This window comes from Lysinibacillus sp. FSL W7-1291, from assembly GCF_038593415.1.
Taxonomy (GTDB): Bacteria; Bacillota; Bacilli; order Bacillales_A; family Planococcaceae; genus Lysinibacillus; species Lysinibacillus fusiformis_D.
The window spans coordinates 288,357-346,027 of sequence record NZ_CP151994.1; the positions used below are offsets into that span (position 1 = coordinate 288,357).

The 57,671-nt window shown below is 36.8% G+C and carries 55 protein-coding genes and 1 other annotated feature (1 of these 56 only partly in view); of the genes, 32 read left to right on the forward strand and 23 right to left on the reverse strand.

The window, feature by feature from the left end; all coding sequences use genetic code 11:
* On the forward strand, window positions 1–271 hold the 3' portion of the coding sequence (locus NST76_RS01375; protein WP_004227692.1) for a DUF2179 domain-containing protein. The gene continues 251 nt to the left of window position 1, outside the view; the window shows 271 of its 522 coding nt (coding positions 252–522); the start codon falls outside the window, past its left edge; the stop codon is at window positions 269–271.
* A 50-nt stretch (window positions 272–321) separates the two neighbouring features.
* Here the strand turns inward: NST76_RS01375 and NST76_RS01380 are convergent, their stop codons facing one another.
* A complete protein-coding gene (locus tag NST76_RS01380; protein ID WP_342544529.1) occupies window positions 322–1,611 on the reverse strand; it encodes a DUF2252 family protein in 1,290 nt (429 codons plus the stop codon).
* Window positions 1,612–1,792: 181 nt separating this feature from the next.
* On the opposite strand from NST76_RS01380, the gene NST76_RS01385 reads away from it, so the two are divergent.
* On the forward strand, window positions 1,793–2,377 hold the full coding sequence (locus NST76_RS01385) for a YitT family protein (RefSeq protein ID WP_058845215.1): 585 nt from the start codon (window positions 1,793–1,795) through the stop codon (window positions 2,375–2,377).
* A gap of 25 nt (window positions 2,378–2,402) precedes the next feature.
* Here NST76_RS01385 and NST76_RS01390 read toward each other — a convergent pair whose 3' ends face one another.
* The 4 genes from NST76_RS01390 to NST76_RS01405 all read right to left on the reverse strand — a co-directional run bounded on the left by NST76_RS01390 (window position 2,403) and on the right by NST76_RS01405 (window position 6,317).
* Window positions 2,403–3,299 (reverse strand): DMT family transporter, encoded by an 897-nt coding sequence (locus NST76_RS01390; protein ID WP_058845216.1) that lies wholly within the window; start codon window positions 3,297–3,299, stop codon window positions 2,403–2,405.
* Between the two features lie 103 nt (window positions 3,300–3,402).
* A complete protein-coding gene (locus NST76_RS01395) occupies window positions 3,403–4,563 on the reverse strand; it encodes a PucR family transcriptional regulator ligand-binding domain-containing protein (protein WP_036121985.1) in 1,161 nt (386 codons plus the stop codon).
* 160 nt (window positions 4,564–4,723) lie between these two features.
* Window positions 4,724–6,142 carry an amidase gene (locus NST76_RS01400; protein ID WP_036121982.1) on the reverse strand — a complete coding sequence of 473 codons (1,419 nt, stop codon included), beginning with the start codon at window positions 6,140–6,142 and terminating at the stop codon, window positions 4,724–4,726.
* Window positions 6,132–6,317 carry a hypothetical protein gene (locus NST76_RS01405; RefSeq protein ID WP_009373346.1) on the reverse strand — a complete coding sequence of 62 codons (186 nt, stop codon included), beginning with the start codon at window positions 6,315–6,317 and terminating at the stop codon, window positions 6,132–6,134. The genes NST76_RS01400 and NST76_RS01405 overlap by 11 nt, the downstream gene beginning before the upstream one ends.
* A 297-nt stretch (window positions 6,318–6,614) precedes the next feature.
* Here NST76_RS01405 and NST76_RS01410 point away from each other — a divergent pair, with 297 nt between their 5' ends.
* The gene (locus NST76_RS01410) at window positions 6,615–7,496 is read left to right on the forward strand and encodes an EAL domain-containing protein (protein ID WP_058845217.1); all 882 of its coding nucleotides are present in this window, start codon (window positions 6,615–6,617) and stop codon (window positions 7,494–7,496) included.
* Window positions 7,474–8,424, forward strand: a complete 951-nt coding sequence (locus NST76_RS01415) for a GGDEF domain-containing protein (RefSeq protein ID WP_058845218.1) — start codon at window positions 7,474–7,476, stop codon at window positions 8,422–8,424. The genes NST76_RS01410 and NST76_RS01415 overlap by 23 nt, the downstream gene beginning before the upstream one ends.
* Before the next feature lie 747 nt (window positions 8,425–9,171).
* On the opposite strand, the gene NST76_RS01420 is transcribed toward NST76_RS01415, so the two are convergent.
* On the reverse strand, window positions 9,172–10,113 hold the full coding sequence (locus NST76_RS01420) for an IS3 family transposase (protein ID WP_340812710.1): 942 nt from the start codon (window positions 10,111–10,113) through the stop codon (window positions 9,172–9,174).
* Window positions 9,999–10,562, reverse strand: coding sequence for a helix-turn-helix domain-containing protein (locus NST76_RS01425; protein WP_340834099.1), 564 nt, complete (start codon window positions 10,560–10,562; stop codon window positions 9,999–10,001). Before NST76_RS01425 ends, NST76_RS01420 begins: the two co-directional genes overlap by 115 nt.
* A 238-nt stretch (window positions 10,563–10,800) precedes the next feature.
* Here NST76_RS01425 and NST76_RS01430 point away from each other — a divergent pair, with 238 nt between their 5' ends.
* Window positions 10,801–12,195: an L-cystine transporter gene (locus NST76_RS01430; protein ID WP_036118167.1), complete on the forward strand. Its 1,395-nt coding sequence runs from the start codon at window positions 10,801–10,803 to the stop codon at window positions 12,193–12,195.
* Between the two features lie 47 nt (window positions 12,196–12,242).
* Here NST76_RS01430 and NST76_RS01435 read toward each other — a convergent pair whose 3' ends face one another.
* The 3 genes from NST76_RS01435 to NST76_RS01445 all read right to left on the reverse strand — a co-directional run bounded on the left by NST76_RS01435 (window position 12,243) and on the right by NST76_RS01445 (window position 14,579).
* On the reverse strand, window positions 12,243–12,557 hold the full coding sequence (locus NST76_RS01435) for a hypothetical protein (RefSeq protein WP_342544530.1): 315 nt from the start codon (window positions 12,555–12,557) through the stop codon (window positions 12,243–12,245).
* Between the two features lie 111 nt (window positions 12,558–12,668).
* Window positions 12,669–13,223 (reverse strand): DUF1273 domain-containing protein, encoded by a 555-nt coding sequence (locus tag NST76_RS01440; RefSeq protein WP_036118162.1) that lies wholly within the window; start codon window positions 13,221–13,223, stop codon window positions 12,669–12,671.
* A gap of 216 nt (window positions 13,224–13,439) precedes the next feature.
* On the reverse strand, window positions 13,440–14,579 hold the full coding sequence (locus NST76_RS01445) for a DUF418 domain-containing protein (protein WP_036118160.1): 1,140 nt from the start codon (window positions 14,577–14,579) through the stop codon (window positions 13,440–13,442).
* A 103-nt stretch (window positions 14,580–14,682) separates the two neighbouring features.
* On the opposite strand from NST76_RS01445, the gene NST76_RS01450 reads away from it, so the two are divergent.
* Together NST76_RS01450 and NST76_RS01455 are read left to right on the forward strand one after the other, a co-directional pair.
* Window positions 14,683–15,384 carry a response regulator transcription factor gene (locus NST76_RS01450; RefSeq protein ID WP_058844865.1) on the forward strand — a complete coding sequence of 234 codons (702 nt, stop codon included), beginning with the start codon at window positions 14,683–14,685 and terminating at the stop codon, window positions 15,382–15,384.
* Window positions 15,381–17,024: a HAMP domain-containing sensor histidine kinase gene (locus tag NST76_RS01455; protein ID WP_058844866.1), complete on the forward strand. Its 1,644-nt coding sequence runs from the start codon at window positions 15,381–15,383 to the stop codon at window positions 17,022–17,024. The genes NST76_RS01450 and NST76_RS01455 overlap by 4 nt, the downstream gene beginning before the upstream one ends.
* Window positions 17,025–17,124: 100 nt before the next feature.
* On the opposite strand, the gene NST76_RS01460 is transcribed toward NST76_RS01455, so the two are convergent.
* Window positions 17,125–18,036 (reverse strand): TetR/AcrR family transcriptional regulator, encoded by a 912-nt coding sequence (locus NST76_RS01460; protein WP_036118149.1) that lies wholly within the window; start codon window positions 18,034–18,036, stop codon window positions 17,125–17,127.
* A 157-nt stretch (window positions 18,037–18,193) separates the two neighbouring features.
* On the opposite strand from NST76_RS01460, the gene NST76_RS01465 reads away from it, so the two are divergent.
* From NST76_RS01465 to NST76_RS01500, 8 genes are all read left to right on the forward strand, one after another.
* Window positions 18,194–19,708, forward strand: a complete 1,515-nt coding sequence (locus tag NST76_RS01465; RefSeq protein ID WP_036118147.1) for a DHA2 family efflux MFS transporter permease subunit — start codon at window positions 18,194–18,196, stop codon at window positions 19,706–19,708.
* Between the two features lie 164 nt (window positions 19,709–19,872).
* Window positions 19,873–20,892, forward strand: coding sequence for a serine hydrolase domain-containing protein (locus NST76_RS01470; RefSeq protein WP_058844867.1), 1,020 nt, complete (start codon window positions 19,873–19,875; stop codon window positions 20,890–20,892).
* A 17-nt stretch (window positions 20,893–20,909) separates the two neighbouring features.
* The gene (locus tag NST76_RS01475) at window positions 20,910–22,202 is read left to right on the forward strand and encodes an extracellular solute-binding protein (RefSeq protein WP_342544533.1); all 1,293 of its coding nucleotides are present in this window, start codon (window positions 20,910–20,912) and stop codon (window positions 22,200–22,202) included.
* An 86-nt stretch (window positions 22,203–22,288) separates the two neighbouring features.
* Window positions 22,289–23,233 carry a sugar ABC transporter permease gene (locus NST76_RS01480; RefSeq protein WP_342544535.1) on the forward strand — a complete coding sequence of 315 codons (945 nt, stop codon included), beginning with the start codon at window positions 22,289–22,291 and terminating at the stop codon, window positions 23,231–23,233.
* 12 nt (window positions 23,234–23,245) lie between these two features.
* Complete coding sequence (locus NST76_RS01485) at window positions 23,246–24,073, forward strand: carbohydrate ABC transporter permease (protein ID WP_051891576.1); 828 nt, start codon at window positions 23,246–23,248, stop codon at window positions 24,071–24,073.
* On the forward strand, window positions 24,060–25,073 hold the full coding sequence (locus NST76_RS01490; RefSeq protein WP_342544537.1) for a BadF/BadG/BcrA/BcrD ATPase family protein: 1,014 nt from the start codon (window positions 24,060–24,062) through the stop codon (window positions 25,071–25,073). Before NST76_RS01485 ends, NST76_RS01490 begins: the two co-directional genes overlap by 14 nt.
* A 5-nt stretch (window positions 25,074–25,078) precedes the next feature.
* A complete protein-coding gene (murQ, locus tag NST76_RS01495; RefSeq protein WP_342544538.1) occupies window positions 25,079–25,972 on the forward strand; it encodes an N-acetylmuramic acid 6-phosphate etherase in 894 nt (297 codons plus the stop codon).
* 62 nt (window positions 25,973–26,034) lie between these two features.
* The gene (locus NST76_RS01500; protein ID WP_342544539.1) at window positions 26,035–26,916 is read left to right on the forward strand and encodes a MurR/RpiR family transcriptional regulator; all 882 of its coding nucleotides are present in this window, start codon (window positions 26,035–26,037) and stop codon (window positions 26,914–26,916) included.
* 76 nt (window positions 26,917–26,992) lie between these two features.
* On the opposite strand, the gene ugpC is transcribed toward NST76_RS01500, so the two are convergent.
* The 3 genes from ugpC to NST76_RS01515 form a co-directional block, all read right to left on the reverse strand.
* A complete protein-coding gene (gene ugpC, locus NST76_RS01505; RefSeq protein ID WP_089934958.1) occupies window positions 26,993–28,075 on the reverse strand; it encodes a sn-glycerol-3-phosphate ABC transporter ATP-binding protein UgpC in 1,083 nt (360 codons plus the stop codon).
* Window positions 28,076–28,178: 103 nt separating this feature from the next.
* A complete protein-coding gene (locus NST76_RS01510) occupies window positions 28,179–29,039 on the reverse strand; it encodes a helix-turn-helix domain-containing protein (protein WP_342544540.1) in 861 nt (286 codons plus the stop codon).
* A gap of 142 nt (window positions 29,040–29,181) precedes the next feature.
* Window positions 29,182–31,368, reverse strand: coding sequence for an MMPL family transporter (locus NST76_RS01515; protein WP_342544541.1), 2,187 nt, complete (start codon window positions 31,366–31,368; stop codon window positions 29,182–29,184).
* A 125-nt stretch (window positions 31,369–31,493) separates the two neighbouring features.
* Between NST76_RS01515 and NST76_RS01520 the strand changes: the two genes are divergently transcribed.
* The 6 genes from NST76_RS01520 (at window position 31,494) to NST76_RS01545 (ending at window position 36,383) form a co-directional block, all read left to right on the forward strand.
* On the forward strand, window positions 31,494–32,114 hold the full coding sequence (locus NST76_RS01520) for a TetR/AcrR family transcriptional regulator (protein ID WP_089934964.1): 621 nt from the start codon (window positions 31,494–31,496) through the stop codon (window positions 32,112–32,114).
* Between the two features lie 680 nt (window positions 32,115–32,794).
* Complete coding sequence (locus NST76_RS01525) at window positions 32,795–33,577, forward strand: class I SAM-dependent methyltransferase (RefSeq protein ID WP_036118025.1); 783 nt, start codon at window positions 32,795–32,797, stop codon at window positions 33,575–33,577.
* A gap of 3 nt (window positions 33,578–33,580) precedes the next feature.
* Window positions 33,581–34,267 (forward strand): ATP-binding cassette domain-containing protein, encoded by a 687-nt coding sequence (locus NST76_RS01530; protein WP_036118022.1) that lies wholly within the window; start codon window positions 33,581–33,583, stop codon window positions 34,265–34,267.
* A gap of 19 nt (window positions 34,268–34,286) precedes the next feature.
* On the forward strand, window positions 34,287–35,339 hold the full coding sequence (locus NST76_RS01535; protein ID WP_271912144.1) for an ABC transporter substrate-binding protein: 1,053 nt from the start codon (window positions 34,287–34,289) through the stop codon (window positions 35,337–35,339).
* A complete protein-coding gene (locus tag NST76_RS01540) occupies window positions 35,314–36,084 on the forward strand; it encodes an ABC transporter permease subunit (protein ID WP_036118019.1) in 771 nt (256 codons plus the stop codon). The genes NST76_RS01535 and NST76_RS01540 overlap by 26 nt, the downstream gene beginning before the upstream one ends.
* Before the next feature lie 2 nt (window positions 36,085–36,086).
* The gene (locus tag NST76_RS01545; protein ID WP_036118016.1) at window positions 36,087–36,383 is read left to right on the forward strand and encodes a cupin domain-containing protein; all 297 of its coding nucleotides are present in this window, start codon (window positions 36,087–36,089) and stop codon (window positions 36,381–36,383) included.
* A 64-nt stretch (window positions 36,384–36,447) separates the two neighbouring features.
* Here the strand turns inward: NST76_RS01545 and NST76_RS01550 are convergent, their stop codons facing one another.
* A complete protein-coding gene (locus tag NST76_RS01550) occupies window positions 36,448–37,227 on the reverse strand; it encodes a class I SAM-dependent methyltransferase (RefSeq protein WP_342544544.1) in 780 nt (259 codons plus the stop codon).
* Window positions 37,228–37,328: 101 nt separating this feature from the next.
* Between NST76_RS01550 and NST76_RS01555 the strand changes: the two genes are divergently transcribed.
* The 4 genes from NST76_RS01555 (at window position 37,329) to NST76_RS01570 (ending at window position 41,064) form a co-directional block, all read left to right on the forward strand.
* Window positions 37,329–37,997 carry a Crp/Fnr family transcriptional regulator gene (locus tag NST76_RS01555; protein WP_036118011.1) on the forward strand — a complete coding sequence of 223 codons (669 nt, stop codon included), beginning with the start codon at window positions 37,329–37,331 and terminating at the stop codon, window positions 37,995–37,997.
* Window positions 37,998–38,318: 321 nt separating this feature from the next.
* Window positions 38,319–38,747, forward strand: a complete 429-nt coding sequence (locus NST76_RS01560) for a DUF1641 domain-containing protein (RefSeq protein ID WP_036118008.1) — start codon at window positions 38,319–38,321, stop codon at window positions 38,745–38,747.
* 45 nt (window positions 38,748–38,792) lie between these two features.
* The gene (locus NST76_RS01565) at window positions 38,793–39,977 is read left to right on the forward strand and encodes an NAD(P)/FAD-dependent oxidoreductase (RefSeq protein WP_101966972.1); all 1,185 of its coding nucleotides are present in this window, start codon (window positions 38,793–38,795) and stop codon (window positions 39,975–39,977) included.
* 133 nt (window positions 39,978–40,110) lie between these two features.
* A complete protein-coding gene (locus tag NST76_RS01570; RefSeq protein WP_036118002.1) occupies window positions 40,111–41,064 on the forward strand; it encodes a methyl-accepting chemotaxis protein in 954 nt (317 codons plus the stop codon).
* A gap of 55 nt (window positions 41,065–41,119) precedes the next feature.
* Here the strand turns inward: NST76_RS01570 and NST76_RS01575 are convergent, their stop codons facing one another.
* Window positions 41,120–42,781, reverse strand: coding sequence for a M20/M25/M40 family metallo-hydrolase (locus NST76_RS01575; protein WP_089933109.1), 1,662 nt, complete (start codon window positions 42,779–42,781; stop codon window positions 41,120–41,122).
* Between the two features lie 240 nt (window positions 42,782–43,021).
* Between NST76_RS01575 and NST76_RS01580 the strand changes: the two genes are divergently transcribed.
* Window positions 43,022–43,735 (forward strand): IclR family transcriptional regulator, encoded by a 714-nt coding sequence (locus NST76_RS01580; RefSeq protein ID WP_058843989.1) that lies wholly within the window; start codon window positions 43,022–43,024, stop codon window positions 43,733–43,735.
* A 39-nt stretch (window positions 43,736–43,774) separates the two neighbouring features.
* Here the strand turns inward: NST76_RS01580 and NST76_RS01585 are convergent, their stop codons facing one another.
* Window positions 43,775–45,007, reverse strand: coding sequence for an MFS transporter (locus NST76_RS01585; protein WP_342544545.1), 1,233 nt, complete (start codon window positions 45,005–45,007; stop codon window positions 43,775–43,777).
* Between the two features lie 66 nt (window positions 45,008–45,073).
* Window positions 45,074–45,338 (reverse strand) — a binding site (T-box leader).
* 316 nt (window positions 45,339–45,654) lie between these two features.
* Between NST76_RS01585 and NST76_RS01590 the strand changes: the two genes are divergently transcribed.
* Window positions 45,655–46,623 (forward strand): zinc-binding dehydrogenase, encoded by a 969-nt coding sequence (locus tag NST76_RS01590; RefSeq protein WP_271912151.1) that lies wholly within the window; start codon window positions 45,655–45,657, stop codon window positions 46,621–46,623.
* Between the two features lie 49 nt (window positions 46,624–46,672).
* On the opposite strand, the gene NST76_RS01595 is transcribed toward NST76_RS01590, so the two are convergent.
* Entirely contained in the window at window positions 46,673–47,479 is an 807-nt protein-coding gene (locus NST76_RS01595) for an EcsC family protein (RefSeq protein ID WP_036117986.1), read from the reverse strand.
* A gap of 144 nt (window positions 47,480–47,623) precedes the next feature.
* Window positions 47,624–48,988 carry a PLP-dependent aminotransferase family protein gene (locus tag NST76_RS01600; protein WP_340809708.1) on the reverse strand — a complete coding sequence of 455 codons (1,365 nt, stop codon included), beginning with the start codon at window positions 48,986–48,988 and terminating at the stop codon, window positions 47,624–47,626.
* Window positions 48,989–49,084: 96 nt separating this feature from the next.
* On the opposite strand from NST76_RS01600, the gene NST76_RS01605 reads away from it, so the two are divergent.
* Window positions 49,085–49,675, forward strand: a complete 591-nt coding sequence (locus tag NST76_RS01605; RefSeq protein WP_058843984.1) for a GNAT family protein — start codon at window positions 49,085–49,087, stop codon at window positions 49,673–49,675.
* Window positions 49,676–49,782: 107 nt separating this feature from the next.
* The gene (locus tag NST76_RS01610) at window positions 49,783–50,934 is read left to right on the forward strand and encodes an ATP-grasp domain-containing protein (protein ID WP_089933104.1); all 1,152 of its coding nucleotides are present in this window, start codon (window positions 49,783–49,785) and stop codon (window positions 50,932–50,934) included.
* Between the two features lie 16 nt (window positions 50,935–50,950).
* Here the strand turns inward: NST76_RS01610 and NST76_RS01615 are convergent, their stop codons facing one another.
* The 4 genes from NST76_RS01615 to NST76_RS01630 form a co-directional block, all read right to left on the reverse strand.
* Window positions 50,951–51,658, reverse strand: coding sequence for an ABC transporter permease (locus NST76_RS01615; protein WP_340809709.1), 708 nt, complete (start codon window positions 51,656–51,658; stop codon window positions 50,951–50,953).
* Window positions 51,655–52,503 (reverse strand): ABC transporter ATP-binding protein, encoded by an 849-nt coding sequence (locus NST76_RS01620; protein WP_036117970.1) that lies wholly within the window; start codon window positions 52,501–52,503, stop codon window positions 51,655–51,657. Before NST76_RS01620 ends, NST76_RS01615 begins: the two co-directional genes overlap by 4 nt.
* Before the next feature lie 146 nt (window positions 52,504–52,649).
* Window positions 52,650–53,606 (reverse strand): LytTR family transcriptional regulator DNA-binding domain-containing protein, encoded by a 957-nt coding sequence (locus NST76_RS01625; RefSeq protein WP_036117963.1) that lies wholly within the window; start codon window positions 53,604–53,606, stop codon window positions 52,650–52,652.
* Window positions 53,607–53,608: 2 nt separating this feature from the next.
* Window positions 53,609–54,196 (reverse strand): dienelactone hydrolase family protein, encoded by a 588-nt coding sequence (locus tag NST76_RS01630; RefSeq protein WP_340812446.1) that lies wholly within the window; start codon window positions 54,194–54,196, stop codon window positions 53,609–53,611.
* Between the two features lie 243 nt (window positions 54,197–54,439).
* Here NST76_RS01630 and NST76_RS01635 point away from each other — a divergent pair, with 243 nt between their 5' ends.
* The 3 genes from NST76_RS01635 (at window position 54,440) to NST76_RS01645 (ending at window position 57,631) form a co-directional block, all read left to right on the forward strand.
* Entirely contained in the window at window positions 54,440–55,447 is a 1,008-nt protein-coding gene (locus tag NST76_RS01635) for an iron-siderophore ABC transporter substrate-binding protein (RefSeq protein ID WP_342544549.1), read from the forward strand.
* A gap of 241 nt (window positions 55,448–55,688) precedes the next feature.
* Entirely contained in the window at window positions 55,689–56,738 is a 1,050-nt protein-coding gene (locus NST76_RS01640; RefSeq protein ID WP_036117955.1) for an NAD(P)/FAD-dependent oxidoreductase, read from the forward strand.
* Between the two features lie 80 nt (window positions 56,739–56,818).
* Window positions 56,819–57,631 (forward strand): AraC family transcriptional regulator, encoded by an 813-nt coding sequence (locus tag NST76_RS01645; RefSeq protein ID WP_342544550.1) that lies wholly within the window; start codon window positions 56,819–56,821, stop codon window positions 57,629–57,631.
* Window positions 57,632–57,671 lie beyond the last annotated feature (40 nt).

Genomic DNA, 57,671 nt, shown 5'->3' on the forward strand with positions numbered 1-57,671 from the left:
AGGCTATGTTTATACAACCATTAATACGCAAAATAAGAATGAAGAGCTTGTGAAATTTCTTCGTAACGAAGGGTTTGCAGTCACGATTTATATCGGAGAAGGGCGAGATAGTAATCGCTATAAATATGAAATTTTAACGAAGAGAAATCGTGAAGGGGAGCTCTTTCAAATAGTAGAGCAATTTGAGCCGAATGCCTTTATTATCTCGTATGAGCCTAAATCATTTAAGGGCGGCTTTTTGCTTGCTCGTATGAAGGCTAAGCAAAAATAATTTAATAAGGAAGGACCTCTGCTAAATGCCGAGGTCCCTTTTTTAGGATGTTAATTAAATTTTGTTTCTACCCAGTCTTTAAATAAACTAAAGTCTGTGTAGACAATTTCCTTGTAGCTCATGGCTTGTAAAATTGTATGCTCTATAAATACATCACGCTCTTTGCCGATCGCTTTTAAAATCTCCTCCTCACTGTGATAGGTAAAAACATGAGAATAATCGATATCAGCTCGTGCATGTATTTTAGCAGCAATTTTCCCCATAAGTGATGTTGTAGTAAAGTAATCCTCTACATCCTTATAGTTTTTAGGCTTAATCTTCTTTTTATAAGGAGAACGTTCACGAATATAAAATTCCTGTCCATTCATCGTGATAAAGGCTAAATGTGGGTCCTCTAAATGGTGCATAGCTTTTTGAGTTCCGACTACACGTGCTCCCTGATGCTCATAATGAGCCCAAAATAGTTCCTGATAAGGGAGGAAGTAGGCAGGAATTGCTGTACGTACCTCTTTCATTTCTAACACTAAATCCTCGACTCCTGACGCACCTTTTTCGTCTTCCACTAAAATATAGTAACGTTTTAAACCGATAGAAGCTGTACCAGAGCCATACTTATAAGCTATGTCCCTAATTTTATATGTAGATAGTGCGTTTGAAATGGCGCTGTATTCTTCACTAGTAACAGGTTGAATTTCTTCATTCCATAAGAAGGCACGCTGACCATCCTCATTTACATACGAAATATCCTGTAAAAAATGAGATCGCTGGCGTTTATCAAGCTTTTTCAATAATCTCTTTGCTGGTCCCTTTGTATTGTCCTTTGTGAACATCAAGGTTAAAGGATTATCCTGCTTACGCTGGAATCGTTTTAGCTGATCTATGTAGCTACGGAGAAAATACTGAATAGCCGTTTCCTGAGTTGTCTTATGTAAGCCTTGTTCTTCTAAATAGAGCGCAATACTGACGCTCATGCGAATAATATCGTATAAATAAGAGCCGACATAGCCCTCATCGAAATCATTAACATCAAAAACAATCTCGCCTGCCTCATTTTGAAAAGCACCGAAGTTATCCATATGCATATCACCTTGAATCCAAGTTGGTTTTCTATCAGGAGTATGGAAGATTGAGGCGGATTTTGTCATATCAAAATAAAATAGATAGGCACTTCCACGGAAAAAGCGAAATGGGCTTTCAAGCATTTTACGGTATTTTTCCAAGCGCTGTCCCTCTGTTAAACTCATTCGTTGAACATCAAATTCTTCAAAGATTGTTTCTAAGTGTTCTTGTCTTAAAAAAGTTCTAGTATGTTTAACTTGTTCCAATAAAGCATGCTCCATACAATAATCCCCTTTGTTAAATCAAAATTTACCTGTATATACGAAAAATAATTGAATAGGTTTCGAAGAAATTTAGCAAATGTTCTCGATAAAAATGGTTATACATCTAAGGGTATTTCATAACATGTTCGATAACCTATTTTCATACTATAAGACATGCTTAATCACGGAGGGGGGTTATATGTATTTCTTTACAAAAGGTCTTGTCATTATAGTAGGAAGTATTTCATTGTCGTTAGGAATTAATTTATTTTTAACGCCATATGAAATTTTAGATGGGGGAGTAGTAGGGTTAGCGCTTATATTACATTATCTATATAAGCTCAAAATCGGTTTAATGATCATTATTATTAGTATTCCTATTTTTATTATTGCTTGGTTTAAATATAGAGCCTATTTTTACAATAGTATACACGGCTTAATAGCATCTTCCGTAATTATTGATTTGTTAAAGCCTGTGCGAAATCTTGTCCAAATGGATGCGCTTTACAGTGCAATTTTGGGAGGTATACTTGTTGGCTTCGGCATTGGTCTGATGCTGCGTTTTCAGACAAGCACAGGGGGGACAGACTTAATCGCTCAATTTATCTGTGACAAGACAGGTATTAATGTTGGAATATTAATATTTTTTATTGACTCCATTGTTATTGTTATAGGAGGCTTCCTACTATCCACATCGACCTTCCTATTATCCATTATTACCGTATTGGTAGTAGGCATTACGACAAGCGTTATTACTAGTCGAAGTCGAGTATCAGGAACGTAAAAATAGTCCCAGTATAAAACTGAAACTATTTTGGCGTCTGATTATCAAGTGTTTTCATTAGCTTCTTTTTAGGATGTGCTGGTTTGATCTCTGCAATGAGTATAGCTAGTAAAATAAGTACTGCACCTACGACCATGCGACTTGTTAAGATTTCATGCAAAAAGATGACGGATAACACCATACCGAAAAAGGATTCAGTCGATAGGATAATCGCAGCTTTAGTAGCAGTTGTATATTGATTGGCTACATTTTGGAAGAGGTAAGCAATTGTCGTAGAAAAAATACCTAGGTAAATAATCGAATAGATTGCTTCTTTTTCGAGTGATGTCGGGATATCCCCTTGGCTAATGACGACTAGAACACCTATAAAGGATGCCGTCAGAAATTGAATAATGGTAAGAGCAATGGCATCTTCTTTTTGAACAAAAAGATTAGTATAAAAGATATCAAAGGCAAAAGCAACGGCACATGCTAGAGAAAGTGCATCCCCAACATTCATTGTTAATGAGCCTTGTAGTGATAAAAAGCCGATTCCTGCAATCGCAATTAGAGAACCAATGATTTCATAGCCGTCAATGCGGCGTTTATAAACCGCATAGGCTATTAAAGGAACAATAATAACATTCACTGCGGTTAAAAAGGCATTTTTAGACGGTGTTGTATATTGGAGTCCAACGGTTTGAAGGGCGAATGCTATATACAGAATTGTACCTAATAAAGCTCCCTTCCAAATAACAGATTTCGAAGCTTTTTTTAATCGAGAACCAAATAAAACCAATAATATAATGGAAGCTAATAAAAATCTACCAGCCATCACTTGATAAGCTGTTAAATATTCTAAGGCAATAGCCGTTATAACAAATCCACTACCCCACACGATTGCAGTAATCAATAGCATGCCATCAGCTATGTAAGTTTTCATGTTTTCTTCCTCCTGACTTCAATAGAATAGCATAGGAGTGAGGAAAAGAATTTGATTTTATTTCTAAATATTCAGGCGTTTTTTTGTACTTATTCCAAAGCGATTACTCAAAACCTATCTTGCTATGTAATAAGTACAATTTAACGGCTGCAGCTAAGTGTTCATAAAAAACATAATCATTATCTGTCGGTGCTACTAAATGACGTATTTTAGCCATACGATAGCGAATTGTATTTGGATGACAAAATTGTGCTACGGCAACTTCCTTAATATTTCCTTTTTTTACGATATAGGTTATGGCAGTTTCCATTAAATCGGGATCAGCCTTATCATCAAGTAAAGGAGCTAAAAAAGAAGTAACATAATCCATTGCAAATATTGGATCTTTACGATACAACTCAATTAATAAACGATCCGATGCCAGATGCTTATAATGAAGGCTAGGCAGCATGTCAATCTCAGCTAATATACTAGCAAAGAAGGCTTCGCGTAAAGCAATAGGGAAGCCAGTTTGAGTATCGTAGCTACTACTATAGCCAAAAGTGATCTTTTCCGTTGGGATGGCATATAATGCTAACCATTCATGTAACACCTTGTCAAATTGAAACAGCTGGGATGGATGTGTCATGATGATAAAAAGGCTCTGCTTATAAGAACAAATCAGACCTGATTTAAGTAGTGGCTCTAACGAAAAAATAGCTTGCATCCAGTTATGGTGAGATGTGTCACTTGCTCGTAAAGTTGCTACAAATACATATTTTTCAAAGGGTCTATTGAGCTGCTGTAAAATGGATTTGATTTGCTCTTGTGTAATATCTTCCTCCATTAATCTCCGTAAGATCGTTTCTAAAAAGAATGAATAATCCTGTGTTTTAGCGTAGGCCATTGTTTCTAAAATAATCTTCTCAAAAAACTCATCTCCACCAAATCTTAAAATAGGAAAATCTTGTTCCTCTGCATAAGTCAAAACCTCTTCAGGTAAATCTCTGAAAATAACAGGCTTATAAGCTAAGGCACTCGCCCCGAGCTCCACTAGATTTTTTACTGCATTTAATAAATACTCAGGCTTTTGTTTGGCAAATAATAAACTACTTAATACAACGCTGTTGGGCGTGAAAATTGTATCTCGCACATGGTGTATGTCTGGTGAAAATTCAAAGTCTAAAATCTCTACATTTTGAACAGCTTTATGCAAACCGTTGTGGCCAGCGACAACAGTGAAATTCTTTGTAATGGGTAATTGTAAAAAATTTTCTACATTCATAAACGGACCATTGCCTTTCTTGTAGTAAGGTACTAACTTCTATTATAAATTTACTTGTTCATAAAAAACCATTTGTATTCATGCAAATGGATATCCACCACAAAAAAATCTACTCATTCAGCGGTAAACCGTGAAGTGAGCAGATTTCAGTACTTATCGTTTAAATGTTAGCAAAAATATTAGGCTTTCTATTTCTCAGTGGATTCGTTTGCTCAACGGCATACCCTACATTTAAAATGCGTCCTTCTTTAAAGGCAGGGCCAATAATTTGTAGCCCTATTGGTAAATTCCCTTTAAAGCCACAAGGAACGGAAAGGGCAGGTAAGCCAGTTAAGTTGCTAGGGCCTGTAAAGCGAATAATATTATCAATTAAATCCACTTTTTGACCATTTAACTCTGCGAAATCATCACCAATTGTATTAGCCACAACAGGTAGAGTAGGGGTAATAAGCACATCTACCTTATTAAAAATCTCTGTAAACTCCTGTTTGATTTGACGACGTACCTGTTGTGCCTGTAAGTAATCGACTGCAGAAGGCAATTCACCGAGCTCAAAGAGTAGGCGTATATCGTCACCAAAATCTTGTGGTCTCTCTTGTAAATCGGAATGGTGTATAGCTGCCGCCTCCGAAAGGGACGTCACAAGCTCTGCCCATTCTGCATATTGTAATGAAGGAATTCGCACTACTTCCACTTTCGCACCTTGATCTACTAAGTTTTGAATACTTGCTCGAACAGCTTTTTCAATATCAGCATCCACATTTTTAAAGAAGTATTCTTCATTGATACCAATCACTAAATCCTTGATATTGCCAGAAAGCTGCTGCACGTAGTTATCTGTTGGAACGTCAATGCAAGTAGGGTCTCGATGATCAAAGCCAGAAATGACTTCAAGCAAGCCTGCTGCATCCTTTACTGTCTTTGTCATTGGGCCAATATGGTCTAAACTCCAAGCGAGTGGGTAACAGCCATATTTACTTACACGACCGTGTGTAGGTTTTAAACCAACAATGCCACAAGCAGAGGATGGAATTCGAATGGAACCAGCTGTATCCGTTCCTAATGAAGCAACACTGGCCCCTGCTGCAACAGCCGCCCCAGAGCCGCCGCTAGAACCGCCAGGGATTTTATCTAAATCCCATGGGTTGCGAACAGGTCCGTAATGAGGATTGTTATTGGTAATTCCCCAAGCATATTCATGCATGCTTAGTTTTCCAGTGAAAATTACACCAGCGTCACGGAGTTTTTCAACCACTGTCGCATCATAATCAGAAACGAAGTCCTTATGAATTTTTGAGGACATCGTTGTTATCTTATCTTTGAAATACAAGTTATCTTTTAAGGCCATCGGAATCCCATGATACATGCCTTTATAGTGGCCTTGGAGAATTTCCTGTTCCACTTCTTTTGCCTTTGCTAAAGCTTCTTCCCTGTAAAAGGCCATATAGGAATTAATTTTAGGCTGACTTTCCTCAGCAAAATCTAAAATCGCCTTCGTTAATTCCACGGGAGATAGTGTCTTCGATGCAAGTAAGGGTGCCAACTCTTCAACGGATTTTAAATGTAAATCAGTTGTCAATATGATCACCTCCAGGAATACTACGTACCGCGATATCTGCATCATCAATCGCAATACCTTCTAAATTGCTACGAAGTGACTGCATGCCCTCCCAGCGTGTTTTTAATAGTTCAAGGTGTTCAGGTTTCGGTGTAATTCCTTTGTTCTCCAATAATTGTTGAATAGACAAGCTCATTAACAGGATCCTCCCTTGAATAATTTTTATATCTAAATAGGTTTCCCTATTAAGATCGATAGGGTAAAAACGCAAAATATTATAATAGGTAATATAAACCTATTGTTACAATCATACACTAACAATAATTTATATCAAATAAATTATTTGTAATATATTTAATATTATGAAATATTTACTACGCTAATAAACGGTCAAAGTCTAGTGTGTGTGCTTGCTCTTTTTACATACGATTCACAGTCTATTTACAATCAAAGCGTACAATGAACCATAATAACCAATTGAAGAGGTGCAAGAATGGAGTCTGCTGTGGGGCAAAATATAAAAACTAGTAATATATTTTCTTTTTTAAAATATTTATATGGGCAACATCAAAGCAATACGTTATATATGAAACGTTTAAAAGCATTGAAACAAATTATTCAGCATAACGATTTACATACATATTTTCAACCTATTGTAGATTTACAGTCAAAACAAACGATGGGATTTGAAGCATTAAACCGTCCAGTTTCCTCAGCATTATTTAATAGTGTCGACCAGTTTTATGAGTTTGTTGGACAAACAGATTGTGTATTTTTATTTGAATGTTTTTGTCGAAATCTTTCCTTACAACGATTTAAGGAACGTATGCCTAACGATTTGGCGGATAAAAGCTTCTTAGTCTTTCTTAATATACATCCAAATGTATTAGTAGATAAAAATTACCATTGTGGAGAAACACTGCAATTGCTAAAGGAACTTGGCATTAAACCGCAGCAAGTCGTGTTTGAATTAACTGAGCGTAGTGCCGTGATAGATTTTGTAGAGTTTGAGCGTGTATTATCACATTATCGATCACAGGGCTATCGCATAGCAGTGGACGATGTAGGCTCAGGCTATAATAGTTTAAAAACGCTCATTTATTTAAAGCCAGAATTCATTAAATTAGACCGTTCCTTAATTCAATTTATCGATCAAAACAGCGAACAGCAACAACTCGTTACCTTATTAATGAAGTATGCCGAGCAAGCTAACACTAAAATGATTGCTGAAGGGATTGAGCGACAAGAAGAGCTGGCGTATCTGCATCATATTGGCATTCACTATGCACAAGGTTATGCAATAGGAAAGCCCGCAAAGGAAATACAATTGGGGAAAATAAGGGTGGGTGACAATGAAGATAGGGGAAGTCATTGAAAAGGTTCCATGTATTGATGAATTTGTGAAAAATAAAGAAGTAGATGTACTTTTTACAAGTAATCCTTCATTGCGTAGTATTGTTGTCGTTCGGGATGAAAAACCAATTGGACATATTACACGCACACATTTCTATCAAAAAATAGGTACTCAATATGGCTATCATTTATTTATGGGACGGCAAAATCAACTTATCATTAAAGAAAATCCTTTAATAGTAGATCGCTATACTCCAATCACTGAGGTTAGTACACTAGCGATGTCTAGACCTCCTGAAGACTTATATGATGATATCATTGTGACGAAAAATGACTTATATGACGGAATGGTTAGCATTCGTGAGTTACTGTTAAAGCTTGTTGATACACAAGTAGCTATCGCCAGTTTTTTAAATCCGTTAAGTAGTCTTCCAGGCAATACATTAATCGATGAAAAGCTAGAGGAAGCATTACAGCTAGCACACTATAGTTTGATCTATTTTGATTTAGATCATTTTAAATCCTACAATGACACATATGGCTTTAATAAAGGGGATAAAATTTTACGTTATTTAACAGATATACTAAAAAGATATATCTGTGGGGCGGAAGATTTTTTAGGGCATATTGGTGGCGACGATTTTGTTGCCATCCTTCCGCATTATGAAATAGAAAAGATTTGTCAGAAGATCATAGATGACTTTGATGCCAATATTTTAAGCTTTTATGAGCTAGAGGATTTAGTGTATGTGCAGGTAGCTAATAGAGCGGGTGAGCTAGGTACTCTAACATGTACATCCTTATCCATTGCCGTTATTACGAATGAATATCAGTATTTTAACTCCGTCGAACAATTATCCAATGCGGTCACACACGTGAAAAAGCAGTGTAAAAAAATTGCAGGCAGCTGTTACCTTATCAACGAACAAAAAACCTACTTCGTTCATTAAACGATGTAGGTTTTTCATGTTGTTGAAAAAAGACCATGTCAACGGCAGAAAAAGCAAATTTGTAAGGTGAGAGGTTGATTTCCGTTCCGCCAGCGCCCTTTCCAGGGGGCGTCCGATGAGCCGCTTCACTCACTTACGCTCGCTCCAGGGTCTCATCTGTGACGCTAAATCCCCTAGGAGTGACGCTGGCTCCACTCCAATCAACCATTCTGCAAAGAGTCTTTACTTTTTTTCATAGTAATATAGCGATTAAATAGCCCATTATTTTTAGAGGGAATAAGCTCTTATTTTCAATGTGGGGAAGTGATGTGTGACAACACCTCTCCATAAAGAGTAGTGAAGACCTTCGCCTTATTTGAAAACCTTTGCTAAAAAGGTAATACTTTTGTAGGTTGGAGTCAAGTAGCCTGCAACGGGAATCCATTTCTACCTTTCAATTGACTGTTTTGTTTTTCAACACTAAGAGAAACCTACTTCGTTCATTAAACGATGTAGGTTTTTTGTTCGTCAGTAAGGCATTTTGGGTATAGATTTTGTAGTTAATATGAACAATTTTAAAATTCTGGTAACCATTTTGTCACCAACTTCTATGTTTTTGACTAGAATATTAATACAACTGAAATGAGCAATTCTATCAAGCCTTATAGTTTAGCTGTCTATACGTTAAAAGTTAGCCTCATGAACGTTTTCGATAACTATCTACTATTCCCTTTTATAGGTAGTGACCCCTTAAAGTTAGAGTTTTTATTATGCAGCTAATTGGCTGGCTAGAGTTCGGTATTTTACTGGACTCATGCCAGCCAATTTTTGTTTAATACGTTCATTGTTATAGTAGTCGATATATCGTTCGATTTTTTCCTTCAATTCTTCAAACGGGATTAATACTTCACCGTAATACATCTCTTGTTTAAGTATGCCAAAGAAGTTTTCCATCGCCGCATTATCTGCACATGTCGCTTTGCGAGACATGCTTTGGAAAACCTTGTTTTGCCGTAATGTTTTCACCCATGAATTATGTTGATAATGCCAGCCTTGATCCGAATGAATTGTTGCACGATATGTAGCTTGGTTCTGAATAATTGGTAGAACTTGATGTAGCGATTCTAATACGAAATCCAATGTTGGGCGTTTAGACATACTAAACCCAATAATTTCGCCATTATAGAGATCCATAATTGGACTTAAATAAAGTTTTTCATCTTCTGTACACTTGAATTCTGTTACGTCTGTCACCAGTTTTTGTAAAGTGTTTGGCGTATTGAAACGGCGGTTTAATCGATTATTTGCGACTTTACCCACCTTGCCCTTGTACGATTTATAACGAGATTTACGAACGAATTTTACACACTTTAAGTCCAATTCCTTCATGATTCGCTGTACTTTTTTGTGATTGATGACGTATCCTTGCGCTTTTAATTCTGCATGGATTCGGCGATAACCATATCTACCTTCATGCTTCTCAAATAGCGCTGAAATCAACGTTTTCCATTCTTGATTGGGATCTTCATTTTTTAACTGTTGAATATGGTAATGATACGTTGCTTCTGGGATCTCAATGATTTTCAATACATCTTTCAATCGGAACCCTTCTTCTTTGAGTTCGAATGCCAACGCTGCTTGTGCTTTTCGAGGAAGGCATCCGGATTCGCCTCGAAAGCGTCTAACTTTTTTAAGTACGCAATCTCTAATCGGAGAAGCTCATTTTCACGTTCTAGCTGTTCTTCACGAGACAATGTGTTTGGTTGTTTGACAGGTTTATTTTTAGGATTAGTAGACATAGGTGGCCGTCCCTTCGCTTTTTCTTGCAGGCCTTCTATACCTTCCTTCAAAAATTTACTGTTCCAGTTCGCTATTAAGCCTGGATTATTCATGTTAAATTCAATCGCTGTATCTTGATAAGAAGCACCTGTTTGTTTCATAAAGTGTAATACATCGAGCTTGAATTGAACAGAATAAGCCTTTTTTGTTACTTTTCTACGTAATCCAACTTCTCCAAATTCTTTGAAGGCACGTACCCACCGCTTTATTTGCGAATGATTTGGTATGTCATGTTTTTTCGCTAATAATTTATAACCTAAAGGGCCTTTCATGTATTCATTAACCACATGTATTTTGAATTCTTCGCTGTATTTCGCCATATAAAAACACCCCTAAAGTTTAGATTTTTGACTCTAACTTTAGGGGTGCAGGACCATAATGGCTCCTTTTACTTATTGCTAATAAATATTATTGATTTTAATTTTAAGGGCATAATCAAAGGAAGAAATCGTTTTTATTTTAGGAATTTATTAATCTTAATAAAACATACTTGAATTATAGGGATTATGGGTATATAATTCGATTACATTATTATAAAACATCTTAGGAGGCATTCCATTGTCGAATTTACAAATCATTCTTAACGTAGCAGTGTTACTTGTGTTCGTTGGAATTTTATATGTTATGAATAAAAAACACGTCAAGTTTTCAAATCGTGTTTTTGCAGGTTTAGGTTTAGGGATTGTACTTGGTCTTGGACTTCATTTTATCTATGGTATAGATTCTGAAGTGTTAGCCAAAACAACATCTTGGTACAACATTATAGGTACAGGATATGTAAAATTGCTACAAATGGTAGCAATGCCACTAGTCTTTATTTCTATTTTAATTGCCTTTACGAAAATGAAGATTGGCAAAAACTTTGGGAAAATGGCAGCTCTTATTTTAGCCATTTTAATTGGTACAACAGCGGTTTCTGCGGCTGTCGGTATTTTTTCTGCAACCGTATTTGATTTAGATGCAACACAAATTTTACAAGGTGATGCAGAAACTGCACGTGGTCAATATCTTGAAGAAAAAACAACGGGCTTAGCAGCTCCAGATCTACCAACACAAATTATCGAGCTATTCCCTGCAAATCCATTCCTTGATTTAACAGGTGCTCGTTCTACTTCAACAATTGCGGTTGTTATTTTCTCAGCATTCCTTGGTTTTGCTTATTTACGTGTGGCACGTAAGGATGAGGGGACAGCAGCTACAATTAAAAAAGGCTTAGATGCAATCTATGCCCTTGTAATGGGTGTCGTAACGATTGTCTTACGATTAACACCATACGGCATTTTGGCTATTATGGCTCGTACTGTTGCAACATCAGATTTCGGTGCGATTTACAATTTAGGTAAGTTTGTTATTGCTTCTTATGTGGCGTTATTTATTGTTTTACTAGTACACTTATTAATTCTGACATTAAGCGGATTAAATCCATTCACGTATTTGAAAAAATCTGCAGAGACATTATTATTCGCCTTTACATCTCGTTCTAGTGCGGGTACTTTACCGATGAATATTAAAACGCAAACAGGTCGTCTTGGGGTATCTGAGGGTATTGCAAACTTCTCAGGCTCATTCGGATTATCAATCGGTCAAAATGGCTGTGCTGGTGTATATCCTGCTATGTTAGCAATTATGATCGCACCAACAGTTGGCATTAATCCACTCGATCCTATCTTCATTATTACAGTTATCGCGGTAGTAGCGGTTAGCTCATTTGGTGTAGCAGGTGTTGGTGGTGGTGCAACATTTGCAGCTATTCTTGTGTTATCAGCACTTGATTTACCAATTGCACTTGCAGGTGTATTAATTTCTGTAGAGCCTTTAATTGATATGGGACGTACAGCATTAAATGTAAGTGGGTCAATGACAGCGGGTGTTACAACAGCACGTATTACAAAAGAATTGGATACAGAAATGTACAATGATAAAGAATTAGGTGCTCAAGTAGCAGATCTATAAAATCAAAGAGGCCCCTTTAAAGGTAAAACTTTAAAGGGGCTTACATTTTATATTATTTTTACATAAAAATCTTTACCATTAATTAATTCGGAAACTTCAATTTTATAATTTTGTTTATAGTAATTATAAATATTGTAGGCTAGACCAGAGTGTCCATTTAAATAGGTTCCCTTTTTAATCTCTTTCCGAGGATTATGGAAATCGAAATAGAGGCGTGCATCATTGCTCATTGTATTTAAAATAGCTAGAAATTCTTGTTCTTCAATATGAATTCCTCGTGTATAGCGGCATTCTCTGCGGTAGGTATCGTGAGCAACATTTACGGGAGAAGCTTCAAGAATCATTTCAATCTGTTTATTCAAATGATGATAGCTCCTTTCAAATTATTAGTAACGTCCGTATGTGAACTAGTTACAAATAAGGGTTTTATTAATTTTAGTATATAATTATCAGAAAATTATATCAATATTTTTCTACCAATCTTGTTGCTGTATGTCCTCTGCTATTACTTGTAAATCATAGGCATTTACGATTAAAAGAGTGTAGTCATGAGATTCCATATATTTTTCAGCAAGTCGCTTAATATATTTCGGAGAACCTTCATTTTCTTCATCGTAAATTAATAAAAGCCCATCTGTATTTTGAATAATAAATTTATCCTTCTCAACAAATTGCCAGGGTGCTTCGTATGGTTTTTTGGTCACGCTTGTAACAAAATCGGCTTGGGCAATTAATGTTTGATATTTTTCCTTTTTTAGGTCCTGCCAATTTTTTTCTTGCTCTAAAAATGGTGTAATAACGGCATATTTTAAATGTGGAAATTCTTTTTTAAGCATTAAAACAACTTCAGCACTCCAAGATTCTACACCCTGCTGACCACTGATAATAACCCATTCCAGTCCTTCATCAAGTAGTGTGCGTAGACGGGCTTCCAGTGCTTTTTTTATGATGGCAATGCCAGGATGTTTATCATTAAAAATACCAAGTTCATGTGGCTTATAGCCAGTAATCATAATACGCTGTAACAACAAAATGCCCCCTAAGCTGTATAGTTGTAGTTCTAGTATACAGTAGGGGGCAAATGAAAACGAATTCCATGCAATTGTCTATGAAAATGCAAGTAGTGTTAGAATCACTGCTACAGCCGCACAAATACCTAAAAACCACCATGAGTCTGTAAAGTCTTCTTTAGTGTCACTATTCATATAAAATAATTCCTTTCTTATTTGCCTACCTGTTGAGTTTTATTTTACCTGCCCAGTCCAAGACCAATTCGTCCATATCCGTAAGATTGTCTCAAATGGGCCACGTTTAAATTTCTTTAAATAGGCAAGGCTGAAAACACATTGCAAGCCATATACAACGATTCCGAATAGGATACCACCAAAGACGCCTAGTTTACCGTATAATCCGAGACCATAGCCATAAAAAACAGTTGTACAAATAATGGTTTGTAGTAAATAATTGGTTAATGACAGTTTTCCAACGCTCTCAAATGCTGGTGCAAGTAGTTGTACAGGACGTGTTTTATAAATGAGTGCTGCAAGGCAAACATAGCCAACCGCTAGTAACTGAGCGCCACCCATTAATAAGATGGAAGAAAAGGCACTTTCTATAAAACTTAGACTTTTACATACGAGCCCAATAGGAACGAGGAGAGTACCTAGCTTATACCATTTCATTTCCTTATCCATCTCCATGAAGGCTTGCTTTTTAGCAAGTGCCATACCGAAAAGGAATAGAGGTGCGTAGAACAACGGTGTAAAAATTAATAAAATGAAGAGGAAGGCTGGCTCTTCCATTCCCGGTACTTCAGCATTAGCTCGAAAATCAAAAATTTCTGAGTAGCTTCCGTTAGCGTAAACGTTATCTGCTTTTTCAATATAGGTATCTAGCTCTTTTTGTTCCTTTTTTGAAGCTTCCATAGAGCCGTATGTTAATGCCGTTGTTAGGACGAAAAGGATACTGGCCCATATAAATAGCGTTTTCGGCTTCCGATTAATAAAAGGAATCAAAAATAAAGTCATACAGCCATAAGAAAATAGAATATCGCCTTCCCATAATAAAGTGGAATGAAGTAAGCCGAGAGCAATCAAGCCAGTAGCACGGCGTAAAATAGACCAGCGACTTTTATTCTTTTTTCTGCGAATGGATTCAATTAATTTAATAAGTGAGAAGCCGAATAATATAGTGAAGATAGGCATAAACGAGCCTTCAATCACAATTTTCACAAAATATAAAGCTCCATTATCTAAGGTAGAAAGATTTTTTAATTCATCTTTGCCATACATCCCGTACTGGAAAATCAGTAAATTCGCCATTAAGATGCCAAATAAACTAAATCCACGCATCGTATCAATGAAAGTAACACGTTTAGTTGTCATTGCGTTTTATCTCCTTAATTGGTTATCTTATACATAGAATAGTGAAGGAAGCTTATGGTGAAATAATGACTACCTTAAATTAATCTTAAAAGTAGGTGAGGAAATGCAGGACGCATCAATTTTAGTGTTAGAGGATGAACGTGCCATTGCTGAAATGATTGAAATCATTTTAAGAAAAGAAGGAATTACCAATATTACATTATGTAACACAATTGAAGAAGCAAAAGATGAAATGAATACTAAAACATTTGACTTTTATCTATTAGATATCATGCTGCCAGATGGAAGTGGGCTGGATATCGCGAATAGGATTCGGGAAAAAAGTGATGCCCCTATTTTTTATTTAACTGCAAAAAGCAGTGATGCAGATAAACTTCGCGGTTTTATGAATGGCGCAGATGATTATATTACAAAACCATTTAACCCATTAGAGCTTGTAGCACGAGTAAAGGTACAGTTAGTCCGTTACATGAAGAAAAGGAGTGTACCAGAAAATCATGTATTTACTTGCAGCCGTTTTACATTTGACATTGACGCAGCAGAAATCGAGGTAGACGGGGTGAAAGAAATAATCAGTGGTCGCTTGTTTCATTTATTAAAATATTTATGTGACAATGTAGGGCAAGTGTTATCAAAAGAGCAAATATACGAGCGCGTATGGGGTGATTGCTTATTTGATGATAATACAGTGATGGTACATATAAGAAAGCTGCGAGAAAAAATAGAAAAAAATCCTGGAAAGCCGACCTGCATTATCACTGTCAGAGGTATTGGCTATAAGCTTGTTGGAGACATCTCTTCATGAAGTCTGCTGGAAAATTAACACTCCGTTTTGTGTCGTATTTCATCATATTCTATCTATTGATCATTTCAGGTTTTATTATAAGTCTGGTGTTTTTCGCTATCTTTATCAATGAACGTGTTGGTGACAATATTCATGTAATGAGCTCCTTTGAAATTGAAGATGATGCAGTTGTAGAGAAAGGGAAGACGGTTAAAATTGCTGATTATTTAGTGAAGAGAGCTGAGGAAAATGTAGGACAGCTCTATTTATTTGATTCATCCATGACAATTGTTGATTATACGGGAGATACATGTGGATTATGTGGAAAGTCAGATAATGAACTATTGGCATTGAAACAACCGGGTATGCATACGTGGGAACTGCCAAATTACTATTTATTATTTCTTCCGACTACTCCTGTCCAACCACTTTTTGAGGAGGCACTTGAAAACTGGACAGCAACAGGGAATATTTCTGCTGTAACACGGCAACGTCTAAAAGAAAATAAAGCCAGTGTTGAAATCTATGACGAGCAATGGAATCGGATTGAAGTCATTGGCGAACGCTATGAGAAGCTAAATAAGCCACAATTACTAGAGGAAAAATACGATATTTTCGAGCATGCGGAGCTGAAGCAAAGCACAGCCTTAGCCAACGATATGACATTTGTTGTGCGAATACCTAACCCATCTTATAAGCCTTTTGAAGAGCCTTTTAATAAGGCGATGGTATTGTTCGTTTCTATCTTCTTTGGAGGGCATATTATATTGCTGTTGGGCGTTATCTTTTTATCCATCAGTATTTCACGACAATTTGTACGACCATTAGTCTATGTTATATCACGCATTGAACGACTAACTCAATTTGATTACAGTGAAATTAGTGATAAAAAAATCCATCATCAAAAAACAGGGAAGTTAAAACGGAAATTTAAACTGTTTCAACCTGTAGAGGAGTCACTCAATCATCTATCTGAACGACTTGATTCAAATGAAAGACAAATCAAGCATGCAGAGCATTTACGTGAGGAGTGGATAACAGGCTTATCGCACGATCTAAAGACCCCGTTAAGCTCCATTTATGGCTATTCCACTATGCTTGCATCTGAGGAATATGAGTGGACAAAGGATGAGATGCGTATTTTTGCACAAACCATGCAAGAAAAGGCGACATACATGGATGCACTCATTCAGGATTTAACCTATACGTACCAATTAAAAAATAAAGCGATACAGCTGGATAAAGTGTTATTACCGCTAGCCATATGGTTACCACAATTTGCAGATGAACAGGTATGTGTAAAGGTATATGGTGATGTGTTGCTGCAAGCAGATGAGCTTTTACTTAAGCGGATTATGGATAATTTAATAACTAATGCGAAAAAGTATACGCCTGAAGGCACGAAGGTCGTTGTGGAGGCACAACATACTGGTAAAGAAGTAATGCTAACCATTGCTGACCAAGGCCCTGGTATTCCGCAGGAGGAGCTCGATAATCTATTCGAACGCTATTATCGAGGAACGAATACGACAGATGATACAACAGGAACAGGGCTAGGACTAGCCATTACGAAACAGCTCATTGATTTACACAATGGCACAATTAGTGTTCGTTCAGGCCAAGATGGAACCATCTTCGTTCTAAAATTCCAATGTCACTAGTGTTAGATTCGATTTCTAGAGAGGAATGCTCTTGAAGGACGAGGCTTATTAAACAGAGTAAAGAGGTATCAAAGTGTTTTATTTGATACCTCTTTTTGTTTTATTTATTTTTCGTACAACGCTCGGCTGGCTGTTCAATTTTAACATAGCGCCATAAGTTATTAGCGATATCGCGCGCTTCTGCGATATGTTCTGTGCCAACGAATGCCTTACGGAAAGGAGTAAGAAGTGATTCGATGATAAAAAGCTTTGGTTTTTCGCGCTGTAGCTCTTCTAATAAGAATTGAGCATATTCCAAACCTTCCATTGTTTCGTTGTTCGACAAACCCTTTGTAAAGCCTTGTAATTGTTCGATAACCATTTCTTTTGTAACGGTTTTATAGTTCACCACATTTTGAATGGTATTGATCATTTCAACACTCACGATGATTTCTTTCGACTCAAGCATCGTGGGTATAATTACGCTAATATTACGCAATGCTACACGTACAATAGCTTCTCGATTGATATATTTATAATCGGCAATAAAGACAGCACGTAGAGTGAGGTTAATCATCCCAAGTGTTTGGACAGCACATTCATAGCTAATTGGGCTAATCTCTTCGCCAAAAACTTGTACTAGTCGGCTGGCTAGCCATTCTAATTCTTGTAAATGGTAGTTAATAATGATTTTCTTTAGTTCTTTATCTCTTGATTGGAAGACGGATTCGAAAATCTGTATTAAATTATGTTCACGATTGACATACATGAGAACAGCGACTTGCTGTGTCAATACTTCTAAATCTGTAGGGTCTTTACCATAGATAAGCTCATGACGACGATTACTAGCTTCTTCACGCCCTTCATCCAAAATGGCGATTAAGCATTCGTTTTTCGAAGTAAAGTGATTATAAAATGTACCTTTTGAGATTTTAGCTGCATTGATGATGTCATTAATCGATGTATCTAGAAAACCCTTTTCAATAAAAAGTTCACGTGCTGCTGTAATAATCTGTCTTTTTCTTTTGTTCATAACCTCACCTTTTTTATATTATTATACTCTTATTCTACACTTAAAATCCTTTCATATCAACGTTTATAAAAAATATAAACTTATTTGTTGAAAAAAGTAGACTACGAGTATAAAATAAGTTTTATCGCAAAACACAAGAAAGAATTGAGGGATATAAATGAATAGTGAGCAAACAATGAAAAAGCCCCCTTACGGCATGATAGCTATTCTATTTGTGGGTGCTTTTGTTGCTTTTCTAAACAACACATTGTTGAATGTGGCATTACCAACAATCATGAAGGATTTTGGGATTACCTATTCAAAGGTACAATGGTTAGCAACAGGGTATATGCTCGTGAGCGGTATTTTAGTGCCCGCTTCAGCATTCTTTGTGACACGCTTTAAAAATAGACATCTATTTATAACAGCGATGTCCATCTTTACAATCGGTACAATTATGGCAGGCTTTGCGCCAAACTTTGGTGTGCTGCTAGCAGGTCGTATGGTGCAAGCAGCTGGGGCTTCTAGTATGTCACCACTTTTAATGAATGTTATGCTAACAAGCTTCCCGAAAGAGAAGCGTGGAGCAGCGATGGGGATCTTTGGTTTAGTAATGATCATGGCGCCAGCAATTGGTCCTACATTATCAGGCTACATTGTGGAGCATCATGATTGGCGTATGCTCTTCCAAATGATTATTCCATTTGCAATAATTAGTTTATTATTTGGTGTGTGGAAACTAAGAAACGTGATGGAGACACGTGAAGTTCACTTAGATTTCCCTTCAGTCCTTTTATCAACAGTTGCATTCGGTGGTATTTTATACGGCTTTAGTACAGCGGGGGATAAAGGCTGGTCAAGTCCATGGGTATATGGAACAATTACAGTTGGCTTCATCGCTTTAATAATTTTTATCATTAAGCAGTTGAAAATGGATGAGCCACTTCTGGAATTACGTATTTATAAATACCCAATGTTTGCTTTAGGGTCTGTCATCTCAGTTATTATCTCTATGGCGATGTTCTCAGGGATGATTTTAACACCAGCATACGTACAATCTATTCGTGGTATTGAACCATTTGAGGCGGGCTTAATGATGCTTCCAGGGGCACTTGTTATGGGGATTATGTCACCAATCACTGGTAAGCTTTTCGATAAATTTGGTCCTCGTGTGTTGGCCATTATTGGCTTAACAATCACAACAATCGCAACATTTGGTTTAACAAAATTAGAAATTGATTCAAGCTACACATATATCGTATCAATGTATACAATTCGTATGTTTGGTATGTCGATGGTCATGATGCCAATTATGACAAACGGTTTAAATCAACTACCACAAATTATGAATCCTCATGGTACAGCTATTAACAATACATTACAGCAGGTATCAGGAGCAATCGGTAGTGCGATTTTAGTTACATTTATGAATAACCGTACAAAAGCAAAAGCAGAAGAATTAATTGTAGAAGCCAAAGCGAATGCTGCACAATCAGGAGCGGCACCTACAGCAGAGCAAATGCAACAAATGCAAGATCAGATTATGCAAACTGCCTTATTAGATGGTATTACACACTCCTTCTTAATTGCAGCGGGTATAACAGTGATTGCAGTAGTACTCGCCTTCTTCTTAAAACGTGTAAAAGTTGAAAGCACAGCAGCTTCAATGGATTTAAAAAAACCAACTAAATAATGAACAGAACCCCCTTTATAGGTAAAACATTTACCAACGAAGGGGGTTTTTTATATGTTTATTTGAAAAAAAATTTTAGGATTGTTGTTATTTTTCATCATTTTATTTTATATGATAATAATAATTTACAGAAAATTTAGATTTTTATATAATGAGGTGCTTTCGTGGTAGATGCATATATCAATGACTTAGTGAACGAAAAGGAACTGCCAGGAGCTGTATTAATTGTTCAACAGCAACAAAACAGGCTATTAACAGGCAGTTATGGAGCCTATACAGCTGAGGATGGTAGCAAGCAAGCTATTGTAAATCATACGCTGTTTGATTTAGCTTCCTTAACGAAGGTTGTAGCTACAGTACCAGCTATTTTACTGTTGATAAGTCGAAATCAATTAACATTAAGAGAGCCTGTTCAAACATTTTTGCCTACATTTCATTACCCAGATATAACGATTCAACAGTTATTACAGCATTGCTCAGGGCTACCGGCAGATTTAACACCAGTGGTAGAGAGGAATCACAGACGTGACATCATGCAGGAGATAATGGCAAGTGAAGTAGTGTGTCAGCCAAATAAACAGGTGGTATATAGTGATTTAGGCATGATTCTACTAGGAAAGGTGATTGAACAGGTTACTGGGTGTTCATTCAACAGTTTTGTAGAGCAAGAGATTTTTAAGCCATGGGGCATGCACCATACTCGTTTTCGATTGCAGGAGCAACAAAGAAGGCTTGCGGCATCAACTGAAATGTTTGCAGGGAAATTTGTTCAGGGGATTGTTCATGATGAAAAAGCTCTATTACTCGATGGGGTTGCTGGGAGTGCAGGCTTGTTTTCGTGCGCAGAGGATTTAGCAAAGTATGCGGAAATTTTTTTAGGGATCAGGCAACAAACGGTTATTCCATATGAATGGATGGAGCTTACCTATACAAAAACATTCAAAAATAGGGGACTTGGTTTTGAAGTATGGAGAGGGGACGATACATCATTTTGTTTTGGTAGGAGGTGGAGCAAGAACTCATTTGGTCATACAGGATTTACAGGCACGAGTATTTGGATGGACCCTATTCAAAAAGCATTTGTTATTTTCTTAACGAATGCGGTGCATTATGGGAGAAATACAAAGCTGCGAAGGATTCGGGAGAAGCTTCATACGATGATTTATGAAAAATTACTGATATGAAGGGTGGATCTGTTGGTATGAGACAAAAGAGTAAATGGTTATTGCCGTTTCTTTTATTACTCGTTGTAGCTTTAGTAGGCTGTAACACCGATAAGAAATCAACGAACGCAACAACACCTGGTAAAGAAGACGGGCCGAAAACAGAAGAGGTTTCCCTAACAATAGGGAGTTGGCGGACAGAAGATGTTGCCAAATATGAAAAAGTAATTGCTTTATTTAATGAACAACATCCTGATATACACATTTCCTTTAACCCAACTAAAAATACAGAATATAACACAGTCCTCAATACAGCATTACAAGCGGGGGAAGGACCAGATATTTTCCACTTGCGTCCATATGCAGCTGGGTTGAAGCTTGCAGAGGCGGGTTATGTTGAGAAAATAAATGACTTAAGCGGTTTGCGTGCATATCCTGAAGAGGCATTAATGGCTTCACGTGATGAACAAGGGAATCAGTATGGTGTACCAATTAATTTAAGCTCAACGCAATTTTTCTATAATAAAAAGATTTTTAAAGATAATAATCTCGAAGTTCCTACTACATGGGATGAATTTATAGCCTTAAATGATCAATTATTAGAAAAGGGCATTACACCCATTGCAATGGGTACAAAAGAAGGCTGGTTATTATCGTTGCTACACGGTATTGTGGGCCCCGCTATTTATGAAGGAAATGATTTCTATCAAGCAGTGCTTACGGGAGAAAAGGATTTCTCAGACGCTCAGTTTATCGAATCTATACAAGTGATGAACGACTTGAAAAAGTATTTTCCAGCTAATTCAGAAGGCTTGGGAATGGATGATATTCGTACATTGTTCGCTTTAGAGGATGCAGCGATGTTCCCGCTCGGTAGCTGGGAAATTCCTGTTGTCTTAGAAATGAATCCAGATTTAGATTTAGGGTATTTCCCGATTCCTTCAAAAGAAGGTCATAAAACAGTGACAACTTGGGTAGATGGTTCATTTGCGATCAATGCAAATTCAAAAAATAAAGAAGCAGCTAAAGAATTTTTAGCGTTTTTAACAACAAAGGAATTTGGTGAACTGTTTGTGAGGGAATTTTCTATGATCAGTGCTATTCCTGGCATTACTTCTGATGACGCCTTGCTAAATGACATTAGTAACTCGACTGCTAATGAAGCAACACCATATATGTGGGTGACTAATTTTACTGGTGGGGACCCGACAACAAAGAGCTTGCTTGAGAGTGAGCTACAGGGCATGTACTTAGATCAGGTAACGCCTGAAGAGGTAGCCAAAAAAGTACAGAAAAACGCTAAAGCTTGGTTTACGCCCTTTCAGCAATAAGTAATGTATTAAGATAGACCCCTGAAACTCCACTAAGGTGTATAGGGGTCTTGTTGTCTCATTATGATGAAAGGGGGCTGTTCAGCATGAAAGAATCTACAGCTTCATCGTCAAGAAAGAGGAAATCATGGGCAAAATGGACAATACATCTTTTCCCAATTCCTGCACTAATAGTATACGGAATGTTTGTGCTTTATCCGATAGTAGCAGCTTTATCCTATAGTTTTTTTGAATGGAAAGGGATGGCTCGTGGCGGTTTCATTGGCTTCCAAAATTTTGTGACGCTTTTTACGACAGAACCTTATAGCTCAATGTTTTGGAACGCCTTCAAACATAATGTCCTGTATTTTGTTTTGCAAATGGTAGTGATGAATGGATTAGCATTCTTTCTTGCATTTATTATCTACCAAAAAGTTAAGGGAGCGGCGTTTTTTAAGGCGGCTTTCTTTCTACCACGATTATTATCAGTAATCGTAGTAGGTTTCTTATGGAAGCTCATCTTAAATCCTAATTTTGGTACCTTAAATGTTATTTTAGAGAAATTGGGTCTTGAAACCTTACAAAAGGCTTGGCTTGGAGATCCTGGAACAGCTTTAATAGCGATTATTTTAGTGAATTGTTGGTTTGGGCTTGGTTTTGGCGTTTTAATATTTTTAGCTGGCTTTCAAGGAATTCCAAGTGAGTTAGTTGAAGCAGCAAAATTGGATGGTGCCAAAGGCTTTACATTATTACGCACTATTTATTTGCCATTAATGGTGCCATCTATTATGATCACGGGAATTTTAACGTTTATCCAGTCCTTTGAGGCATTTGAGCTTGTATATGCGATGCAGGGCTCCATGGGAGAGCCATATTATTCTACAGATACTTTAGCTGTATTTTTCTATCGCTTGGCATTTGGTAGCTCTACAGCTTCTGGAGCGACAGCTATTGGGCTAGGTTCTGCGCTAGCAACGGTACTATTCCTATTTATTTTAGTTTGTACCACGGTGTTTTTACGCTTGGCCAATAAAAGGGATGTCCAAATGTAAGGGGTGAATATAGTGAAGCAAGGTGCAATATGGGTTCGACCTTTTTATTATCTTGTGGTATTTACGGTGGCGACCATTAGTTTATATCCCATTTTGTTAATGATTTTATCTTCATTTAAAAAAAGCGTGGACATTTACAAAAATCCATTAGGCTTACCAACTAGCTTTAGCTTAGAGACTTACCGTACATTATTATCTAAAATCCCATTTACAACGTATTTTTTAAACAGCCTGTTTGTTAGCGTTGTATCTGTTGTATTGATTGTTGTTGTTTGTTCATTGGCTTCATTTTATATTGCTCGCTTTCAATTTTCTTGGAATCATGCATTGTTTTTTATTTTTTTATTAGGCATGATGATCCCTATAAAGCTAGGTATTGTACCGCTCTTTATTTTAATGCGTGATTTAGGATTAATTAATTCCTTATGGTCTTTAATTTTGATGAATATGGCGACAGGCATACCATTATCCATGCTGATCTTAACAGGCTTTTTTAAAACGATGCCCTATGAGCTGGAAGAGGCTGCCCGTATAGATGGGGCAGGAAACTTAAGAGTCCTTTGGCATGTGGTATTACCGTTAATGAGACCGGCACTTGGAACAGTCGTCATTATTAACTTTATCGCTGCATGGAATGATTTTTTCTTCCCGCTTATTTTTATTACAGAGAAAATGAAACGGACGATACCTGTTGGAATGATGTCACTCTTTGGGGAACATTCCGCAGATTGGGGCTCGCTGTTTGCAGGCCTAACATTAGCATCATTACCAATGATCCTATTATTCTTCATTGCTTCAAAGCAATTTATGGAAGGGCTGACGGCTGGTGCTATTAAATAGACAATACATTATTGCGGTAGATGGAGGCGGAACGAGAACTCGCGCAGTAGTCGGAACGAAAGAAGGAGAAGTGCTGGCAGTTGTTGAAGGAGCCGGAACAAATATGAAGGCGACACCACCAAACGTGGTAAGGATACAGATTGAGCATCTACTAGCCCAGTTATTACAAAAGATAGCTGCGACAAAGAGTGATGTTTCGACTGTGTTCTTATGTGTGGCAGGAGGAGATCGACAAGTAGATAAAGTCCGCTGGGAGCAATGGATTGGTTTCATTTTCCCTGCTAGCTCTTGTAAGGTAACGATCACCAATGATGCAGTAGCGGCTCTTACTAGCGGTACATTTACCCAGCAAGGGCTCGTTGTAATAGCAGGCACAGGCTCCATCGTATACGCTGTCAGGAAAGATCATCAAGTTAGTCGTGTTGGAGGATGGGGTTATTTATTTGGAGATGAAGGCAGTGGCTACTATATTGGGCAAGAGGCATTGCGTGTAATTGCTCAGCATTATGATGTTTTTGGCATGAATGGAGATGTCTTTACTGCGGCCATTTTAGAGCAGTTAACATTAACAAATCCTACTGACATCATTACCCATGTTTATGATCATCCACAACCACGTGTCCTCATAGCCTCTATAGCTCGGACGGTGTTAAGTTTAGCTGAACAACAGAATGATAAAGCAAAGAATATTATCGAACAGGCTGTTCATCATTTAGTGCAATTCCTCCAAACGATGCTGAAAAAAGAACCACAAGTGAAAAATTGGCCTATTGTCATAAGTGGGGGTTTATTTGAAAATCTTTATTTTAAGCAATGTTTTCAAGAGACATTACGGCTAGCAACTAGGCATAATCGGCTCATACAACCTGAAGTGCCACCTGTTATTGGGGCTTTCATTAATGGGCTTTTGAGTGAGGGGATTCAAATGACAGAAGCTTTACAGCAAACGGTAAAAGAAACTTGGATGAGCATCCATGAAAAGAGCGTGGGAGGGATTTAAATTCAATGGAACGCATGACAAAACTGACGACTGAAGGCTACCATCCAGATACGACAAATCTAGATTTAATGTCCACTGCTGAAATTGTAAAGCTGATGAATGAAGAGGATAAAAAAATACCGTTAGCCATAGCCAAAGTTTTACCTGAGATTGAACAAGCTATTACAGCTATTGTTCATGCACTGAAGAATGGTGGCCGTTTATTTTATGTAGGTGCAGGGACGAGTGGGCGAATTGGTTTGCTTGATGCAGTGGAATGTCCGCCCACATTTAGTACCTTACCAGTGCTTGTACAGGCAATATTGGCTGGTGGGGAAGAGGCAGTCATGATTGCCGTAGAAGGAGCGGAGGATGATCTGTCATTAGGCGAAGCAGAATTAAAGAAACGACAGCTAACAAACCGCGATGTAGTGATTGGAATTGCGGCAAGTGGTAGAACACCTTTTGTGAAGGGGGCATTAATATACGCGCAGCAAATAGGAGCGAAAACCATCAGCTTAGTTAGTAATTCTCATTCTGCCATTAGTCAGTATACGGACATTGCGATAGAGGTGATTACTGGTCCGGAAATTTTGACAGGGTCTACAAGATTAAAGGCTGCCACTGCCCATAAACAAATACTGAATATGATTACAACAGCCACAATGATCAAGCTTGGCAAAGTCTATAAAAATTTAATGGTGGATGTCCATGCTAGTAACTTTAAATTGCGAGAGCGAGCCAAACAAATAGTTTGTGATGTGACAGGTGTTGCTTATAGTCAGGCTGAAAGTGTTTTGGAGCAAACTAATTTTCAAGTGAAGCTATCGATTGTGATGCTACTGACGAATACAACAATAGAAGAAGCAACGGAATTACTAGCCCAATCCGAAGGGCATGTACGTAGAGCAGTGGAATGAAGAAAGTTTTGATGCGAGATGTGAATGGAAACCTCCATTCAACAAGAGATGAGGATGGAAGAATGGACAAAATTAATGCTGGCTTAATTATGCTTGCAGAAATGCGAGAGAAGCTACCTCCTTCAGAAAAAAAGGTAGCGAGCTTTATTTTAGACTACCCAACACAGGCAATTAAAATGACTGCGGTTGAATTGGGAGAAGCAAGTCATACAAGTAGTGCGGCTGTCATTCGTCTGTGTAAATCGTTAAATATAAGTGGTGTTCAAGAGCTGAAATTACGTATCGCTGGTGATTTACAACATACGAAAACAGTAGATAGGGATATTGAAGCAAATGAAGCATTGCCATCGATTGTAGAAAAGGTGACGATGCAAAGTAGTGAAATTTTGGCACAAACAGCTAATTTAATAGATATAGTTGAATTAGAGCGTGCCGTCACTGCTTTATCACAAGCTCGTAAAATTATATTTTTTGGAGTGGGTGCTTCAGGTATAGCAGCAATGGATGCAGATCAAAAATTTTTAAGAATCAATAAAAATAGTAGAGCTTTTATGGACCTACATTTAGGAGCTACAGCGGTAGTCAATGCACAGGAGGGAGATGTCGTAGTGGGCATTTCCTTTTCTGGAGAAACACATGAAGTGGCTAAAATTCTTGAGATAGCTAGGGAAACACCGGCAACTACAATTAGTTTAACGCGCTATGGTAGTTCTTTAGCAGCTAATTTAGCGGATATTCGTTTATATGTATCTCCAAATGTTGAAGCTACTTTTAGAAGTGGTGCAACCTCCTCACGCCTTGCCCAACTACTCGTCATTGATATTTTATTTATGGGAGTCGTGACGAGTGCCTATGAGCAGACAGTTGACTATTTAGACGAAACACGTTCAGTCATTCAAGGGCTGCATAAAAAAGTGGCGAAACGAAAAAATAAAATAAAGTAAACGAAGGCGATCTATTATCCCATAGTATCGTCTTCGTTTTTGGTTTCGATTCAGCTGTAGTCGCTAGAGTGTATGCTTAAAGGCGCTCTTCTGTTTCAGGGTCAAAGAAGTGGATTTTTTCCTCCCTCATGACAAAGGAAACCCTATCGGATGGGTGTAAATTATTGTCAGCCTGTACGCGTGCAATGAAATTTTGATTGTTTAAAGAACAATAAAGATAAGTTTCTGCACCTAGTAATTCAGTAACATCAATAGTTGCCTTAAAAGCAAAAGGAGAAACGACATCCGTAATTTGTAAATCCTCAGGACGTATACCCATAACAATCTCTTTCCCTAAATAATTTTTTTCCTTTAACAATGGTACGTACATGGATGGGATAGGGAAGCTCTGCTCTCCTAAAAGGATCTCTGTTTCTGTAAGGTGGCAATGGAATAAGTTCATTGATGGTGAACCAATAAAGCCTGCCACAAACATGTTATGAGGTGTATTATATACTTCCTTTGGCGTCCCGATTTGTTGAATAAGACCATCCTTCATCACGACGAGGCGAGTAGCCATTGTCATAGCCTCTGTTTGGTCATGCGTAACATAGATTGTAGTTGTTTGAATTCGTTGATGGAGTTTCTGGATTTCAGCACGCATTTGCACACGTAATTTGGCATCCAAATTAGAAAGAGGTTCATCCATTAAAAATACTTTAGCGTCTCTAACAATAGCTCGACCAAGAGCCACACGCTGACGTTGTCCACCTGATAAAGCTTTTGGCTTTCTTTTTAAATAATCCTCTAAACCTAATATTTTAGCAGCCTCTTTGACGCGGTGATCTATTTCCTTTTTATCGACCTTTCGGAGCTTTAAGCTAAACGCCATATTATCATAGACTGTCATATGTGGATATAAAGCATAGCTTTGAAATACCATGGCAATACTACGATCTTTTGACTCCACATCATTCATTAGGACATCATCAATATAGAGTTCTCCTTTTGATATGTCCTCTAAGCCAGCAATCATACGCAAAGTTGTGGTTTTTCCACAGCCAGATGGACCTACAAACACAATGAATTCTTTATTATGAATATGCAGATTGAAATCAGTTACAGCCTGAATATTTTTATCGTAAATTTTATAGATATGCTCTAACCGTAATTCCGCCATAATATACACCCCTTTGTAAGACATAATTTTATTGTAAATAACTTCAGCACAGAGTGATAGAGAAACAGTGCACAGTGTTGAGGCCATTAATTGTGCAGTTAACCTAAAGTGATTCTAAGAAAATAATTGCGAAATAAACATCTAGTCGATGAGAAAAATGCCGAATGTCCTTTTGCGTCAATAGCTGAAATTTTTCTAAGCGATTTTGTAGTGTATTGCGATGCATATACATTTTTTTAGAAGCTAATGTGATATTCCCTTCATATTCAATCAATTGCTTTATCGTATGGAGTAATTCAGGCTGAGAGGTGGCACTTTTTAAGATAGAGGAAATAAAAATCTCTTTTTCATGTGACTCTATACGCTGCATGACATGTGGCACTAAAAGCTCCTGCTGTGTGAGTACATGCTTTGGTGTATAGGTCCAAATAAATTGTTGAAGGTGGACATACCAGCTAAATCGCTCCTTAGTCGTCGATACATCTGGTATAACATCAGATACGAAAATCTTAAAATGAGCCTGTAAATCCTCGATTAATGGATCAAGATAATGAGCAAAATTTAATATTTCATCACCCTTAATACATTCGATTATGACAAATAATTGTGGATGTATGGATAGCATGAAAATATCCTTTCCTAGTAAAGCTTCAAAGATTGTGCGGAGTAATGCAGGTGCTGTAAAATCTTTGTCGAAGTGAAGAAATAACAAACGATGCAGAGGAAGGATAGATGGAGCAATATCCGTTAGGTCTGTTAAATAATCAAGCCAAATCCTATCATAGTCATATGGCAAGGCAATGGGATCTGAGAAAATTTGCAACAGCTCAAATTCACTTTGTGTCACGGTATGTGCTGGAATTTCATAAAGATGGTTGTCAAAATTAAATACATAGTTTCCGTCTGTTTTACCTGAAAAGGGGGTTAATAATGGGAAGCGTTGCTGTAGTTTTTGAAGGTCCATTTATGCCACTCCTTTATTTGAATGGAGAGTAATTAGGTTAGATTAGTATAATTATATGATGAAATGTTTATAGTATTAATAGAAAAAACACGGATATTAGCAAGTATGATAGGCATACTTATCTAATGTCCGTGTTATCTGTTTAGGCCTCTTTTTTAAATAACTTCCCTGGCCAAAATGCATATTTACCTAGTACTGTTGTGATTGCTGGTACAAGCAATGGACGTACAATAAATGTATCGAGAAGCACACCAATGGCTGTAACGACACCAAATTGAACAAGCACCTGAATCGGTAAAGTTGCCAACACAGCAAATGTACCTGCCAAGATGAGTCCAGCGGATGTAATAACACTTCCTGTTCGGACGACACCTTCTTCTACAGCTGTTAAATGATCAGCGGTTTTACGCTTTTTCCAAATTTCTGAGATCATAAAGATATTATAATCTTCTCCGAGTGCTACTAGGAACACGAAGGAATACAGTGGTATAGCTCCAGAAATGGCTTCTGCACCCATGATATGATGCAAAATTAGCCATCCAGCACCTAATGCTCCAAAGTAGGAAATAATAACGGTTGCTAATAAATAAACCGTAGCAGTAATAGAGCGTAAATAAACAAACAATAATAATGCGATTAAAGCAATCATGGTTGGCATGATCACGGTTTCATCACGCTTAGTTATTTGTTGTGTATCGTATTGGCTGGCTGTTTCTCCACCAATCCAAACATGCTTCTCAGCACTAGTGAGCCCTTGTACCTCCAACATTTTAATTACCTCAGCTTGAAGCTCAGGAATATGGGCTAATGATTCCTTTGCATAGGGGTTGACATTGAAAGTTAATTCGTACAATTGAATAGCCTTATTTTTATCGCCAGTTTGTACATCTGCAACACTATCAATATAAGAGATGTCAGCAAGTTGTTGCTGTAAATTAATATCGGTACCTTCAGTATCAATAACCAATTGAACAGGAGCTAGCTCTCCAGGAGAAAAATTCTCTTCTATTAAAGTAAAGCCTTCTCGGGACGGCATATCTTTTGGGAAGGATGAAAGCAAATCAAACGTGTATTGAATACGTGGAACGAATGCTGCCAATCCCCCGAGTAAAATGACTGTTACAGCAATAACAATCCATGGTTTATGTGTAACAAAGCGTCCGATTTTATGACTAACCTTATGTGAAGGTTTATGCTGCTTTTTACTTTTTTTATTTGCCATTTCCTCAGTAAGAGGGATGAAGGGAAAGAAAGCTACACGTCCTATTATGACAAGAATAGCTGGTAGGACAACAAGTGCTGCAATCCCCATTACAAGCACGCCAAAGCTAAATGGCACAGCAAAGCGTTGGAATGCACCATAATGAGCAAGACTAAGAGTAGCTAGACCAATGACAACCGTCAAAGCACTCATTAAAATGGCACCACCTGATTCTTTGACAGTCAGCTTCATAGCAGCAGTCTTATCCTCAACATCTAAGAGAATTTCTCTATATTTAGAAATTAAAAATAAACAATAATCAGTACCTGCACCAAAGAGTAAAACAGTCATAATGGATACTGCTTGCGAATCCTTATCTATCCATCCTTGGTCAGCAAAGAAACCAAGTGTCGGACTAATAACACCATAGGCAAGACCTACAACAATTAAAGGAATAATAGCCAGTAATGGTGAACGATAAATGATAATAAGTAATACTAAAACGAGCAATACGGTTGCTATTAATAATTTCACGTCTGCCTGTGAAAATAAACTGACAGCATCAGTGGCAATCCCAACTGGTCCAGAATAGCGGACATGGAGTGCATCACTGGATAATTTCTCATCTAATTGAACTTGATAGCGTTCCATTACCTTTGTCAGATGATCTAAACTATCCTGTAGCATATCTGTAGCGACATCTTTTTCAAAAAACACTGGTGTCACAATCGTTGTGCCATTTTCGGAAGCGGAAGTCATTAAAGCCTGTGGTGGCATTTGATCAAATGGTGGGATCATTGTTTGATGGGCTAAGGGCTTTGCCTGAAGCTCGCTATAAACACCTTGGATAGCCGTAAAATCATCAATGCTAAGACCACTGTCACGATGCCAAACTAGTAATAAAGGTGTTCCAGCATCGTTAGGGAATTGCTCAGCAATAATCGCCGCTGCTTGCTCAGACATTTCAGTATCAGGTAAATTTTTACCGGATTCACTTTCTATACTATTGATTTGTGGCCATGCAAACGACAGCACCACTACTAATAACACCCAAAAAGCTAATGCTAATAAGCGACCCTTTTTACTTGCAACCATTGAGCCCCATTGCTCAAGTGGATGTTTTTTCATGAGAAGACCTCCATTTCATGTAAGTGATTTAATTATATATACTAGAAGGTTAATTAATCAACCTAGAAATATTCATATGTTATACTATGTGTAAAAAGTATGCTTAATTTAAGGAGGCGAACTTGTTGAAACAATCACCGCGTGTTCTCGGGAGACCTCGCCATGATGGAAATGCGAAACCAACAAAAGATCTTGTCCTTGAAACGGCCACAAGACTTTTTATTAAAGAAGGCTACAAAAATATTTCGATGGATGATGTAGCTAAAGCTTGTAACGTAACAAAGGCGACTATCTATTACTACTACCCAACTAAAGGTGAATTATATACATCTGCATTAATTGCTATGATGGATCGAATCAAGCTATCTATCCTAGAAATTTTAGAGCAGCCTATACCATTTAAAGAGCGATTAGAGCAGCTTGTGGCAGTTCATTTATCAGCGACTATCGATATTGATATGAAAAATTTTATGAAAGAGGCAACCATCAATTTATCGGAACCACAGCTGAAACAAGTACAGGCATCTGAAAATGATATGTATCAAACAATAGAGCAGACCATGCAAGTGGAGATGGATAATGGCACGATTCGAAAAGGAAATGCTAAATTTTTCGCTCATAACTTTATGGCATTAATGACAGTAGGATATTTTAAAGATGGCGACGGTAAAACTTTGCTAGGCTCAGTAGATGTGACGGCAAAGGAAGTAACAAATTTCTTTTGGCTGTCTGTTGAAAATAAATAAAACTTAATGATTATGTAATTTTTTATAAAAGGAGTTATCTCATTATTTGAGGTAACTCCTTTTATGTTGTTGAAAAAAGATCATGTCACTAGCAGAAAACGACCTTTTAGCAAGGTGGGGGTTGATTTCCGTTCCGCCAGCGTCCTTTCCAGGGGGCGTCCGATGAGCCGCTTCACTCACTTCCGTTCGCTCCAGGGTCTCCTCTGTGACGCTAAATCCCCTAGGAGTGACGCTGGCTCCACTCCAATCAACCATTCGGCAAAATGTCTTAACTTTTTTCATAGTAGCATAGCGATCAAATCGCCCATTATCTGTATTCTTAATGAGTGACAACACCTCTTCATAAAGAGTAGTAAACACCTTCATTTATTTGAAAACCTCTGCTAAAAAGGTAACATTTTGTAGGTTGGAGTGGAAGGCTACTTGACTCCCGTGGGATAGTGAGACAGGCAAGCCTCTAAACGGAGCGGCTATGCGCTCGCCCACAGGAAAGCAAGTAGCCTGCAACGGAAATCCATTTTCACCTGTCACCAAAACTCTATGGATTGTTTTATTTTTCAACACAATTAAAGGAGTTATCTCATTATTTGAGGTAACTCCTTTAATTGTGATATGGGTCACATACATTGATAATGATTCTCATTTATAGTGTAGCTATAGATGACAGAGGAGGAGAAAAAATGAATTCGACAGAACAGCGTTTACCTACACATCTCTTTTTAGCGAAGTTAGGAAAGACAATTTTACGTCCAGGTGGAAAGGAGGCTACGAACCGAATATTAGAGGCTTGTCAGCTACATGAAGATAGCCATGTCCTAGAGGTGGCTACGAATACAGGAGCGACAGCAATACATATTGCTAAAGCATACAATGCTAAAGTAAGTGGAATTGATATTAATAAAGAGGCAGTTCAAAAAGCAAAAGAAATTATTATTCGTGAAAATGTACAGCATCTCGTTCAAATTCAACAAGGAAATGCTACACAATTACCATTTGATGATGCAACCTTCGATGTGGTTATAAATGAAGCGATGCTCACAATGCTACCACAGGAATTAAAAGAACAGGCTTTAGCTGAATATAGGAGGGTTTTGAAGCCAGGCGGTATTTTAGCAACACATGATTTAGTTGTTAAAGCATCAAGTGAAGAAAGTGTTACTGATGAAATTGAGGCACTGCGTAATGTCATTGTTGTGAAGGCACAGCCACTATCAAAGCAGCATTGGCAAACTTTAGTTGAAAATACAGGATTCAAACCTGTAGATGTGCATACTGGAGAACTCCACTTAGTATCTTTGGTAGGGCTTATACGAGATGAGGGCTTAGATGGTTTAATACGTATCATTGAAAATGCACGGAAAAATTCGGATGATGAGCAATATTTCCTTGAAATAATTGAGCATTTTGATCATGCTCGCCATCATTTTGGTCACATTACCATCATTGCAAAAAAGCAAGGATAGCCAATGAAAACAGCAATTCAATTTGAACACGTATCTAAATTTTTTGGAACGAAGCAAATTATTAAAGATTGTCATTTAAGTTTGCAAGAAGGCGAAGTGGTGGCTATTGTTGGACCTTCAGGATGTGGAAAAACTACCTTTTTACATCTTGCAACGAATGTACTACAGCCAACATCTGGTCATATTACATGCATCACAGATAAATTGGGTTATGTATTTCAAGAACCAAGGTTATTACCATGGTGTACATTATATGAAAATGTCACATTTAGCTGTAATGGTGTAGTAGATAGATCTCAAATTATGAATCTATTAGCTCGCGTTAAGCTTGACAATGAAATGGATGCGTTTCCTAAGCAATTATCTGGTGGCATGAAGCAGCGAGTTTCAATTGTTAGAGCATTTGCATGCAAGCCTAAGCTTATTATGATGGATGAACCTTTTTCAGCATTAGATTATTGGATAAAAAAAGAACTTGTGCAGGACCTTATTGATTTAATAGAAAATGAGCAAGTAGGTATGTTTTATGTAACTCATGACTATGAAGAAGCTGCAACGGTAGCAGACCGCATTATTAATATTGCGTATGCAAATGAAGGAATCTACAAGGAAATAGTTTTAGATACACCAAGAAAACATCGTAACTTTGATTATATAAAAAATATTGAATATCAATTATTACAACTTTAAATAAGGGAGAAAGTATGCTATGAAAAAATGGCCTATAGTAAGTCTTTTAATAGTATGTCTTACAGTTGTCTTAACGGCTTGTGGCAATACAGAAAAAGCAAAGCAAGATCAAGAACCAGAGAAAAGTGTACAAGCTACTACTGAACAACCAAGTGTATCAAAGGTTGAAAAAATGACTATTCAGGCACCGGCAGGTATTTCGATTGCTGCACCACTCTATAAAATGATTGATGATAAATCGTTACTAGAAGGTGCAGAGGATGTTGAGTTTCTAACTTGGAATACTCCTGACGAATTACGTGCACGTATCAGTGGAGGTCAGGTGCAAGTGTCTGCTGTGCCAACATATGTAGGTGCTAACCTTTACAATAAAGGTGTAGACATTCAATTGGTAAATACATTAATTTGGGGTATTTTATATTTTATTGGACCAGAGGGTGAAGCAATATCATGGGAGGATTTAAAAGGTAAAACGGTCCATGTACCATTTAAGGGAGATATGCCAGCATTAGTATTTCAGTATTTATTACAGAAAAACGGGCTAGATATAGAGAAAGATTTAACGGTGGAATATACAGCAACTCCTCAGGAGGTTGTCCAATTATTAGCGGCTGGCAAAGCACAATATGCTGTATTACCAGAGCATACTGCTTCCCTTGTTATTGCGAAGGCGAAAAAAGAGGGAATTGCCCTACAAAAATCAATGAGTCTACAAGAGGAATGGGCAGCAGCAACAGGAAAGGCACCGCGTATTCCTCAAGCTGGCCTTGTTGTGGATAAGGCATTAATTCAAGAGCACCCAGAAACTGTAGCATTGCTACAAGCAAAAATAGAGGAATCTATTCAATTTTTAAAAGATAATCCTGAAGCTGCTGGTGAGCTATTGGCATCATATCAAGAAGGGCTTGATCCAACCTTTATTGCAGGATTATTACCTTATTTAAATATCGAATTTGTCACGGCGCAAGAAGCCAAGGAAGAGCTTGAGTTTTTCTTTGAACAACTAGCTTCACTATCGCCAGATATTATTGGTGGGCAATTACCGGATGATGATTTCTATTATGAACCGTAAAAAAAGCTTGATTATTCAAATGAGCACTTGCAGTGGCATCGTGCTCATTTGGACACTATTATCTTTAAATTTCCCGAGCATTTTAATACCCTCTCCATATGAAACACTAACAGCACTATGGCAACTTATAGTAAGTGGTGAGTTGCTTCATCAACTTTATTTAACAATGGTTCGTATGGTAGTAGGTTTATCAATCGGTATGTTTTTGGCAATTTTATCGGGTTTATTGGCGGGTAGATTTGCAGTTATTTATGAAATGTTCCGCCCAGTTATTGCATTTTTATTAGGTATTCCACCTATTATTTTAGTCGTAGTTGCAATGGTATGGTTTGGTACTAATTCAATCATACCAATATTTGTCGTAAGTATTTTAGTGTTTCCAACATTTTATATTAATATTGCTAATGGTTATCGACAAATAGATAATCAACTCTTACAAATGGCGACCGTCTATCAAAAATCAACATGGCAAAAGTTACGTTTCATCATATTACCAAGTCTGATGGTGCCATTTTTTACAGCCTGTTCGCTGGCGGCAGGAGGTGCAGTAAGAATGACCATTATGGCTGAACTATTAGGAACGAATAGTGGTATTGGAGCGGCTTTAACGATGGCACGCATCAATATTAATACGGATAAAGTATTCGCTTGGACGTTGATAAGTGTACTAATAATTTTAGCAATCGATAGTTTTATTTTAAACCCATTAAAAGCAAAAATGATGACATGGAATAGGGAGGAATGACAATGACAATTATACAAGTTCAAGCAATGCTAAAAGAGAAGAAAAAGCATATTGGTAAATTGGGCAGTATTGAGGGTGCAGATGTTTTAAACATTCAATTGCGAGCAGGTGAAAAAATTCCTGAGCATCATACAGACAATGAAGTTTTAATTATTGTTCAATTTGGGGAAGTTCGCTTTATTATTGAAGGGGTGGAAGAAATTTTAACACAGGATACCATCTTAGCCTTAAACCCATCTGAGAAGCACAGCTTAGAAGCTATTACAGATGTTCGCTTGATTGTGATTAAATTGAAATAAAAAAGCTCCTAGCGAATGGAGCTTTTTCTATGCTTCATTTTTAGCTGAACTTTAAGTGATGTTATTAAGGCAGACGCGCAATGATAGAGATGCCTTGTAGGTTTTGATTATGCTTCATAAACGTTTTACGCATAAAAAGTACGCGCTTACGAGCTTTCGAATTTATTACTACATTTTTGATGATTTTTAGAACGCCGAATAAGCCTTCATCTTCAATTAAGCGTTTCGGGTAAAGGAGATGCATAGGTGCCGTTTCTACATGTTCTATAGTAAAACCATGTTGCTTTAAAGCATCTTCCCATTCCTCTACTGTTAATGGTAGAGCATTGACCTTTATAGCTTGGACTAAATCTTTACGAATCTCTTCACGTTGAGTGCTAGTAATAGTAGATGGTGTTAAGCACATCTCATGTATGGCATAGATACCACCAGGCTTTAATAGTCTTTTTGCCTCGCTAATAATGGCATTTTTCTGTTTAGTTGATTGCATGGTCAACATGGCTTCACCGTAGACAACAGTAGCCCATGCATCTGGTAAACCAGTTTGCTCAGCACTACCAATGATACAGCGTTGATTATCCCCATTTAAATATTCTCTTACCTTTTTTGCAGCTTCCTCATCACGTTCAACGGCTATGTAGATTGGATTTTTTGCTAATGTCATTTTTGCAGTAGTGCCAAGTCCAGGTGCAAATTCTACTACATAGTCCTGTTCTTTAATGGCTAAATGTTGAAGCATTTGACATGTCATTTGAATGCCACCAGGGCGAAGTACCGTTTTTCCTAAGCTCGCTAAGAGCCAATGACCAGGCATTTTTTCGTAGTTTAAAGTTTGTTTAGTCATTTATGTATCCTCCTTTTATTGAAAATGATTATTATTCTCACTATTATAAAGGTAATATAACATTAATTACTGTGATATATGTCAAATTTGGAGGTAGATAAATGAACTGTCAAAAACAATACTGTTTTTCAAAGGTACCAATATTTCAACATCTAAAAGCACATGAAATGGAAGAAATCTCACACATTATTACACATCATCATTTTGATAAGGGAGAAATTATTTTACTCGCAGGTGACCGGAAGAAAAAATTATTTATCGTAAGGTATGGCCGTGCAAAAGTATCTCATATTTCTACAGACGGTCGGGAGTACGTTATGAGAGTTTTGGAAGCAGGAGAATTTTTTGGGGATGTTACATTGTTTAATAATGAGCCGCAAAAATCGACAGTAGAGGCACTAGAAAAAACTGAAATTTGCTCACTTGATGGTGAGGAACTGATGAAGATCTTAGCAGGTACGCCTGTTACGCTGTTTCATATGCTTGCCCAGCTTTCCTCACGATTAGAGGAGACAGAAAATCAATTGAGTGAAGCTGTTTCTAAAGAGGTAAGTGAAAGACTGGCTGCCTTTGTTTTAAAATCTGCTGCTACAGCAGGAAGCGATACATTTTTATTGACACTTACAAAAAAAGATTTAGCCTCTTTATTGAATACTACAAGAGAGACATTAAGCCGTCGTTTATCTGCATTTCAAAAGGAAGGTTATATAGAGATGACAGGAAAAAGAATTATCATAAAAAATTATGATGCTTTGGAAAATTTATTATAGTAAGACAGTTAATAGTTGATAAAATCAATGAGTTTTGAAAATATTGTCGAAATTGTGATATAGCTCATTGAAATAATGTACAAACAGTCTTATAATGAAGGTTGTAATGTCACCAAGACAAGATAAGGATGGTATTATGATGCGCTTTTTGCGATTTAAAGTAAACATTGTAATAACAAGTCATACGAATCGCTATCCAGCCCTTGTGACTGGTGATTGTGTAAGATATACGCTGTAACGACTGTTAAGTTTTACCTTAATGGTCTTTTTTACATGTAAGCAATAAAAAATAGTACTAGTGATGGCAAAGGAGAGTTCAAAATGTCAGAAACGAATAACCAAACACAGGCTGAACAAGTAACTGTGAGTAAAGAGCAATTAGATGTACTAGATCAATTATTAAAGCCTGAAGTTCAAGAATCACTTACAACTTTAGTTGAGCAATTACCAAAGTTAACTGAAATGATGACATTATTAACGAAATCATACGAGTTTGCTCAAGCTGTTGCAACAGACGAAGTGCTTAAAAATGATACTGTTGGAGCAGTAACAGAAATGGCTGGTCCTGTAGTAGGCTCTGCGAAAAACCTTGCAGCAACTGCAATTGAAGCGAAAGACCGTGCATCTGAAAGCCAAGAAGTAATTGGTTTATTCGGTCTTGTGAAAATGTTAAAAGACCCTCAAGTTCAAAATGTTTTCCGTTTTGTTAATGCTTTCTTACAAGTAAGCTCAGAACGCAAAGCTAAATAAGACTCAAGGTAAATTCAATTCGTAAGGACGGAGGATTAATTAATCATGTCAAAAGAAATCGTCATCTTAGGTGCAGGTTACGCTGGCGTTTTAACTGCATTAACAGCACGTAAGTATCTATCAGCTGATGAAGCTAAAATTACTGTAGTAAACCAATTCCCAACACACCAAATTATCACTGAGCTTCACCGTTTAGCAGGTGGTACAATTGCAGAAGGTGCTGTTGCATTACCACTTAAAAAAATCTTTAAAGGTTTAGATATCGACTTACACATTGCAAAAGTATCAAAATTCAATGTAGATAATAAAAAAGTTGATTTAGATAATGGCTATACATTAACTTACGATACGCTTGTAGTATCTTTAGGTAGCCAAACTGGATTCTTCGGTATCCCAGGATTAGAAGAAAACTCTATGGTCCTTAAATCAGTAAATGATGCTAACAAAATTAACAAGCATATCGAAGACCGCATTAAAGCATACGCACAATCTAAAGATGAAGCAGATGCAACAATCGTTATTGGCGGTGGCGGTTTAACAGGCGTTGAGCTTGTTGGTGAAATTGTGGACAACTTCCCGAAAATCGCTGCAAAACACGGTGTTAACTTTGCTGACCTTAAAATTAAACTTGTTGAAGCTGGTCCAAAAATCTTACCAGTACTTCCAGATACACTGATCCAACGCGCTACAGAAAGCTTAACAAAACGCGGTGTAGAATTTATTACAGGTACGCCTGTAACGGGTGTTGACGGCAATGTTATTTCATTAAAAGATCGTGAACCAATCGTTGCAAACACACTTGTATGGACAGGTGGGGTAGCTCCACTACCAATCGTAGGTGAATCAGGTTTAGCAGCTGATCGTGGTAAAGCAACAATTAATGAATTCTTACAATCTACTTCTCACGAAGATGTATTTGTTATTGGTGATGCATCAGTAGCTCTACCTGCTGATGGAGGTCGTCCATTATACGCTCCAACTGCACAAGTTGCATGGCAAATGGGTGAATGCGCTGGTTATAATGTATTTGCACAATACAGAAACCAAGAGATGAAATCATTCTCAGCAGTAAACTCAGGTACACTTGCAAGCTTAGGTCGTAAAGATGCTGTCGCTACAATTGGCGCAAGCAACACAGAGCTTAAAGGTCTTCCTGCAACATTAATGAAAGAAGCTTCAAATATTCGTTATTTAACACATATTAAAGCTTTATTCGGTTTAGCTTATTAATAAATAAAACACTCACTTTTATCGGGATTACGCTGATAGGAGTGAGTGTTTTTTTCTAAAAATGTATATTAATCACTTTAAATCCAGTAAACTAAATACATATTCAATAATCTACTTTCTGGGGTGATAGGCTATGTTAACAATGTTTCAATCAAAAAAAGAAGATATAGAGCAATTTAAGGCTAAAATTGATGAACTGAATGCAAAGCTAGATAAGAAGGATCATGAATTTCAGATTTTCCTCAATGAACTACATAAAGAACTAATTTCAACGATTGGACAACATGATATAGTCAATAACCAGCATATCATTTTAGGAGAGATGGTTACTGAAATATTAAAAGAATTTAATAGAGTAGAAGATAGTACAATACAATCAAATACCATATCTGGACATGCACTTGAAAAAGGTAGTTCTTTAATTGTCTCATCAGATAAAATGGTTTCTTTATCGATTGATAGCAAACAAGCGGTTAAGGAAGTACAGCATGTTATTGATGAGCTAGGTGAACAATCAAGAAAAACAACAAATAGCATGAATCATTTAAGTGAACGATCAAAGCAAATAACGGATATTGTCAAAGTGATTAGTGAGATTTCCAACCAAACTAATTTACTTGCTTTGAATGCCTCAATTGAAGCAGCACGAGCTGGCGAACATGGCAAAGGGTTTTCAGTTGTTGCAGAAGAAGTACGTAAATTAGCAGAAAATACAAAGTCAAGCACAGAAGATATTGTAAACCTTACGAAAAAAATAGAGGAACAAATCTCTGAAGCCTATGAAGATAATAAAAATAATATGCAGCTAGTAACAGAGGGCCTACAAAAAAGTACAGATACTTCTGAGCAAATCAATGCTTTACTCCAAATCATTATGAATGTGCAGGGTGAAGTGAAGGAATTGCTACAATATATTGATAGTCAAAAAATATCGACTGAGGATGTTATGAGTAAATTCCAAACAACAACAGCGCTATTTGATGAAACGAATAAAGTTTTAACAGAACATATTGATGAATCGGAAATAGTAACCAAAAAATTACTAGAAGCTGTAGATAAAGTGAAATGCTTCCCGAATAAAATGTAGATACATAAAAAAACACCATTCGATTCTTAATGAATCGAATGGTGTTTTGATTAGATTAATGGTTTGATTGGAATATTGCTTTAGTTGTTTTCTGTATGAGTTTTGGTAAAACGCCAAAGGAGTAAGGTTTGTAAACTCTCTCAGTCCATTTGTGGCCGTCTTTCCCATATACACCCATTGTAACGGAAGGGATATTTAGTGCTTTTATTTTGTCAAAGGGTAGGGGATAAAGGGTATTCCATTCTGGAAAATTATGAAGCAATTCTTGTAGTTCTTCCTCTGTCGCATGAATAGATAAGAAACTACCATCAGCTAAGTAAGGGAAGAAGCGTTTAACTTGGAATAGCTCACCTGTTTCCATAGCAACCTCTTTGACAATATGCTCAATAGTTTGTTTCAATGCTTGATCTCTTACCACATTTTCCTTTAAATAATTATGTGGTAAGAATGGTGGTGCAAAAAATAAGACAACACGAGGTTGATGTTCTGGATCGGCCTTTTGTAGGGCATCCACAAGAGCAAATGACTGTTGGCGTAATTCCTTTCCTTCATTCTTTTTCATTACCTCTGCAAGAATAGCCTCAGTTTGAACACCTTTTTCATTCAAGTATGAAATCAGTTCATCATACGTCACCACCTCAATATGCCAGGACAAAGAGCGTTTTGGGACATTGGACCATTCACTATATTTTTCATATTGAAGTTGTAAGTATTGTTCTGCTTCAGTACATGCCTGCTGTGTAACAGCTTTTAGTTTACTGACGACATGGGCTGGAGATTCTTCATATAAAAAATAGTTAAAATAAATTTGGCTTGTAGATGCTGTTTGAACTGTGTAGGATTCCTTTGTGTCACGCTGATATAAGCAAGTAGGTGGGAGTATCGTTTCACCTGTAATTTGCTCAGTCAATGCTAAGTTATTATGAATGCGTTCAGTAATTTTAGCTGCTATATAATTCGGGTCGATACCACTTAATGTATCACCCACATGTACCTCACGTCCGTAGATATAGAATGCGGGAAGAAGCTTACCAGCAACGCCTGTATAAATATAACGATGTGGATCATCCCCGTATAATGGTGTTGTAAAATCGGTATTGATTGCCATTAGAAAATCCAACCCATGTGCTATTTTTAAATGACTAAGTTCATCTAATGCATCAATAATCCCATTATGCTCTGACTCTTCACCACCATTTAAAATTAGAAGTAGGTTTCCATCTAATTCTTCAAGATGCTGTGTGAAATACTGAATATTCGCCACATGGACAGCGGCACCACTTTTCATATCTACAGCCCCACGTCCAAACATCCAATCGCCACTTTGAGCATCCTTTTGTACTTCAGCGTTTCCTTCATATTTTCCAAAGAACTCCTCAAGCTTGTAAGGGGAAAAAGCAAACTCCTTTAGATGACCATAATCCTCTATATCGACCGTATCCAAATGGGCATGATAAATAATTGTTTTCTTTGTTTCATTAGGACCTTTTACGAATGCAAAGAGATTTTTGCGTCCGATCGGATCATGCTTCACATCTGTCGTCCAAAGAAATGTAGGGTTTTCTTGGTAATAAGGGAATGCTTGCATTTTTTCATAGATGAACTCAATGATTTTCCCTTCACCATTTGTACCATTAATGCTATTAATATGGACTAATTCTTTTGTAAGCTCTTCGATATGTGTTGCAAGTGGTAATTGACTTAGTTGTTGACACATGTATATTGCTCCTTTTTTGTTCGACTACATATCATTCAAATTAGCAACCATTTCAGTTCAATTGTTTTCATTATATGAAAATTAATCCGTATAGTGGAATATGAAAATATCATATAAGAAAAACGTGTAATAGTCAATTTTAATTTTTATAAAATTCTGTTATTTATTATTAATTTATTCGCTAGGAAGTCTATTTAAATGAGTAAAAATTCGTTAAAATGAATAAAAGGAGGAGTAGTGATGATTCAATCTATTGAAAGAGCAATGTTGATTATTAATGTACTAGCTAAACAACCGAAGAAATTCTATTCTGTGCAAGATATCTACAATGAAACAGATTTACCGAGCAGTACGATTTATCGTCTATTGTATACATTAGAAACTTTCGATTTAGTAGAAAGAAATGAGGAAAAAAAGGAATTTCGTTTAGGGTATACTTGGTTACAACTAGGAATGAAAATGTACCATCATACAAATATTCGAGAAAAAGCACATCCATTATTAGAAGAGCTTGCAAATAATGTTCGTGAAACTACATATTTAAATATTCCCAAACAATTTAGCTCAATCATTATTGATAGAGTAGACAGCCCAAAAAACGTCCGAATCATAGATATGATTGGTGAAAAAATTCCTTATCCAATCGGGGCTGCCAATAAAGTGCTACTAGCCTTTTCAAGCAAAGAAATCCAAGCTACTTTTTCAGAGAATTATGAAGTGATGGAGCAACTTCAACAAATTAAAGAGATGGGCTACTCTATTAGCTACGGTGAAAAAACAAAGGGAACCGTTTCTGTTGCAGCGCCTGTTTTTGATTTGGATGAGAAACCAATTGCAGCTATCAGTGCAGAATGCTTTGAATATGATACAGATGATGAAAAATTAGAGGGTATTGTGAAAGAAGTAACCAAAACAGCCTACCTTCTCTCACAAGAACTCGGGCATATAAAATAGGTCTTTCCTATTTAAGGAAAAGACCTATTTTTATGTTCTTTAGTCATATTCATAGTAATGGGACTTAGAGGATTGTATATTTAAAAACAATAAAATAATAGCGACGATGATCATAACAAGGGAGGCACTCACGACGACAAATCGTATTGTGATTAGTTCAGCAGTAATGCCAAAAATGGCTGTTAAGAGAATGATGAAAAATGCGTCCAAGAATCCATAAATACTGCCTATTCGCCCCATGCTCTCAGATGGGATATTATTTTGATAAAAGGTATAGAATCCTGTATTTGCAAAGGCAGTCGCAAATGATAATAGAAAGCAGCCTAGAGCAGCAATAAGAAAAGTGAAGGATGAAGTAAACACCAAATAGCCTAATGCTGTTAGAAGAGATCCCATACCAATCAACCAGGCAGTGGACACTTTTTCAACAACCGCTGAATTGATGAATGAGCCAATTAATACACCTATTCCAGCAATACTAACTAAAATTCCATATTGTCCCTCTGATAAAGCAAGTATTTGAGTTGCAAAGGCAGCCTCTAAAGAATCAGTCGCTGTCATCAAGACGATGGTAGCACTAAACAATAAATAGACGCTCATTACATATATATTTTTTAAGCTAAAGCGTATGACCATTTGCCAATCATGAAATAGTACTTGGCAAAGGGATTTTTTTTCTATAGCATTATCAAACTTTAGTCGTTTAAAGGTTTCAACACTCGGCATGTTGAACGTTATACAGGCTGATAAAAATAAAGCAAAGGCATTTAAGTATATAGCCATATTGGGTGTTCCTAGTGTAAATAGAAAGCCGGCAATTGCTGGTCCAGTTAGAAAAGCCCCTGAGTCCAGCAAGCTACGTAATGAGTTAAAACGTTTCCTTTGTGCTATAGGAATTAATTTAGTGATGTAGGTCATCGAGGTTGGATGATACATAGAGCTAGCTACTGTAATGATAAAAACTAGCGTATACATCCACGCTAAGCTATAGAAGAGGGGAAGTATAACAATTAGTATAGATTGCACAAGATTTAAAGTAATCATTAAATGTTTCTTATTATAGCGATCGATAAGGCTTCCTGCCCAAAAATTAGTGTGCAAAGATGAGATTGCTCTTACAATATACAAGCCAGAGACAGCAAGAGCTGATTTTGTAAGATTTAATACAATAAGATTTAAGGCGATAAAATAAATCCATTCGCCAATACTGGAAACACCAATACTACATAATAGGATGGCAGGATAACGCCAGTTCTCTAAAGATTTCTTCATATCAATTCCTCCTTAAGCAAAGTCAAGATCTGCAAAATAAAAAATCCCACCCCCAAGACGATTAGTCTTAGGGACGAGATTGTGGAATTTATACTCACGTGGTGCCACCCTAGTTCACTACTATGTCACCATAATAGCCTTTTCAGTACGACATAATTACTTATGTTTATACTGTAACTCTATAACGGGAGTTCCCGTCGCACCATCATTCAAATAGAAGTCCAATGCGCTACTCCGAGACTTGTTTCAATAATTCGTTCTTGCTCGTTTTCAGCGACCCGAGCTCTCTGGGAAGAACAGCCTTATTTACTCTTCTCTTCAATGTATTTTTGCTAGTGTATCATATGTACATAATTTTGGTAAAGTGTGATCTGAAAATTTCGTCAATTCCTTTACTGATAATTTGTATGGTCAAGCAACAGTTGACGCAACTTTAAGTAAGTGATCGAGATTCTTCAAAATGGTAAGATCCAATGTCGTTAGTTGTACTATTTTTTCTGTGAATAGTGAGCCTTTGTTAATCGTCCTAATTGGCAAAACCACTTGTTGTTTTAGACTAGCATTATTGCTCCAGTCCATTGTCAGGAAGATTATCCATCCATTCTAAATTTAGTATATAATTTTTCTTAACAAGGAGGGAGAAATGAATGAAAGCTATTGTGATCCATGAGTTTGGTGAGGCAGAAGTTTTAAACTATATAGACTGTTCAGAGCCTACTTTGACTAAAGGCGAAGTCCTAATACGCACAACTTATACGAGTGTGAACTATGCAGATATTAAAAACCGCACAGGCAATAAAGCTAAAGCCAATTTCCCAATGATTCTTGGCTTAGATGTTGCAGGTGTTGTAGAAGAGGTCTTCGATGATAACAGTAACTTTCAAAAGGGCGACCAAGTCATCGCATTCCCTAAAAATGGAGCTTATGCAGAATTTGTTGTAGCTAAGGAACAGCTGGTTTTTAAAATTCCTAGTGATGTACCAATTGACAAGGTAGCAGATGTACCGACGGTTTCATTTTTGGCGTATATGCTAACACATCAAATAGCAGCTATTGGTCAGCATGATGCCGTCTTGATACATGCTGCTTCCGGTGGAGTAGGGACAATGCTCATCCAAATGGCAAAAAAGCTAGGGGCAAAGCAGATTATTGGGACTGTGAGTAATTTAGAGAAAGCTCCAATCGTGTATCAGCTTGGTGCAAATCATGTTCTCACATATGATCAATTCAGTACACAAGTGCATGAACTAACGGAGGGACATGGTGTTGATATTGTATTTGATTCGATAGCAGGTGCTATAACAGAGGAAAGTTTGAATTGTTTAGCGCCTTATGGCACTCTTGTACAATTCGGCAATAGTGGAGGTAGAGCTGGTAATATTAAAACATCAGATTTACATAGTAGCTGCCGTACTATAAAAGGCTTCAGCTTAGGCACGACTAGAGCTTCAAAGCCAGAAATGTTGCAACAGGTTGCACAGGCTATTTTTTCTTTAATAAAAGAAGATGGCTTTCAGGTCCCCATTGCTAAAATTTTTGCCTTAGAAGAAATGAAAAAGGCACATGAATTGATGGAAAGCCGCAAGCATCAAGGGAAAATTCTTATTAAAATATAAAAATACAAAAAGATGACACGTCAATAATAGTGCCATCTTTCCATTTCTATTAATGTTCTAATTCATTTAGTTTTTCATATATACGTCTTTTTCGGTAAAGCATCATGCCCGTTTCAGCGACATCCTGAATCATTCCTTTATTGGCATAGGCTCCAAAGACCATTCCAGCAATAGGAATCATTTGAAACAGCTTTTTCCAGCCAAGCTGATCTCGATAGGTGTAAAATACTTCCTGCCATCCTTGGAGCTGTGAAATCATATTATCAGAAGCCTTTTTCGAGCTATTCATAGTTGAAAGTTCCTGCAAAATGGCTTCTTTACCAACAATATCAGCAGAAGTAAATTGTAGACATTTCACTATGAAAACACGCTCCATCTTATCATTCGGATCATAGCCATGAATCATCGCTATTTCCTGTAATGTTTTTAAAGCAGTTCCTAAAATAACTGGAATATCAATAGCTAAAGTAAAAATGCCTCCGAAGCCAGTAGAGGCCCCTTGTACCGTAGCAAATTTTACACGTTCATTTTGTAATTTATCACTGAGAGCAATCATGTCCTCTAAAGGAATTTGCCCAATATCAGCAATCGTCAAAATATGCTGTGTAGAAGAATGGTTGCGGATTTTTTGAAGTATGGCTTGTTCATTAATTAAATATTTCCCGCCCGATTGAATATAATTGCCTAATTCATCAACTAATAAAGCAATTTTATTTTGAATAAAGGCAGGCGTCATTTTATCTAATATCTTAAAAGGTATTCTCCCTAATTTCTCCCAAAACCATAAATCCTTTTGATCCTTCTCCCACAATTGAATCTCTTGCAAATACTGTTCTAATTGCTCGCGTTTCTCCATTATTATCTAATCCCCTTATTTGTCCATATCATTTGAACTTGATTCAGCCAATGTTTATTTTCAGCGTGTCGTAATTGATATACGAAAAAATTTTTATAAGGTTTCGCTCTATTCAATGAAGATTTAGACAAACTAATGAATTCATCATGATTGCCAAACAGAAGCAAGGAGTGCAATGCCGTCATTAATTTGCTGAAGTGTCAGTCCACCATAGCCAATAATGACCTTCGCGTCAATCGTACCATTTTGATAGGAGGTAGAGCATGGATAGACTTGAATTCCTACCTCTTGAGCTAGCTGGATTGCTCTATTTTCGGCAAGATATGGAGGTAGCTTTATGACAAGATGGAGCCCAGATTTTTCACCGATCACTTGAAATTCATTTGAAAAATGTGTAGAGATGGCAGCCAGTAATGCCTGCTGTTTTTTACGATAAATCGTCCGCATTTTTGCCAAATGCTTATCGAATTGCCCTTGTGCAAGAAAATCTGCTAAAACAAGCTGGTCTACTTTGGAGACAACTGATTTTTGATCTTGATGAAAAGTCATAAACGGTATGACTAGGGATTTTGGTAGAATCATATAACTAATACGTAATGATGGAAGCAATGTTTTCGAGAATGTTCCGAAATAGATGACTCGTTGAAGCTGATCCATTTTTGCTAAAGAAGGGATTGGTAGCCCTTTATAACGATATTCAGAATCATAATCATCTTCTATAATAAGAGCCTCGTTCGAGTTAGCCCATTGTAACAATGCCGCTCTTCTTTCCATCGTCATAATCATGCCTAAAGGAAATTGATGAGCTGGTGTTGTGTATAACATGTGAATTGTTGTTGGAGGAAGTGTAACCCCTGAATTATCCACAGGAATCGCTTCTGTAGATAATCCACATTGCTGTAAAACGGCACGTACTCGTTTAAACCCTGGTTCCTCTAAGCCAACGCGAGTCGTGCCACCAAGAAAATGACAGAGAGCTTGAAGCTGGCTTTGTGTACCACTATAGACAAACACTTGTGATGCAGCACAAACAACCCCACGCGAACGTTCTACATAGCGAGCAATCTCTGTGCGTAAAGTTGCCTCTCCTTCCCAGGGGCTTGTTGATAAGTTGTTGCTATTAAAATGCTTTTTAATTAGCTTGTGCCAAACAGCATAAGGAAAAGCTTCGTTATCCACATGTCCATTCGTAAAGTCGAATTGAATGTCATTTGCGTTACTGATACTAGGAGTAAAAACAGGTGGCTGTTCTTGCTGTAGCCAATCAAATTCAAAGGGAGCGATATAATAACCAGATCTTTCTTTGCTATAAATATAGCCTTCCGCAAGTAATTGTTCGTATGCTTCCTTGATGGTGTGCACGCTCACATCCAATGTTTGAGCAAGAGCTCGTTTAGAAGGCAGTTGCGTATGTGCGTGTATTTTTTTCGTTATAATAGCGTGTTTTATTTCTTCGTAGATTTGTATATATTTCGCTGAATCCCCTGTAAATGAAATGGAAAGCTCCACAAAAATGCCTCCTTTGGTATGGTCGGTTTTTTAGTAATTGGTTATATCTATCATATCAATTTTATCGTTAAATAAGTAAAAAAGGAGTGAGCTGTAATGGAATTTATTGCATTAGAAAATGATGTGGTTAAACTAAAGCCTTTAGAGTTAAACGATTTACCGGGAATAATAGAGGCTGGGCGTTATCCAGAAATTTGGTCACATATGTCCACAACGATCAAGAAAAAGGAGGATGTGAATAACTTTGTGGAAAACGCATTAATAACAAGAAGCGGAAAAACAGAATTCCCGTTTGTAATTGTGGATAAAAAATCAGGAGATATTATAGGTTCAACTAGGTTTATGGATATTGATGATAAGCATCAGCGACTAGAAATAGGCAATACATGGCTGACTCCTGCATACTGGCGTACAGCTATAAATACGAATTGTAAATATTTATTACTGCAATATTGTTTTGAACAGCTTCATTTAAAGCGAGTTCAAATAAAAACGGATCATGAAAATATTCGTTCTCAAAAGGCCATTGAGCGTATAGGTGCCACAAAGGAAGGAATATTGCGTAATCATATGATTCGCAAGGATGGAACAACGCGGCATACTGTGATGTATAGTATCACGATTGAAGAATGGTCAAAGGTGAAAAAACATTTAGAAGAGCTATTAGTGCAATTTGGTTATAATTAGGAATAAAATGGATTTTTTTTAATCTAGAAAACCACTTTTTCTTATAAAAAGTGTCAAAAAGTAATGGGAAGGGTAGAGTACTTAAAACTTGAAAGAGGGTAATCTACTTGAAACCAAAATATACTTTAAGACAAATTTATGGTGATAATGCTGTATATACGCCAAGAACGCCGTATAGTGATAATCCGTGGATGATGGACGAACCTCATAAGCTGGATGCTTTAACCTCTAGAGAAGTAGCTATTGCTGATATCCCCGTATTAGTACACCGAGCCACACAAACAGAAAAAGCCCAGGAGCTTCATCAATTAGCAGGGTTACCTTGGATGGAACAGCCGTATAGCTATGACACACAGGAAGAATATCTGGCACAGATCCAATCTTGGTGTGAGGAAGGGAAGACAATTGTTTGTCAGTATATACATGACTTAGAGCATATGGATCGTCAATGCTATTGGATGGATGCCGAAAAGTTTAATGAGCTGAATACAAAAGCATATATCGATCATTTAATTGATAGTAAATTCATTCCAAGTCGTTTAAATGTAGAAACCTATAGACTCTCTGATGCCATAAAAAATTGGCAGCCACCTGTTGTACTAAAGCCTGGAGATGATTCCCCAACATCGGGAGGATATGGTGTCATCATTTGCCATAATAAAGAAGAGCTGACAGAAGGTATACGCCAATTTCGAATGACTGGCACTGACAGTATCATTATTGAAGAACTTTTACAAACAAAGCACAATTATAGCTGTCAATTTATTTACTGTGAGGAGCTAGGGATTCAATACTTAGGAGCTTCACAGCAAATAACAGATGACAACGGCATTTATGAAGGAAATATCATAGTAGATAAAGTACCTGAAAAAGTAATTGAGGCAGGAAAACATATAATGAAGCGTGGTGTGGAGGAAGGTTTTGTTGGTGTGGCAGGCTTTGATTTAATTGTGACAGAGGCTGGTGATGTTCAAGCCATTGACTTAAATTTCCGTCAGAATGGTTCTACCTCTATGCTGATGTTTCATGATGCTTTAGGAAAGCCCATTAATAAATTTGCTTCCTATGCTGCACAAGATCCGCAACAGAATGATCACTTCTTTCAAACAATTAAGCAATGTATAGAACAGGAAGCATTATTTCCGTTATCTTTCTATGATGGGGATTACTTTGATGAGCCCGTTGCCTCTAGATTTGTCGGCATATGGTACGCTGAAACGCTAGATGAGATTGAAAAGCTAGAGAAGGAATTATTATAGTTAAAAAGAATGGTCATTAATCGACCATTCTTTTTTTATAGATAACTGCTGCGAAAAACCAAGAAACAAGTGTCCATACAATGATTGTCAACATAGGAATGACCACATCTGGCATGGAATACGAACCTTCTAATGCCTCTGCTAAAAGTAATAATTGTGAGCTAGGCAACCATTCTGCTATTTTTAAGATTGGGTTGACAGAAGATAAAGCTAGAGCAAAAGGACCGAAAGAGAAGATTAACATTACAGGCAACACAATGATGGATGCCTCCATAATGGATTTAGCAAATAAACCACATATTGTACCTAATGCAATATAAAACAAAGCTGAAAGTAATAATGCTATTACTATGATGAAAAGATTAGCAGGCTCATAGCCAACTAGAAAAATAGTCACAGCTTCAGCTAGAATTGTAATTATTAAAACAAACAAGCTTTTACCAATTAAAATATCACCAAGTGATGCTGGGGATAGCATGAGACTGCGAAGAGTGTTTTTTTCTTTTTCCTCTGCAATTAAGCAACATTGGACATATGTTGTTACTACAGCAAAGGCCATGTTGATTGGTAGAAAATATATACTAATACTATTGGAACCAGATTGATTATATAAATAAGCCATTATTAGCGGCAGAAGCACCATCGTCGATACAGCATAGTTACGTGAAAATTCCTTATAATCCTTCACCAATATAGCTTGAATACGTGTCATTGAAAAATTCATACTAAATCACTCCCTGTTATTTGCATAAAAATATCACCCAATGTCGGCTCATTTGTATTAATTCTTGTAACTTCGTTGGAATGCATCCATTGATAAAGCTTCTCTGCATCTTGTGCACCGTTTTGTATAATCTCTTGCATGCCATTTTTGAGTTCAACTGTAATAGAATCAGAGCCAAATTCCTGTTTTAAATCCTTTGGTGCACCTATTGCTCGAATTTTTCCCTTATGAAGGAAGGCTACACGGTCACAAAGTATCTCTGCTTCGCTCATATCATGAGTGGTTAAAAAAATAGTTGTCCCCATATCATTTAATTTTCGTAAGCCATTATAAATATGCTGTGTATTGACAGGGTCTAAAGCAGAAGTAGGCTCATCTAAAAATAATAATTCAGGCTTATGCATAATAGCACGAGCAAGGGTAACACGTTGAATCATTCCTTTTGAAAGCTGACTGATCTTCTTTTTACGTTCCGCATATAAGTTTACAAAATCTAAAGCCTCTTTTACGGCAGAGTGGGATAGCTGATATAAGTTACTATAAAATAATAAATTTTCTTCAATAGATAGTCTTGTATACAAACCACTATTATCTGTTAAAATACCAAAACGTTTACGATTTTGACTTTGCTTCATTTCAGATGCTGGTTGCCCAAATAATAGGACATTACCAGCCGACTTATCTGTTTGTGCGGTTAATATTTTAATAGTAGTTGTTTTACCAGAACCACTTGGACCAAGAAAGCCAAATATTTCCCCTTTCTGAATTGTAAAAGAAACATCTTGCAATGCTGTTTCTTTATTAAATGTTTTTTTCAAGTGCTGCACATCAATCACTGTGTTCATGTGTAAACCTCCTGTTTGTTGTTGATGTCTACACTATAAGCAACAAACATAAGGTACACAGTATAAATCGGGTGAAAGGCGGAAAAATGATCCTCAGTGAAACAATATTAAAGGTGACAGGAGTCGTTTATTTCCTGGGAAATCTACTATATTCCGAGTATTTCCTTTAAATCTGCTAATTTATTTTTCGACAGTGGGACAACAGCCTTTTCAGTGCTATTGAGTGCTAGACTATAGCTGTTACGTGTCCATGTAATGATTTCACGAACCTTTTGCAGATTCACAATATAAGAACGATGGCTTCTAAAAAAGCCGAATGGTGTCAATTTTTGCTCTAGCTCATTGAGCGATAAAGTACATGGATATGCTTCTCCAGCCACATAGATAGAAACATCACCTTCAACACTTTCAATATAATCAATTTCGGGTGGATTAAATAAAATAATCTTATCATTTTTCTTTGTTGGGATTTTATCAATGCGAATTGGTGCAGATTCAATTTGCTGAGGTGATTGTTCTATTTCATCCTCCTTTACATCTAACGCATGCAAACCAGCTCCGTCTAATCTATGTATAGCTGTACTCATAATCATTAAATCTTCTAGATTGGTCGATAATAAAATGATGGTTTTTTGCTGTTTTATTTGACTATTTAATAATTGTTGGATATTTTGTTTTGAAAATTCATCTATATTTTGAAAGGGCTCTTCTAAAATTTGAATAGGTGCTTGATGGAGATACGTATTCAATAACTTTAATCGCTGTTTTTCACTATGAGAAAGCCGACTAATTCTAGTGTTTTTTTGTTCAGTAAGGCTAAAGAGCTTTAATAGATTCTCCGTTTCGTTCGTTGGACGGTTAAAAAGTCTCAATAAAAACTGGATATATTCACGAGCAGTAAGTCGCTCATATAACGCACTTTCACGAAAATGAGTATATGTATCATGTCGGTTCATAAACCATCGCATTAATGTATGTATTTTTGAAATATCTGTATAGATGCCGATAATAGTGCCAGGTTGTAAAGAAAGCTGAAAGCTCGGATAAATAACATTGCCTGCTTCAATATAGGGTTCAACCTGAATATCAATATTTTGTTCCATGTTTATTCCTCCTGAAATTTTCTAGCTTGTAAAAAGCTTCGGATGTCATTGTGTGCCTGCAAGTAGCTCCTTTGGCAATAATTAGAGTTAGAGGCGTCCATAAAACCATGTAAACCCTGATATTGTTTGGTCTGAACATTCGGTATGCGACCAAGTGCATTCTTTAATATTTGCACATCAAAACTACTTTCATAGCTAGGTAAAACGACTAAAGTTGGACATGCTGGTAGGATATCGAAGTATTGACGTATACGTGAACCATACACACAAATGACGCGGTGTAGGGGGAGTGTGGCTAATCGCCAAGCTAAAGTTGCACCTACGCTATAACCAATTAATACCACTTCATTATAATTCTGAGATGCCTCCAGTATTTTTTGAGAAAGTAGCTCTAGAGGGGCATCGAAGCCAACTGTCTGCATGTAAAATTCATATGCTTGCTTTTCTTGCTCATATGAAAAGGATAAACCATCTGAATAGAGCGAAATACAGGAAACGGAAGTGTTTTCATCACTATATGTTTGGACTTGTTCTTTTATAAAATGATTAACTCCATATATTTCATGTAATATAAAAATTTTTCTCCTCATTATTGCCCTCTATTATCTTTTTTCCAATAGTGTATCAAAAAGTAAGTATAACGTATATTTAACGTTAAAATGAACAGTGATAACCTCGTTCAAAAAGTACAATGCTGGACATTTTTACGTTTATGGATAAAAAAACACAAATTTGTTCATCGAGTATTATATGTACTCAAAAAATTGAATTTGCTATCATCTTTTTGATAATGATTCTCATTATTTTGCTAGAAAATTAAAGGAGGACATACAATGAAGAAGCCGTGGATAATGGTGCTGTTCACTTTGTTACTATCAGTCTTGCTAGTAGCATGTAATAATGCCGAAGAGAAGGTAGCGAATCAAACCCAAAAAGAAAAAGAGGAAATAAAGGAAGAACCGTCCATTTATCCTCTAACATATACAGACGCTTTAGGGAAGGAAGTAATAATTGAGAAAGAGCCGAAACGTGTTATTTCTTTGATGCATGTATTATACCCAGATGTTCTATTAGCATTAGATACCAAGCCAATAGGTATAGCAAATGCTGATACTATGTTTAATTTATGGGAAGCCTATCAATCTTTTGTGGAAGAACAAACATTTACTGATATTGGGGATGTTAGAAGCCCAAGTCTTGAAAAAATACTAGAACTAAAACCAGATTTAATTTTGGCTGCTTCAGGTGTTCATGATCAGCTATATGACCAATTGTCAGCCATAGCACCTGTTGTGTATTTAAATCAAAGAGCGATGTCTACTGATCAAGAGTTAGCTGTAACGGAAATTTCAAAGGTATTGGGGAAAGAGCAACAAGGAAAGGCACTGCTAGAAGAAGTAAGCAAAAAAATCACAGATGGCCGAGAAGCTTTGAAGAATTTTACAGCCAAAGGAGAAACTGTAGTCTTTACATCCGTAAATACGAAAGAAGGGTTTTGGATATATGGGAAAAATATTGCGCCAACGAATCCTGAACATGGTTTAGGAATTAAAGTTCCACAAAATTACCCAGAAGATATGACAAAGGAAGTAAGTATGGAGGGGATGTCAGTCTTAAACCCAGATCATCTATTTATTTTCCTTGATAAAAGTGGAATTACCATGAGTGAAGAGGAATTTTTAAAATCCTATGAAGAAAGCGCGGTATGGAAGAACATCAATGCAGTTAAAAATAAAAATATTTATATAGTCGATCGTTCTTTATTTGCACAGGATGCACCAATTGCAACTATGTATGGAATTGATATAGTAGTAGATTTGTTAAAAGATAAATATGATTAAAATGAAATAGTATGCCTAGTGCATACTATTTCTTTAAGAATATTAAAAAATGGTGACAGGATATGTATTATTATTATGTTTTGTAATAATTTTATTTGATAATGATTATCATTATCGTATAATGGAATTAAGGAGGAAGTTCAAAGTAGTTTAGACAATTAGAAATACACAGTAGGGCTGTCATGCAATGTTAGTCCAATTGTTGAGATAGGTAATGACAAATTGAAAGGTGTGTTAAGTATTGTTAGAACAAGAATTGTATGATGTAACAATCATTGGTGGTGGGCCCGCAGGTCTATATTCTAGTTTTTACTGTGGTTTACGAGAAATGAAAACGAAGCTAATTGAATCACAACCACAGCTAGGCGGTAAAATTCATGTTTACCCAGAGAAAATGATTTGGGATGTTGGGGGTGTAACGCCTATTTCAGGGGGACAACTAATTAAGCAATTAGTTGAGCAAGCCTTAACGTTTAACCCTTCTATTTATACAGATGAAAAAGTGCTGTCCATTGCCAAAAATGAAGATGGCATTTTTATGATCACTGCGGAGTCAGGAAACATTCATTATTCCAAAACGGTTATTGTCGCTATTGGCGGAGGTATCCTGAATCCTCAAAAAATTGAAATTGAAGGCGCTGAACGCTTTGAAGTTTCTAATTTAAATTACACAATTAAATCCTATGAAAAATTTAAGAATAAGGCAGTTATTATTTCCGGTGGTGGTAACACTGCTGTAGACTGGGCATTAGAGTTAATGGAAGTAGCTTCCAAAGTCTATTTAACATATCGAAAAGATACATTGTCTGCACATGAGGCTCAAATTACAGAGCTTACAAATAGTTCTATTGAATGCCATTTCAATTCTGAAATTACGAAACTGATTGCAGACGATCAAGCAGGAATGATTAAAGCGATTTCTTTAACTAATCATGAAACAGGCACTGTAACAGAGATTCCTATTGACGAAGTGGTCATCAGTCATGGATATGTACGTGATAAGGAGCTATTAGATAATAGTCCGTTAGCCATTGACCGTAAAAATGATTATTTTATAGCTGGTTCGATTAATAGTGAATCGTCCATTCCGGGCCTTTATGCAGCAGGTGATATTCTTCACCATGATGGTAAAATCCATTTAATTGCAGCTGCCTTCCACGATGCACTCCATGCAGTAAATAGTGCGAAGAAATATATTCAACCTGATGCTTCTGAGGGCGGTATCGTTTCCTCACATAATGATATTTTCAAACAACGTAATCGCAAGCTACTACAGGAAAGTTTAAAATAATCGATTTTAGGAGCACTGATGCATTGTTGGTGTTCCTTTCTTTTTCTCTTAATACTATGAAGTGAAGGAGAGCATTCAAAATGGATATACAAGAAATCATAGAATTTTACACAACTGCTCCATTAACATTTTTGGATGTGATTACGGAGAAGATTTCCTCCGAAACGGTCGTTACGAATTACAAGACGATGACGAATGCAGCTGGTTTAATGTTTCCTATCAATGGAGTAGCAGATGTTAAAATTGAAGGCAAAAATTACCGATTAGAAAAAGGGCAGATTATCCATGCGGGTCCAAACTTATCTATCCAACGAACAATTACAAGCGATACTAAATTCGAGTATGCTGTCATTCATTTTCAACTATCAGACGGAGAAAATTCAAAGTTTCCACTCTACAATCGTCATTTTGCCTTACAGGTAGGAGAGCAGCTAAAATTAATGAATTTGTTGCAGCAATTAATACAAAATTATGTCATGGGTAGTCATTTATCATTTCTTCAATCGAAAGCTCTTTTTTTTAATATTTTAGAAGAAATCATTTTAGTCATTAAAATGAGGGATTATCAATATAAAAAAGAAAATATAACGTTAATTACGGAGTATATGCAAGAAAACTATACAAAGAATATGACTGTTATGGATATCGCGAATCATTTTAAAATGGAAAGAAGGAAACTGTCCTATCTATTTGAGAAAAAAATGGGTGTTAGCCCGAATGTTTATCTTACTGTTTTGCGTATTCAAAAATCTAAAGTATTATTGAGAACTTCTCATTTATCTGTTAAAGATATTGCGGAAAAAGTGGGTTACACAGATTACTTTTATTTTAGCCGTGTATTTAAAAAAATAACAGGTTTATCGCCTAGCCAATTTCGTAAACATATAAACTAACAAACACCTAGTGAAAAATAACTTTCATTAGGTGTTTTTC

Bases quoted from the DNA above. Each gene is read 5' to 3' on its own strand.
- NST76_RS01380 (WP_342544529.1), bottom strand. From the start codon at position 1,611: ATGGAGCATGCTTTATTGGAACAAGTTAAACATACTAGAACTTTTTTA.
- NST76_RS01385 (WP_058845215.1), top strand. From the start codon at position 1,793: ATGTATTTCTTTACAAAAGGTCTTGTCATTATAGTAGGAAGTATTTCA.
- NST76_RS01390 (WP_058845216.1), bottom strand. From the start codon at position 3,299: ATGAAAACTTACATAGCTGATGGCATGCTATTGATTACTGCAATCGTG.
- NST76_RS01395 (WP_036121985.1), bottom strand. From the start codon at position 4,563: ATGAATGTAGAAAATTTTTTACAATTACCCATTACAAAGAATTTCACT.
- NST76_RS01405 (WP_009373346.1), bottom strand. From the start codon at position 6,317: ATGAGCTTGTCTATTCAACAATTATTGGAGAACAAAGGAATTACACCG.
- NST76_RS01410 (WP_058845217.1), top strand. From the start codon at position 6,615: ATGGAGTCTGCTGTGGGGCAAAATATAAAAACTAGTAATATATTTTCT.
- NST76_RS01415 (WP_058845218.1), top strand. From the start codon at position 7,474: ATGAAGATAGGGGAAGTCATTGAAAAGGTTCCATGTATTGATGAATTT.
- NST76_RS01425 (WP_340834099.1), bottom strand. From the start codon at position 10,562: ATGGCGAAATACAGCGAAGAATTCAAAATACATGTGGTTAATGAATAC.
- NST76_RS01445 (WP_036118160.1), bottom strand. From the start codon at position 14,579: ATGACAACTAAACGTGTTACTTTCATTGATACGATGCGTGGATTTAGT.
- NST76_RS01450 (WP_058844865.1), top strand. From the start codon at position 14,683: ATGCAGGACGCATCAATTTTAGTGTTAGAGGATGAACGTGCCATTGCT.
- NST76_RS01455 (WP_058844866.1), top strand. From the start codon at position 15,381: ATGAAGTCTGCTGGAAAATTAACACTCCGTTTTGTGTCGTATTTCATC.
- NST76_RS01460 (WP_036118149.1), bottom strand. From the start codon at position 18,036: ATGAACAAAAGAAAAAGACAGATTATTACAGCAGCACGTGAACTTTTT.
- NST76_RS01465 (WP_036118147.1), top strand. From the start codon at position 18,194: ATGAATAGTGAGCAAACAATGAAAAAGCCCCCTTACGGCATGATAGCT.
- NST76_RS01475 (WP_342544533.1), top strand. From the start codon at position 20,910: ATGAGACAAAAGAGTAAATGGTTATTGCCGTTTCTTTTATTACTCGTT.
- NST76_RS01480 (WP_342544535.1), top strand. From the start codon at position 22,289: ATGAAAGAATCTACAGCTTCATCGTCAAGAAAGAGGAAATCATGGGCA.
- murQ (WP_342544538.1), top strand. From the start codon at position 25,079: ATGGAACGCATGACAAAACTGACGACTGAAGGCTACCATCCAGATACG.
- NST76_RS01500 (WP_342544539.1), top strand. From the start codon at position 26,035: ATGGACAAAATTAATGCTGGCTTAATTATGCTTGCAGAAATGCGAGAG.
- ugpC (WP_089934958.1), bottom strand. From the start codon at position 28,075: ATGGCGGAATTACGGTTAGAGCATATCTATAAAATTTACGATAAAAAT.
- NST76_RS01510 (WP_342544540.1), bottom strand. From the start codon at position 29,039: ATGGACCTTCAAAAACTACAGCAACGCTTCCCATTATTAACCCCCTTT.
- NST76_RS01515 (WP_342544541.1), bottom strand. From the start codon at position 31,368: ATGAAAAAACATCCACTTGAGCAATGGGGCTCAATGGTTGCAAGTAAA.
- NST76_RS01525 (WP_036118025.1), top strand. From the start codon at position 32,795: ATGAATTCGACAGAACAGCGTTTACCTACACATCTCTTTTTAGCGAAG.
- NST76_RS01530 (WP_036118022.1), top strand. From the start codon at position 33,581: ATGAAAACAGCAATTCAATTTGAACACGTATCTAAATTTTTTGGAACG.
- NST76_RS01535 (WP_271912144.1), top strand. From the start codon at position 34,287: ATGAAAAAATGGCCTATAGTAAGTCTTTTAATAGTATGTCTTACAGTT.
- NST76_RS01540 (WP_036118019.1), top strand. From the start codon at position 35,314: ATGATGATTTCTATTATGAACCGTAAAAAAAGCTTGATTATTCAAATG.
- NST76_RS01545 (WP_036118016.1), top strand. From the start codon at position 36,087: ATGACAATTATACAAGTTCAAGCAATGCTAAAAGAGAAGAAAAAGCAT.
- NST76_RS01550 (WP_342544544.1), bottom strand. From the start codon at position 37,227: ATGACTAAACAAACTTTAAACTACGAAAAAATGCCTGGTCATTGGCTC.
- NST76_RS01555 (WP_036118011.1), top strand. From the start codon at position 37,329: ATGAACTGTCAAAAACAATACTGTTTTTCAAAGGTACCAATATTTCAA.
- NST76_RS01560 (WP_036118008.1), top strand. From the start codon at position 38,319: ATGTCAGAAACGAATAACCAAACACAGGCTGAACAAGTAACTGTGAGT.
- NST76_RS01565 (WP_101966972.1), top strand. From the start codon at position 38,793: ATGTCAAAAGAAATCGTCATCTTAGGTGCAGGTTACGCTGGCGTTTTA.
- NST76_RS01570 (WP_036118002.1), top strand. From the start codon at position 40,111: ATGTTAACAATGTTTCAATCAAAAAAAGAAGATATAGAGCAATTTAAG.
- NST76_RS01575 (WP_089933109.1), bottom strand. From the start codon at position 42,781: ATGTGTCAACAACTAAGTCAATTACCACTTGCAACACATATCGAAGAG.
- NST76_RS01580 (WP_058843989.1), top strand. From the start codon at position 43,022: ATGATTCAATCTATTGAAAGAGCAATGTTGATTATTAATGTACTAGCT.
- NST76_RS01585 (WP_342544545.1), bottom strand. From the start codon at position 45,007: ATGAAGAAATCTTTAGAGAACTGGCGTTATCCTGCCATCCTATTATGT.
- NST76_RS01590 (WP_271912151.1), top strand. From the start codon at position 45,655: ATGAAAGCTATTGTGATCCATGAGTTTGGTGAGGCAGAAGTTTTAAAC.
- NST76_RS01595 (WP_036117986.1), bottom strand. From the start codon at position 47,479: ATGGAGAAACGCGAGCAATTAGAACAGTATTTGCAAGAGATTCAATTG.
- NST76_RS01605 (WP_058843984.1), top strand. From the start codon at position 49,085: ATGGAATTTATTGCATTAGAAAATGATGTGGTTAAACTAAAGCCTTTA.
- NST76_RS01615 (WP_340809709.1), bottom strand. From the start codon at position 51,658: ATGAATTTTTCAATGACACGTATTCAAGCTATATTGGTGAAGGATTAT.
- NST76_RS01620 (WP_036117970.1), bottom strand. From the start codon at position 52,503: ATGAACACAGTGATTGATGTGCAGCACTTGAAAAAAACATTTAATAAA.
- NST76_RS01625 (WP_036117963.1), bottom strand. From the start codon at position 53,606: ATGGAACAAAATATTGATATTCAGGTTGAACCCTATATTGAAGCAGGC.
- NST76_RS01630 (WP_340812446.1), bottom strand. From the start codon at position 54,196: ATGAGGAGAAAAATTTTTATATTACATGAAATATATGGAGTTAATCAT.
- NST76_RS01635 (WP_342544549.1), top strand. From the start codon at position 54,440: ATGAAGAAGCCGTGGATAATGGTGCTGTTCACTTTGTTACTATCAGTC.
- NST76_RS01645 (WP_342544550.1), top strand. From the start codon at position 56,819: ATGGATATACAAGAAATCATAGAATTTTACACAACTGCTCCATTAACA.